The 57,671-nt window shown below is 39.1% G+C and carries 55 protein-coding genes and 3 pseudogenes (1 of these 58 running past the window's edge); 42 read left to right on the forward strand and 16 right to left on the reverse strand.

The features are described from left to right. Positions 1–115: 115 nt before the first annotated feature. Entirely contained in the window at positions 116–1,288 is a 1,173-nt protein-coding gene (locus KTR06_RS17740) for an immunoglobulin-like domain-containing protein (RefSeq protein WP_217290649.1), read from the reverse strand. Between the two features lie 279 nt (positions 1,289–1,567). Between KTR06_RS17740 and KTR06_RS17745 the strand changes: the two genes are divergently transcribed. Further along, the gene (locus tag KTR06_RS17745; RefSeq protein WP_049701263.1) at positions 1,568–1,912 is read left to right on the forward strand and encodes a hypothetical protein; all 345 of its coding nucleotides are present in this window, start codon (positions 1,568–1,570) and stop codon (positions 1,910–1,912) included. Between the two features lie 373 nt (positions 1,913–2,285). Here KTR06_RS17745 and KTR06_RS17750 read toward each other — a convergent pair whose 3' ends face one another. After that, on the reverse strand, positions 2,286–4,394 hold the full coding sequence (locus KTR06_RS17750; RefSeq protein WP_008023125.1) for a BT4734/BF3469 family protein: 2,109 nt from the start codon (positions 4,392–4,394) through the stop codon (positions 2,286–2,288). Positions 4,395–5,633: 1,239 nt separating this feature from the next. Here KTR06_RS17750 and KTR06_RS17755 point away from each other — a divergent pair. The 34 genes from KTR06_RS17755 (at position 5,634) to mobV (ending at position 36,189) form a co-directional block, all read left to right on the forward strand. Then, positions 5,634–5,810 (forward strand): hypothetical protein, encoded by a 177-nt coding sequence (locus KTR06_RS17755; RefSeq protein ID WP_153882610.1) that lies wholly within the window; start codon positions 5,634–5,636, stop codon positions 5,808–5,810. A 49-nt stretch (positions 5,811–5,859) separates the two neighbouring features. After that, positions 5,860–6,207 (forward strand): hypothetical protein, encoded by a 348-nt coding sequence (locus KTR06_RS17760; RefSeq protein WP_133304333.1) that lies wholly within the window; start codon positions 5,860–5,862, stop codon positions 6,205–6,207. A gap of 209 nt (positions 6,208–6,416) precedes the next feature. Next, complete coding sequence (locus KTR06_RS17765) at positions 6,417–6,779, forward strand: DUF805 domain-containing protein (RefSeq protein WP_049701262.1); 363 nt, start codon at positions 6,417–6,419, stop codon at positions 6,777–6,779. Between the two features lie 31 nt (positions 6,780–6,810). After that, entirely contained in the window at positions 6,811–7,200 is a 390-nt protein-coding gene (locus tag KTR06_RS17770; RefSeq protein ID WP_008023117.1) for a DUF805 domain-containing protein, read from the forward strand. Between the two features lie 23 nt (positions 7,201–7,223). After that, on the forward strand, positions 7,224–9,074 hold the full coding sequence (locus tag KTR06_RS17775) for a dynamin family protein (protein WP_117683420.1): 1,851 nt from the start codon (positions 7,224–7,226) through the stop codon (positions 9,072–9,074). Between the two features lie 6 nt (positions 9,075–9,080). Beyond that, complete coding sequence (locus tag KTR06_RS17780; protein ID WP_120069868.1) at positions 9,081–10,646, forward strand: dynamin family protein; 1,566 nt, start codon at positions 9,081–9,083, stop codon at positions 10,644–10,646. 53 nt (positions 10,647–10,699) lie between these two features. Then, positions 10,700–11,287 (forward strand): zinc ribbon domain-containing protein, encoded by a 588-nt coding sequence (locus KTR06_RS17785; RefSeq protein WP_217290650.1) that lies wholly within the window; start codon positions 10,700–10,702, stop codon positions 11,285–11,287. 7 nt (positions 11,288–11,294) lie between these two features. Then, a complete protein-coding gene (locus KTR06_RS24780) occupies positions 11,295–11,450 on the forward strand; it encodes a zinc ribbon domain-containing protein (protein WP_212134242.1) in 156 nt (51 codons plus the stop codon). Positions 11,451–11,503: 53 nt separating this feature from the next. Further along, positions 11,504–12,919, forward strand: a complete 1,416-nt coding sequence (locus tag KTR06_RS17795; protein WP_217290651.1) for an Hsp70 family protein — start codon at positions 11,504–11,506, stop codon at positions 12,917–12,919. Positions 12,920–13,041: 122 nt separating this feature from the next. After that, complete coding sequence (locus tag KTR06_RS17800; RefSeq protein ID WP_217290652.1) at positions 13,042–14,148, forward strand: serine/threonine-protein kinase; 1,107 nt, start codon at positions 13,042–13,044, stop codon at positions 14,146–14,148. 4 nt (positions 14,149–14,152) lie between these two features. Continuing rightward, a complete protein-coding gene (locus KTR06_RS17805; RefSeq protein ID WP_049701256.1) occupies positions 14,153–14,434 on the forward strand; it encodes a zinc ribbon domain-containing protein in 282 nt (93 codons plus the stop codon). Positions 14,435–14,467: 33 nt separating this feature from the next. Further along, on the forward strand, positions 14,468–15,721 hold the full coding sequence (locus KTR06_RS17810; protein WP_141408528.1) for a protein phosphatase 2C domain-containing protein: 1,254 nt from the start codon (positions 14,468–14,470) through the stop codon (positions 15,719–15,721). Between the two features lie 24 nt (positions 15,722–15,745). After that, positions 15,746–16,462 carry a hypothetical protein gene (locus tag KTR06_RS17815; protein WP_217290653.1) on the forward strand — a complete coding sequence of 239 codons (717 nt, stop codon included), beginning with the start codon at positions 15,746–15,748 and terminating at the stop codon, positions 16,460–16,462. A 16-nt stretch (positions 16,463–16,478) separates the two neighbouring features. After that, entirely contained in the window at positions 16,479–17,486 is a 1,008-nt protein-coding gene (locus KTR06_RS17820; RefSeq protein ID WP_212134265.1) for a hypothetical protein, read from the forward strand. Between the two features lie 190 nt (positions 17,487–17,676). After that, entirely contained in the window at positions 17,677–18,048 is a 372-nt protein-coding gene (locus KTR06_RS17825; RefSeq protein ID WP_008023101.1) for a hypothetical protein, read from the forward strand. 141 nt (positions 18,049–18,189) lie between these two features. After that, a complete protein-coding gene (locus KTR06_RS17830; RefSeq protein ID WP_049701252.1) occupies positions 18,190–19,041 on the forward strand; it encodes a caspase family protein in 852 nt (283 codons plus the stop codon). Positions 19,042–19,104: 63 nt separating this feature from the next. Then, a complete protein-coding gene (locus KTR06_RS17835; RefSeq protein ID WP_141408525.1) occupies positions 19,105–19,704 on the forward strand; it encodes an RNA polymerase sigma factor in 600 nt (199 codons plus the stop codon). Further along, on the forward strand, positions 19,682–20,341 hold the full coding sequence (locus KTR06_RS17840) for a hypothetical protein (protein ID WP_087318386.1): 660 nt from the start codon (positions 19,682–19,684) through the stop codon (positions 20,339–20,341). Before KTR06_RS17835 ends, KTR06_RS17840 begins: the two co-directional genes overlap by 23 nt. An 11-nt stretch (positions 20,342–20,352) precedes the next feature. Next, positions 20,353–23,244 carry a CHAT domain-containing protein gene (locus KTR06_RS17845; protein ID WP_217290654.1) on the forward strand — a complete coding sequence of 964 codons (2,892 nt, stop codon included), beginning with the start codon at positions 20,353–20,355 and terminating at the stop codon, positions 23,242–23,244. 94 nt (positions 23,245–23,338) lie between these two features. After that, on the forward strand, positions 23,339–23,941 hold the full coding sequence (locus KTR06_RS17850; protein ID WP_087318388.1) for a sigma-70 family RNA polymerase sigma factor: 603 nt from the start codon (positions 23,339–23,341) through the stop codon (positions 23,939–23,941). 2 nt (positions 23,942–23,943) lie between these two features. Further along, the gene (locus KTR06_RS17855) at positions 23,944–24,321 is read left to right on the forward strand and encodes a transcriptional regulator (RefSeq protein WP_087318389.1); all 378 of its coding nucleotides are present in this window, start codon (positions 23,944–23,946) and stop codon (positions 24,319–24,321) included. A 15-nt stretch (positions 24,322–24,336) separates the two neighbouring features. After that, positions 24,337–24,936, forward strand: a complete 600-nt coding sequence (locus tag KTR06_RS17860) for a hypothetical protein (RefSeq protein WP_254306440.1) — start codon at positions 24,337–24,339, stop codon at positions 24,934–24,936. A 15-nt stretch (positions 24,937–24,951) separates the two neighbouring features. Then, the gene (locus KTR06_RS17865) at positions 24,952–25,584 is read left to right on the forward strand and encodes a VWA domain-containing protein (RefSeq protein WP_087318390.1); all 633 of its coding nucleotides are present in this window, start codon (positions 24,952–24,954) and stop codon (positions 25,582–25,584) included. Positions 25,585–25,596: 12 nt separating this feature from the next. Then, positions 25,597–26,619 carry a WG repeat-containing protein gene (locus KTR06_RS17870; RefSeq protein WP_117683429.1) on the forward strand — a complete coding sequence of 341 codons (1,023 nt, stop codon included), beginning with the start codon at positions 25,597–25,599 and terminating at the stop codon, positions 26,617–26,619. A gap of 185 nt (positions 26,620–26,804) precedes the next feature. Continuing rightward, positions 26,805–27,488, forward strand: a complete 684-nt coding sequence (locus KTR06_RS17875) for an energy transducer TonB (protein WP_008023080.1) — start codon at positions 26,805–26,807, stop codon at positions 27,486–27,488. A gap of 105 nt (positions 27,489–27,593) precedes the next feature. Next, on the forward strand, positions 27,594–28,217 hold the full coding sequence (locus KTR06_RS17880) for a hypothetical protein (protein WP_212134271.1): 624 nt from the start codon (positions 27,594–27,596) through the stop codon (positions 28,215–28,217). A gap of 44 nt (positions 28,218–28,261) precedes the next feature. Then, positions 28,262–28,825, forward strand: coding sequence for a cob(I)yrinic acid a,c-diamide adenosyltransferase (locus KTR06_RS17885; protein WP_004313274.1), 564 nt, complete (start codon positions 28,262–28,264; stop codon positions 28,823–28,825). A 73-nt stretch (positions 28,826–28,898) separates the two neighbouring features. Beyond that, complete coding sequence (locus tag KTR06_RS17890) at positions 28,899–29,120, forward strand: DUF2795 domain-containing protein (protein ID WP_002558131.1); 222 nt, start codon at positions 28,899–28,901, stop codon at positions 29,118–29,120. Between the two features lie 202 nt (positions 29,121–29,322). Next, complete coding sequence (locus tag KTR06_RS17895) at positions 29,323–30,681, forward strand: tyrosine-type recombinase/integrase (RefSeq protein WP_118687076.1); 1,359 nt, start codon at positions 29,323–29,325, stop codon at positions 30,679–30,681. Positions 30,682–30,741: 60 nt separating this feature from the next. Further along, positions 30,742–31,410 carry a hypothetical protein gene (locus KTR06_RS17900; RefSeq protein ID WP_118687075.1) on the forward strand — a complete coding sequence of 223 codons (669 nt, stop codon included), beginning with the start codon at positions 30,742–30,744 and terminating at the stop codon, positions 31,408–31,410. Between the two features lie 235 nt (positions 31,411–31,645). After that, entirely contained in the window at positions 31,646–31,978 is a 333-nt protein-coding gene (locus tag KTR06_RS17905) for a helix-turn-helix domain-containing protein (RefSeq protein WP_118687074.1), read from the forward strand. Next, on the forward strand, positions 31,971–33,470 hold the full coding sequence (locus KTR06_RS17910) for a DUF3987 domain-containing protein (protein WP_118687073.1): 1,500 nt from the start codon (positions 31,971–31,973) through the stop codon (positions 33,468–33,470). Before KTR06_RS17905 ends, KTR06_RS17910 begins: the two co-directional genes overlap by 8 nt. Next, positions 33,463–34,491: a DUF6371 domain-containing protein gene (locus KTR06_RS17915; RefSeq protein WP_118687072.1), complete on the forward strand. Its 1,029-nt coding sequence runs from the start codon at positions 33,463–33,465 to the stop codon at positions 34,489–34,491. Before KTR06_RS17910 ends, KTR06_RS17915 begins: the two co-directional genes overlap by 8 nt. A gap of 150 nt (positions 34,492–34,641) precedes the next feature. Then, the gene (gene mobV, locus KTR06_RS17920; RefSeq protein WP_118687071.1) at positions 34,642–36,189 is read left to right on the forward strand and encodes a MobV family relaxase; all 1,548 of its coding nucleotides are present in this window, start codon (positions 34,642–34,644) and stop codon (positions 36,187–36,189) included. A gap of 229 nt (positions 36,190–36,418) precedes the next feature. Here mobV and KTR06_RS24785 read toward each other — a convergent pair. Beyond that, positions 36,419–36,931 (reverse strand): annotated as a pseudogene (locus KTR06_RS24785) (hypothetical protein); the annotation flags it as partial. Between the two features lie 62 nt (positions 36,932–36,993). Here KTR06_RS24785 and xerA point away from each other — a divergent pair. Genes xerA through KTR06_RS17935 form a run of 3 tightly spaced genes read left to right on the forward strand, consistent with a single transcriptional unit; the run spans position 36,994 to position 39,972 of the window. Then, positions 36,994–37,986 carry a site-specific tyrosine recombinase/integron integrase gene (gene xerA / locus KTR06_RS17925; RefSeq protein WP_118687070.1) on the forward strand — a complete coding sequence of 331 codons (993 nt, stop codon included), beginning with the start codon at positions 36,994–36,996 and terminating at the stop codon, positions 37,984–37,986. A 25-nt stretch (positions 37,987–38,011) separates the two neighbouring features. Further along, on the forward strand, positions 38,012–39,199 hold the full coding sequence (locus KTR06_RS17930) for a restriction endonuclease subunit S (protein ID WP_217290655.1): 1,188 nt from the start codon (positions 38,012–38,014) through the stop codon (positions 39,197–39,199). A 2-nt stretch (positions 39,200–39,201) separates the two neighbouring features. Beyond that, positions 39,202–39,972, forward strand: coding sequence for a DUF2971 domain-containing protein (locus KTR06_RS17935; protein ID WP_118687069.1), 771 nt, complete (start codon positions 39,202–39,204; stop codon positions 39,970–39,972). Here KTR06_RS17935 and KTR06_RS17940 read toward each other — a convergent pair. The 9 genes from KTR06_RS17940 to KTR06_RS17980 all read right to left on the reverse strand — a co-directional run bounded on the left by KTR06_RS17940 (position 39,952) and on the right by KTR06_RS17980 (position 48,414). After that, positions 39,952–40,521, reverse strand: a complete 570-nt coding sequence (locus tag KTR06_RS17940; RefSeq protein WP_217290656.1) for a restriction endonuclease subunit S — start codon at positions 40,519–40,521, stop codon at positions 39,952–39,954. The genes KTR06_RS17935 and KTR06_RS17940 overlap by 21 nt on opposite strands. Positions 40,522–40,530: 9 nt before the next feature. Then, the gene (locus tag KTR06_RS17945; RefSeq protein ID WP_254306441.1) at positions 40,531–41,304 is read right to left on the reverse strand and encodes an abortive infection family protein; all 774 of its coding nucleotides are present in this window, start codon (positions 41,302–41,304) and stop codon (positions 40,531–40,533) included. Then, entirely contained in the window at positions 41,304–41,603 is a 300-nt protein-coding gene (locus KTR06_RS17950; protein ID WP_118687066.1) for a hypothetical protein, read from the reverse strand. The genes KTR06_RS17945 and KTR06_RS17950 overlap by 1 nt, the downstream gene beginning before the upstream one ends. 15 nt (positions 41,604–41,618) lie before the next feature. Beyond that, positions 41,619–41,981: a hypothetical protein gene (locus tag KTR06_RS17955; protein WP_118687065.1), complete on the reverse strand. Its 363-nt coding sequence runs from the start codon at positions 41,979–41,981 to the stop codon at positions 41,619–41,621. Positions 41,982–42,115: 134 nt separating this feature from the next. Further along, complete coding sequence (locus KTR06_RS17960) at positions 42,116–42,613, reverse strand: hypothetical protein (RefSeq protein ID WP_118687064.1); 498 nt, start codon at positions 42,611–42,613, stop codon at positions 42,116–42,118. Next, complete coding sequence (locus KTR06_RS17965) at positions 42,603–43,310, reverse strand: DUF3800 domain-containing protein (protein WP_118687063.1); 708 nt, start codon at positions 43,308–43,310, stop codon at positions 42,603–42,605. Before KTR06_RS17965 ends, KTR06_RS17960 begins: the two co-directional genes overlap by 11 nt. A 19-nt stretch (positions 43,311–43,329) precedes the next feature. Then, a complete protein-coding gene (locus KTR06_RS17970; protein WP_118687062.1) occupies positions 43,330–44,973 on the reverse strand; it encodes an N-6 DNA methylase in 1,644 nt (547 codons plus the stop codon). 5 nt (positions 44,974–44,978) lie between these two features. After that, entirely contained in the window at positions 44,979–48,209 is a 3,231-nt protein-coding gene (locus KTR06_RS17975; protein WP_118687061.1) for a type I restriction endonuclease subunit R, read from the reverse strand. 1 nt (position 48,210) lies between these two features. Next, entirely contained in the window at positions 48,211–48,414 is a 204-nt protein-coding gene (locus KTR06_RS17980) for a helix-turn-helix domain-containing protein (protein ID WP_004316526.1), read from the reverse strand. Between the two features lie 93 nt (positions 48,415–48,507). Here KTR06_RS17980 and KTR06_RS17985 point away from each other — a divergent pair, with 93 nt between their 5' ends. The 4 genes and pseudogenes from KTR06_RS17985 to KTR06_RS24545 form a co-directional block, all read left to right on the forward strand. Continuing rightward, positions 48,508–49,557: a hypothetical protein gene (locus tag KTR06_RS17985; protein WP_217290658.1), complete on the forward strand. Its 1,050-nt coding sequence runs from the start codon at positions 48,508–48,510 to the stop codon at positions 49,555–49,557. After that, the gene (locus tag KTR06_RS17990) at positions 49,557–49,994 is read left to right on the forward strand and encodes an STAS-like domain-containing protein (protein WP_217290659.1); all 438 of its coding nucleotides are present in this window, start codon (positions 49,557–49,559) and stop codon (positions 49,992–49,994) included. Before KTR06_RS17985 ends, KTR06_RS17990 begins: the two co-directional genes overlap by 1 nt. Then, positions 49,991–50,842 carry a hypothetical protein gene (locus KTR06_RS17995; protein ID WP_217290660.1) on the forward strand — a complete coding sequence of 284 codons (852 nt, stop codon included), beginning with the start codon at positions 49,991–49,993 and terminating at the stop codon, positions 50,840–50,842. The genes KTR06_RS17990 and KTR06_RS17995 overlap by 4 nt, the downstream gene beginning before the upstream one ends. Positions 50,843–51,178: 336 nt before the next feature. Continuing rightward, positions 51,179–51,289: pseudogene (locus KTR06_RS24545) on the forward strand (IS982 family transposase); the annotation flags it as partial. A 222-nt stretch (positions 51,290–51,511) separates the two neighbouring features. On the opposite strand, the gene KTR06_RS18000 reads toward KTR06_RS24545, so the two are convergent. The 4 genes and pseudogenes from KTR06_RS18000 to bglX form a co-directional block, all read right to left on the reverse strand. Further along, a complete protein-coding gene (locus KTR06_RS18000; RefSeq protein ID WP_117683430.1) occupies positions 51,512–54,358 on the reverse strand; it encodes an alpha-galactosidase in 2,847 nt (948 codons plus the stop codon). Between the two features lie 56 nt (positions 54,359–54,414). Further along, positions 54,415–55,425 (reverse strand): annotated as a pseudogene (locus KTR06_RS18005) (glycoside hydrolase family 78); the annotation flags it as partial. A gap of 19 nt (positions 55,426–55,444) precedes the next feature. Beyond that, positions 55,445–56,668, reverse strand: coding sequence for a glycoside hydrolase family 99-like domain-containing protein (locus tag KTR06_RS18010; RefSeq protein ID WP_004316150.1), 1,224 nt, complete (start codon positions 56,666–56,668; stop codon positions 55,445–55,447). Positions 56,669–56,900: 232 nt separating this feature from the next. Continuing rightward, on the reverse strand, positions 56,901–57,671 hold the end of the coding sequence (gene bglX / locus KTR06_RS18015; protein ID WP_118219092.1) for a beta-glucosidase BglX. It continues 1,509 nt past the right edge of the window; the window shows 771 of its 2,280 coding nt (coding positions 1,510–2,280); its start codon lies off the right edge, out of view — the gene reads right to left on this strand; its stop codon occupies positions 56,901–56,903.

The raw sequence follows: 57,671 nt of genomic DNA on the forward strand, positions 1-57,671 counted from the left end.
TCCTCTTTAGACTGGCTAAGATTTATGCATACCCCCAATGATTATCGGGTGAGCCATGATTAGCTGTTATCCGAATGTTACTGATCCGGAGTGTGCTTGTTGTTGGAAATTCACATTAAGGTAGTAATTCAAATTCTCCATAAGCCACTTTGGTGCCTCTGTTGAATGATTTGTAGATACGGTATTTCCCTGGATGGTTGGGGGATTCTGATGTATAGAGTTTAATTGTTTGTTGGTGACTCGGGTGCTCCGGTGGGAAAATCCACAGTATATCATTAACGACAGGATCGGTCGGCAATGTTTCCCATTGCCGTTTACTTTTGTTATAGTAAGCAAGGCTGTATTTTTCTCCGCACTCATATTCATAGTGAGAGTGGTTGGTGATGGTTATTTTTACTTCTGTAGTTGATAGCGGATAATGATCGTGTTCTGTTTCTATAGAAAGCGAAGCGGGACTTATGTCCTCTCCAGCCGGAATGTCACGGGGAATAGGTCGCAATGTGACGGAGTTCGTTTGCGATGATTGGTTGGTTTTCTTAGGTAACACTGTATAAAGCCCTTGTTCGTCTTTTATTATCTTATATTTTCCCGATTTCAGCCACGTATTCCAATCCTTAAAAAGGTCGGTGATAAATAGGTATAAATCTTCGGAAATATATATTTCTGTACCTGACTTTAAGTCGCATGCCAACTGACCATTTACGACAGACAGATGTTTCTGGGCTCTTTGTAAGGCTTTCAAATAGACAACCTGATTAAATGCGTAATCTTTATTGAAACCTCGTCCCGTGAATAAATCTATTGCAGCATACGACATCGTCCCTCTTGTCTTCAGGAAAGTAGTGTCGGTTATAGACGTCTTGTATCTATTAGCTTCTTCCCACATCTTTCTTTTTTCCTGTTCTCTGAATTTCTGCACGATCTCGCTCACTTTATCTTGTTCGCTTGTTTCTCTGTGAGATTTTAGGCTGTCATTATCTTGTAATTCGTCATAAAGAGGTAAAGCAAAAAAAGTGTTATTGTCCTTTTCAAACTGTTCTATGATACATGGGATAATTTTCTTACCCATAGCTTTTAGCTCTTTGAATTGGGGTAAAATGGTGTAAGCACGGGTACTTGAACTTAATTGTGCTTTGGGATTGTTGTGTATTTCTTTTTCCCAGGCATTAAATAAACTGTCAAATTTGGCTATATCCTCTGTTGTCAAAATATCACTTTTTTCTGTATTCTGTTTAATACATCCTGTAGTGATAAAGATAAATGGCAGAATAAAGAAAAGTGTTCTCATCGTTTTAATTATTAATCGGTTTTGTAATAGGTTTGCATAAGGGTATGTCAAGCTTTTGATCTGTTTCCTGCAAATATAGAAATAATATTTCTAAACCGATAAACTGGATATTGCTGTTTTTTTACCGGATAAGAAAACGTTTATTCGTTTTTCGATGTGATACTAGCTGCCCTTTGATAAATAATGTGAAAAAACAGTTTTTGGCCTCATTATCGAATTAACTTTCACCCATTTGTGAGGTCTAACATACATAACTTATTTAATATGAGAATTAAAATGATGAGAAAGCAAATTTTAAGTTTGGCAGTTGCGTTATTGATTGGCTCAACTGTATGTATGGCTCAAAATCGTCAGAATGGAAAGGCTGATAGAGAGAAACGTATGGAACAGATTGTTACCGATCTGGGCTTGAATGAAAAGCAGGCCAAAGATTTCAAAGCTGCAATGGAAGAAATGAGACCTGCGAAAAATAAATCGAATGAAAGACCTACGCGGGAAGAAATGCAAAAGAAAAGGCAGGAAATAGATGCTAAAATAAAAAGCATTCTGACCGATGAACAATATAAGAAATACCAGGATATGCGTAAGAAGGATAACGCGAAGAAAAAGAAAAAAGCAAAATAAGTACTATTCGTTTAATCTAAACCTGTCAAACGGAGAATCGTAAAAGATAATCTGTTATGACGCTATACTTAATTTTCGGTTCTTTCATTAATAATTTATTTAATCTACATGATCATTTTCGTTCTACTAAAGTTGAATGCAGGCTCCATTTAAATGAGTCTATTTTTTCAATTTGAGTAGAACGAAAATTTGTTAGGCGATGTTTCGTCTTATATCTATACTCCCTCCACTAAAGCTTTTCTTTATGCTTTTATCTTTCAATCTTTCACCTTCTGCTGAAACTCCCTGTCTATGGTAGTGGTACGTTGGTGATAGATGTAAAATGATCTGTCACTGATCTGTCATCTTTCACTGGATATTTTTTATTGCAAACTTATCCTCTTCCCGGCTTGATTCGTATTACTTTGTAGAAATTACCGCGTTTCGTATGCAAAGAAGGTATTTTGTTCTTTTGTAATATTCTTCCGAACTGGACAATACTGCAGATAGATACATGAATCTTGCTGTCATGTTGTAGTTGTTGCAGTATTTCAATGGCAAGGAGTTGCTCGCATTCTTCTCCTTCTTTTGCCCCTCGGAAATATTCGTGAAACAACTGTTCGGCAACCGGCATGACTTGAAATTCCTGATTATTCTCCGTCATGACATTTTCATCTTCCGTGTTGAACCAATATCGCTCTCCTCTATATAAGTCGTGCATGGCTTGTGCATAAAGCTGCTCATAATCAATGGGGGAGCAGTCGATGGGACCGGTCACGTTAATGACGATGTAGCGTCGGCTGCCGGAAGTATCAGTCAGTAGGTCCTTGTGATTGCTTGTCCCAATGAAAGATGCGTATCGGCGCATCTCTTGAGTAGCGGTGCCATGCGGACGCCGGACGTTGACAACCGGTTTTTGAAGAATATGTTTCAGAAATGCCTGCTGGCTCACTCGGTTCTGGTCAAATTCATCCATATTGATGAGTGCGAATCTATTTAGAGAAAGTTCGGCATCCCGCTTATTGCTGAAATCAATGCGGTCGGTATAATAAGCCTGTAATTCAGGTGGAAGCAGACTTCGGCAAAAGGTGGATTTTCGGTATGCCTGCGGACCGACCAGTAACGGTACAGTACAATTGGCGTACTTCCGGTCTGTCTGACGCCAGTGGGCTACCATATTCAGAAACCAGCGGTAAAACAAGTCAGGCCAGTGGGTATTGTTGCAAGGAACCCGGGTTGCCAGTTCCCGAATCCGGTCACGTCCGTCCCAATGGATGTCCAGCCTGAAAAGGAAATCTTCAATAGGATTGAAAATAGGGATACGGTCGGAGTCCAGATACCGGACGACGTCTCTGTCCCATAGGTTAAGCCCTTCCAGGCGTGCGTTCATTGCGATGCTGTTCCGTATACGGTTACTGATGGGGCGGAAACAGAAACAAAACGTGTTTCGTTCGCGGTATTCCGTAACTGTCGTCATCGTATTGTAGCGAAATTCATATCGGCGTTGCATGAATTCTTCCGTCCGAAATTCCAGTTCCTGTTCTGCTGATAAGGGAGATTTCTTTCCGAAACCTTTTTCGCACGTATATACATTCTGTATGGTTTGCCGGATCAGGAATTCTTTATTCTTTGTATAGAAATGGGCGGTGGACCAACGGATCGTCTCTTCTTCCGGTATTCCTGCCTGAAAACAGTTCTTCGCTACCTGAACCAGCAAAGGCTTCAGGTCTTCATCGGAATGAATATGGATCCTTGGCTGTAATTCGCTTAGTGATTGATATGCCTTGTTTAAAGCAGCTTCGAAGAGAGCGGATAATGTGTCGAAACTGTCATATCCCGGAATCAACCGTTTGAATGGAGATGCTTCTGCTTGCACAGCTTCTTTGTAAGTTGTTTCCGAAGGCATTTCCAATGGCTGCCGCATATAAATCACGGTAGATTCAGGGTTGTAATAAAGTTCCGGGTCATAAGTCTGTCGGCAGAACTGTTCCAGAGCAGGATTCTTCAGTTCGATAGCATAGGAAAGGGCGGGCTGGTATAGGCTGACCGCTTTCCTGTAGGCATTTGCCTGAAATATTTCCGCTTCTTCCCGTTTTTGAGGAAGTGACTTATCGGGACGTGTGAATCGTATCCATATTTTTACGGAATGTCCTCCGGAACCCATAAAGGCTGCGAATGTATGTGAAAGTTCGGCCGCTTCCTGCTTCACCCGGTTTACTTCCATCCGGTTGGCGAGATGATTCACTTCTATTTGTATAATGCCGTTATATCCGGTCATCTGTATACCGTTGACTGTTTTACGAAAAGTGGCAGCCGGGACAACTTTGGCCAATTTCTTGACGTCGTCCAGTTTGCTGTCCGGTGATGCGTAACGGATGCTCGTGCGTAGGTTGCTGACTGGCTGGGCTTTCGTTTCATGCTTCATCGTTTCTATTTGTATGTTTATGTCCAACGTTCGCATGGTTGTCGTTTCTCCGTTGTCCCGCATCAAAGTAAGTTTCATGATAGATGTGTTTTTGTTTATGTCTCTTTATTTAAAAGGCGAGTAAAGGTATGTTTTATTATTGGACTCTCCAAATATATAATCTACTCTTTATTGGACTCTTCTTATGTACTATCTCTTGCATTGGCTATTAATAGAAAACTTCCTTTCTTTCCTATGCAAAGTTTCTTTCGTCTAATAGAGAAGTTTCTTTTGGCTGTTTGCAATCTATAAATGAAAGCTTTGATTATATAAATGCAAGTTCTGTTTTTATAAACGCAAGTTTCATTTATAAAAACGGAACTTGCATTTATAGTTTGAATCAGGTGAGGAATAAGTTTTCTATTAATGAAAAGGAAGTTTATATTTAATGAAAAGGAACTTATCTATTAATAGTTCAGGAAAGAAATAGCTGTTTCTTTGATGTGATAGGTGGTGAAAGATGAAAGATTGGGTGATAGATTGAAAAAGAACTGTCAATGGTTTGAAAGTGCGATAAATAGGATGTTTTATGACTTAAGGTGAAAGATGAAAGATGTAAATAATATATTTGTAACGAATGCTATCTTTTTGTTGTTATAATTTGCAAAATAAAAAATGTCATGATAGACATGTTTTTCGAATCAATAGTACCGCTTTTGGGTTGTTTAGGCATGATTGGGACTTTTGTAATTTTTCCCTGCTATATTATTCGTTATATTTGAGACTTGTAAAGATGATGCAGTGAACTAGAATATGGAAAATATGTTTGTCCTGGTCTCTGAAATCGCCAATGAAAGGACTGCACAAGGACAACATTTTAGCAGCATGATATTTGTATCTGTTAAAAGCTAATACTGATTATCGTGCTGCTTTCTTATTTTATCAGATAAATGAAGAATTTATTTGCATAATTATTTTTTCGCATTATCTTTGCGAATGATGATAAGTCTAAAGAGACTTATCTGTGTTTAAATGAAATATTAGTTATCGAGCGTAAGCTAGTTCCGGTTCCCTGAAATCGCCAATTGAAAGAACTGCCAGAATGAAGTCAAACGGTCTGTAACTTCTATTATTATAACCTGAATATCTAAACATCTCTCTTTTATCTTGCGTGGATAAAAGTTGGGTGGTATGACTCTTCTTATAATATAACGAAGCGTAGACAAATTTGTTCATTTGTGCAGTGGGTGTTTGGCGATACCTGGGGACGGATGACGATTGGGTCTGCGCTTTTTGCGTTTATATTTCGCTGAATGGTATTTAAAAATTGAATTGTATATGAGTATGAATGAAAAAATTCCAGGATGGGGTATTGTTTTGATACTTGTTTTCTGTATTGGAGCAGGATGGGTGGTCTTTAATAAGTTTGCATCTTCAGGAGTTAATATAACTATAGCTGTTATCATTTCAATAATAGTTGCCATAGCTATTTATGAACAATTAAAATCGTCATAGTATATTTGAGAAAGATGGCAGTGTGTTTAGAATTTAAAATCTTAGAAGAATGAATACTATAAGAAGAACATTAAAATCTATGTTAGTAGTAATTGTGGTATTGGTGTCAATATCATGTACTCCTGACCATGGCCGTTTTGTGGCTACAATTCAACCTGTATGTTTGCGATATGATAAATATTTATTGGAATGGACATCTATCCAAACAATATTCTATTATGATATATACTGTAAAGACAATTCTTATATAGCTGTCTATCGATCACAAGGAAAAACAGATGATGAGAAAGAATTGGAAGTTAAAGCCAATGTTTTTTATAATCATAATCATCCAACATACGAATATAAATATTGTATTGATGATTACTACTTTAATTTTGACGATTTAGGAGAGTGATAAATGAGAAAGATGAACTGATAGAATTTTAGAGTTATCGTCTCTTATATTAAAAAGAAGAACTGATAATTACCTTATATATAGGTAATCTGTTTTTCTGTTGATAACTAATTTTTTAACTAGTGAAATGCTGTAGAGGGTTAATTATTACCTATTTGTGGGCTTTTAATAAGTTATTATATAAATGTTTAATTCTAATATTACGATTTATGGATAATAATGTAGATTACAATTGGTATTTTCATGTTTGGAAGAATTATGGAAATTTTGAGGGGCGTGCAAGCCGGAAAGAGTATTGGAATTTTGTTCTTTTCAATTTCTTAGTGACCTTGATATTGGCATTGGTTTCGGCGGGTATATTGTCTGTGATATATGTAATTCTTGTTATTGTGCCTAGTGTGGCTGTAGCGGTGAGAAGATTACACGATGTCGGAAAATCAGGATGGATGCTTCTCGCAGGCCTAGTTCCAATTATAGGTTCTCTGTATTTGTTATATTTGTTTTGCTTGGATAGCAATGATGCGGGTGATGAATATGACAGTTCGGCTCCTTATTTTCCCTATGATGATTGATTTATGTAGTTGGAGTAAATGTAAATGAATAATGAAATGTATTAAATGTGGAATAGAAAATCCAGGAGACGCGCATTTTTGTCGTTATTGCGGCCATAGTATTCAATCAAGTGTATCCAAGGAAAAAGATGTATTTGAATATTATGCATATGCTATGAAGAAATATGCGATATTTGAGGGACGGGCCAGTAGAAAAGAATATTGGTCTTTCTTTTTAGTTAATATTTTTCTTTCGATTATACCATTTGTCGGAACTATTTATTCTTTGGCTGTACTTATTCCATCCTTGGCTGTCGCAGTGAGACGGATGCATGATGTCGGAGTAAGCGGTTGGTACATATTGATACCAATCTATAATATTGTTCTGCTTTGTACGAAAGGGGATCATTTTTATAATGAATATGGAGGGCCGACAGTATAATAAATAGTTGAAATTTATGAATTATGGTTGAAGAAGATATAAGAAAAATAACTGGTGTAATTACCGCTGTTACTCCAATTTTGGAGCGACTAAATAGAAAAGATTCACTTGCCAAGATTCAAGAACGGATCAGGCAGATTCAGAATACAGAAGTAAAAGTTCTTATTTGCGGGGAGTTTAAACGGGGCAAATCTTCCTTTGTAAATGCGTTGATTGGGCGTAATATTTGTCCTGTAGACCAAGATATATGTACTTCGGTGGTCTCTATCATTCGATATGGAGATACAGAACGGGTAATACGATATTTTGGTGACTTGTCTCATGTTCAAAAGGCGGAAATTCCTTATGCTGACATTCAAAAGTATACTGTTGGACGTGCTGAACAAGTACAAAATACACTTTATTTGGAAATAGAACTTCCATTGGAATGCTTGAAAAATGGACTGGTTTTGATTGATACTCCGGGAGTTGGAGGATTGGACCCACGACATGCTTTCTTGACGACTTATTTTTTGCCACAAGCGGATATAACTCTTTTTATGACAGACGTCAATGAACCTTTGACAACTACAGAACTTGATTTTTACAATCAGAAGGTAACCCGTTATGCTAAGCATAGTGCGATTATTATCAATAAATGTGATTTGAAAACTCCGGAGCAGGTTGTTGAAGTACAACAAGATACTGTGCAAAAGATTCAGAATCATGCTTCCACTTCTAAAGAGCCGAATGTGATAGCGGTGTCTTCAAAGTTTAAACAGGCATTTAATCAAACTCATGTGGAGAAGATGTACGAGAAATCACATTTTAGTTTGATTGATTCGGAGCTTCAGCATCTGATGATTGCTTATAAAGAAGATATAATAAGGAATATTCGTGATGACTTTTCAGATTTACTAGAGCAAGTCATTGAGCCGATAAAGATTCAGCTGACCCAGATAAAAATGCCGGATCCGAAAGTTCTGACGGAGCTTAAGCAAAAGGAAACAATTATTCAAAAACAGTTATATGACTTGAATAACCCGTCATCTGAATTCCGGATTAAAATTCAACAGAAAATTACAGAAGTTCGTGAAGAAGTAATCAATCATTTGAATGAGCAAAGTATACTATTCTCTTCCAATGGATTAAATAAACTATTGCAGAGCGAGCAGGCGACTAAAGAGAACGGTGGTAAGTGGATTGGACAACAGTTGAACTTGGCGTTGGAATCACTTGGTGCCGAAATAGTGTTAGAACTTCGACATGCTTTCGATCGCATATCTCGAATAGAAGAATTTCAGGGAATGTTGAAATATCAAGTGAAAGATTTTTCTTACTCAATAATGGAAGTAAATGCAGAAAATGAGGTACCTATTCACAGACGTTTGATGTCTCTTGTTCCTGGTATGGGTGCTGGTTTTGCAACTAATTTGGTTGTGGGCTCCTTAGCTGGTGTTTTTGGATTCGGCCTTCCTCTTTTTATCCCTATTGCCGTGGGGCTGGGCATCGCTGCAAAGAGCCACTCTGATACGGTCCGTGCATCTAAAGTAGCGGAATTGCGAGAGCAATACCAACCTCAAATAACTGTGGCTATGCAACAGTTGCGTACTTTTGTTGAAAGTCGTTTTACTGAATTTCAGCAGGTTTGGATTAAGGTAGTGTCACAACGTGTGCAGGAAGTGCAAACAACCCTACAAACATTAATGGCTGATTTGAATAAACTTTCACAAAATCAAAAAACGATTTTATCTCGTAAAATGGAACTGGAACGGCTGATGAATCCTTTAGTCACTCAAAAACACATGATTGATCTAATCCTTTCTAATCCGTTTCAGGCACATGAAAATAAGGAAGAAAAACTGCGTCAGGATCCAAATGAGACTATTTGTTAGTGATTTATGGAAGAAGGTTATAATATAAATGCTATAGAAATAGAACTGAATGAGTTGTTTAAGACCATTCCGTCCGGGTCGTTACCTATTTTACATGAAACGCTGGAACGTTCCATAAAAAAACTGCATGAACCTATGCAATTGGCAATTATTGGTAAGATCAGTTCATCCAAGTCTACTCTTGTAAATGCGATTTTAGGAAAAGATGGAGTGATGGCAACGGGACAAATGGAGGTGACTTATAATGTTGGTTGGCTGAAATATGGAGCACCGGAATCTGATATTATTATTCATCATAAAGATGGTTCTCCGGATTCTTATAGAAAACCGGAGGAATTCCTCCGATGGACAATAGAAAGTGACGGGCGGAAGGAATTACTGAATAATGTAAGTTACATTGAAACGTTTGACGATGCTGAAATATTACGTGAGATAAATATCATAGATACTCCCGGGTTGGATGCTGTTCGTGGGCAGGATTCTCAAAATACACTCGACTTCTTAAAGCATGTCCGTCCTGATGCGGTGATTATGTTGTTTACTAATTCTGTGGCGGAAAATACTCTTAAGGTTGTTCAGGATTTCAATCGGGGAGGGAATTTCAATCCACTTAATGCAATCGGGATTCTTTCCAAAATAGACATTTTATGGATGGAAGATGCAGAGCATAGCTGGACGGCATTACAAATAGGGCAACGTATGGCAGCTAATACTTTGGCAAATAATCCCATGTTGCGTAAAACTCTGTTTAATATTTATCCTATTTCATCTTTACTGTTTATGCGGGCTTCTACCATGACAGAGGAAGAGTTTGGATTAGTACGAGAGTTAGCTGTCAAAGATAAAGATTTATTGCCCTGTCTGATGATGTCGGCAGCAGATTTTGTAGATCCGGATTATGAAGTTTCCATTAATATGATGCAGCGTAAAGAGTTATTGATGAAACTAGATTTGTATGCCATTGATTTGATAGTTCGCTATATACAAACCGAGCCTGATGCGAATCTTTTGGGGGCAAAGAAACTACTTTATACCGAAAGTGGTGCACATGAGTTCATGACAGTACTTCATAATCATTTTGGAGGGCGTGCTAAACTTATCAAGCTCGAGAGCATTTATCAAAATCTAGTACATGTCATACATGAAGAAAGAGCGTCTGATGGCGGACAAATAGAACGCCAGCTTTTGAATCGCATAGAACAACGTATAGCAGATATCTTTTCAGCGTTGGTTTATGAACATAATGAATACGAATTATTGAATAAGATATATTGTCGTAAAATAGAACTTGTTGATGACGTCGCTGAAGAATTCTTTCGTCTCTGTGGTGAACATGGTTCTTCTGCTCCTGAACGTTTAGGCTTTTCGGGCGAAAATATGTCTGCCCAAGATATGATAAAGTATGCTTACCAGCGTGAGGGTTTTTGGAGAAAAGAACTCAATGATGAATTTGATCCTGATGAAAAAGAATGGAAACGTGTGATCTTGTCTTCTTATGCACATTTGCGTAAGAAACTGCAGGAGATGGATTATCAGTATAATCAAGCACGTGCCTTCTTGTATAATAGCTAAAGAGTTTTAACTCGTTCTGATATAATAATGTGATAGATAGAAAAGTAATAATTATGAAGTGTAATAACTGTGGATGTGATAATCCGGATGATGCAAAATATTGTCGCGTATGTGGTAATGTTCTACAATTAGAAAGTTTTTTTGAAAGATTATCAGAGCTTGGTTTTATGCCCACTACTATGATAACGTTAAAAAGCTCGTTAGGGGCTACTCTTTTATTATATTTATTAGAGTTTCTTTTTGTTATCGGCTGTTTGATGGCTATTGGAGGAATTGTTAATTTTTTTGTTCGCCGAGATTCTGGCTTTGTTTTTGTTGCATTAGGCGGTTTTGTTTGCAGTTTTGTCATTGCTTATGTTTCTTTTAAATACAAACTCTTTGATAAATCATTTCCCAATCGATACGTCAAGAGTGAACTTCTTAAAGAAGCGGATTACATACAACTGGATTTTGTGAATGATGATGATTATACTTTTATAGTGAAGAATAAAAAGTTTGGTGTATATAGTGTTCGGCGGTATGAGATACAACTTCCGGCAATTTATGATTGGTTATCATGGAAAATTGAAGGACAGATTCTGAACGTACAGCAAAACGGACGTCAATATATTATGGATATTTATGGAAATGAGCTAAAATAGTATTGATATGGAATGTATACATTGTCACACAGATAATCCTGTAGATGCAAAGTACTGCCGTTATTGTGGGCAGATTTTGAAGCGAAATTATGAGTGGGTATGGATTATACTGATGATTTTTGCTGTCTTTATATCCATTTGGGCTATTATGATATCGATGTAGTGTAAGTGCTATTTTATGAACATAATAAATGACTGATTTTTGATAAAAAGTATATGGGTAATTGGGTTTGCATAGATTTTGGAACATGTAATTCTGCTGCTGCTATTGAAATAGATGGTAGGCCGAAATTGGTATCGCCTAACAATGTCCCTTTTTTCCCTACAGTTGCATGTGTACTGTCAAGGGATAAAATTGTGGTATGCCAAAATGCGGAGAGCTTTAAAACACATTATCCTGAAAGTTTCTTGCAGGAGTTTAAGCTGGATATAGCTAATTCGCCGGATTGTAACGGGGTGGATTACCAAAAGGTGGTAGCTGAAATACTTAGATACATCAAAGGATGCTCTGAAGTAGAAAATAACGGAGCACGTTTGGATAGAGTAATTCTTACGATTCCGGCTATATATACAGAGCAAGATTCGCGTAAAGATATCATGAGGTTGGCTGCCTTAGATGCTGGTTTTACGACGGTGGAGTTTTTGCGGGAACCGCAAGCCGCTGCTTGGCACTATGCTTACATCAATGATAGTCGTTCGGCAGGTTTATCATTAATTTATGATCTTGGAGGCGGCACTTTCGATCCTGCATTGATGGATATGGGAGAAGTGGACAACCCAACTTTTTTGGGATGTAATAGTGGAGTGAAATGTGGTGGACAATATTTCGATGCAGCTGTTTATAAAAAGGCTCAGAAAGAAGCAACGGACATGGATAAACCTCTGGTCCGGGAGAAACGATGGAATGACTATGAGGCTTGTAAGAAATTGAAAGAGAGCTTGTCAGCATCACCTAGCGGGACAATCATACTTTCAAATGATGAATTTTTCTCACTTAATAGGGAAGGGCTGAATGCTTTGATTGGAGAGAAACTGGATCTCACACTAAGTGCTTGTGATTCAATGTTGAAAACGGCTCATAAAGAATGGACGCATATAAATCAAGTTTTATTGGTAGGTGGATCCACATCAATTCCTTTAGTCAGTGAAAAGCTTCGACAACATCTTGCCTCCCATAATGCTTCCGAGGTGCGTATCATTCGTAGTATGACCGGAATTAATGGGGAATATAATCATAACTATGCTGTATGCTTGGGGGGAATTGCCTATATAGAAAGGTTGCTGGATAAACAAGAACAGCCTTCTATGGCGGAAGAACAGATTGGAATATTGATTTGTGGGAATGAGGTCTGTCAATTAAAAGAAGGCGTGAATACTTTCGGACGGAGTAGTGAGCAGGATTTTAGTTTTAGCGACCCGGCTATGAGTCGGGAACACTTTACTATTGATGTATCCAGAAACTCGTCAGGACATTATGAATATTTGGTAACTACAATGAGTCAAAAAAAGGCTACTATAATTAATGATAGGTTGGCTTTGAACTTGAATGTACCTTTTGCACCTAGAAATATAGCATTAGTGGATGGAGCCACCATCCAAGCAGGTGTAACAAGATTTCAGTTTAAAAAGTGAACAATATCTGTTTTCTTTTGAACTTTATTATTGTCGAAAAACGGTAAATGAATATTTTTTATTGGTAAGTGATAGAAATAATAATAAAAATAACTCTATAATAATATTAAAAACCAAAGATTATGCCAAAGGAAATAAATGGATATAGAATTGTAGAAAAGGCACAAGGTGGAATGGCCGTAGTATATAAAGGAATGAATAGTTCAGGTTTTTGTCGTGCTTTTAAAGTAGTCCGTCCAGATAAGGCGGTAAACAATCCGGCACTTTGTCAACGCTTCCTGAAGGGTATTCAAATACTTAAGAGTCTGGATCATCCGAATATAATCAAAGCATTGAATGCTTTCACTTATGTTGATGATGAGACTGGAGAAACGTATACCGTTCTTGAGATGGATTGGCTTGATGGAATGGATTTAGAGAAATTTGTTAAAGAAAAAACTCCTAATGGAATTCTTCCGGACTCAGTGAAAAAGATATGTTATCAAGTAATAGAAGGTTTGCAATATGCTCATGATAAACATATTTTGCATTTAGATATAAAACCTAATAATCTATTTCGTACCAGAGACGGATATATTAAAATAATAGATTTTGGTATAGCCAAAATTATAGGCGAGAATGCAGACATTGTAGAAGGTGCAGAGATGTACACTACCAAAACAGAAACAGGAGAGTCTACATTTAAAGGGACGCTCGCTTATGCTTCCCCTGAACAACAAGTAGGTGGCAAACTGACAGTAGCTTCTGACATCTATTCTTTTGGTAAAACGTTGCACTTTTTATTGACAGGTACAGATGATCCTTCTGTTGAAGTAACAGTGGAACCTTTTGCTACTATTATTGATAAATGCACAGAACAGAATCCCAACAAAAGGTTTGCTGGTTTTAATCAATTGAAATTGGCATTGGAAGGAATAGGTAATAAAAAGGAGAGGGTTTGTATTAATCCTGCTTGCCATCAAAAAATTGCAGAGAATGTTCGATACTGTCCATATTGCGGAAAGGAGCAAATAGCAATATCCGAAGTAACAAAGAAATGCCCTAAATGTGGAAGGGAAAGTCCGCTCGGGAATTCCTCCTGTTATTGTGGGTACATATTTACTTCTTCGGTATCTAAACGTTGGAAATGTAAAAGTTGTTACCGTTCTCTGCCTTCAGAGTTTAATGATAACAAGAACAATTATTGCTGTTATTGCGGATCAAAAGAGATAGCTTACGTAGAAGCGTAGTATTATGGTGAAAAGATGCAGTAAATGCAATACGGATAATCCCATTGATGCGAAATATTGCAGATGGTGTGGGATGTTGTTGATACAATCTGGCGGCCCCAAAGTGAAAGAATCTTCTCCATCTGGAACACAATCAGAAAGAACTGGTACAGTTGCAAAAGTAGTCTTTTCTATTGTTATAATTGCATTGGCAATATATCTGATATATGTGTTTAACATGGTTGGAAAGACGGGAGTGATAGTGGGAGCGGGTGGCGTTCTGCGTGAAATATGGAAAAGTTCTTAGATCATTATAGCATTAATATTAATAGAATGAATTATGGTACAAGTTATAAATAGTGCAAGTTTTTCTGAAAAAGGAAAATATCGCAAAGAAAATGAGGACTTCATTTACCCTTGTGATGATCAGGATCGGATTTTTGTGCTTTGTGATGGCATGGGAGGTCATGGGCATGGGGAAATCGCCAGTGAAATTGTTGGAACGAGCGTATTTCGTTATCTTAAAGAATTACAAATAGATGAATATACCTCCGATGTACTTCAAGAAGCACTTGATTTTGCTGTCGAACAATTGAACGACGCTGATACTTATCACGATGAACGTCGTATGGGTACAACTCTCGTTGTGGTGGCATTGAACCGTTATAATGTGTTAGTGGGGCACGTTGGGGATAGTCGATGCTATTTGTTAGATAATTGTTGCAATATCAAATTCCGTACTAGAGATCATTCTATGGTTGCGGAAGCGGTAGAAAATCAAATATTGACAGAAGAAGAAGCTTATAATAGTCCTAAGAAGAATATTCTCACACGTAGTGTTCAGGCCGGCAAAGATGAAAAAATCGAAATGACGATAGATACACTTGTGGATGTAACAGATGGTGATTACTTATTGTTATGTACTGATGGAGTGAATGATGCACTTCGTGATAATGAAATTGAAGCAGTTTTGTACGAAGGAATATTAGAAGAACGTACTTTGCGATTGAGAGAAATGTGTGATGAAAAATCGCATGATAACTATTCTGCTATATTCCTACAGCTCCGTCAAGATGAAAAAAGTCCATCAATAAAAGATACTATTTATTATTGTCCAATGTGTGGTGCTCCGTTAGTAAAAGATGGTAAAAATAGCTGTGCTACATCTGTGCAAACAGAGCATGTTGAACAACAAAAAGTAGCCATCCCTTCTTTGGACGAAAATAGTACCGCAAACAAAAAAACATGTGATTATTTTTTATTTGCATCTCATAATAATTCTGAAGAGTATATTAATATTGGGGGAATAAAAATTAAAAAAAAAACTTATGTATTGGGAAGTGTTTGGATTATAGTGGGCTTGTTTATATTTTGTCTGATCTTATTGATGACACTTTTATATTCTCGAAACGTAGAACCGGTCAATCAAAGAAAGACAATTCATTTGCTTCAAAAGCAGCTGAAAATAAAAGACCAACAGATAATCCATCAGAGCAATGAGTATAACCAAATAATTAAACAATTGCAAGATTCTCTTGCAGGAAGAAAAGATACAAATATGGATTCAGCTGAAGCTGTGGAAGAGGGTTCTTAAGAATGGTTAAAAAAAGATTTGGAGATGAAAATATGTAAAAAATGTAAGGTTACTAATCCTGATGAAGCAAAGTTTTGTAGAGGATGTGGCGTCAATCTGAATGCATCTGGCGATTTGGGTATTTGGAAGGTCGTTTTGTCTATTGTAGCAGTTATAATTCTTGGAATATGTGTCTATGCTATTTCAGAATCTTCAAGTTCGGATTATATAGATACAGCGCCTGTTAGACCATCAAGTTCTGCTACTGAAACTGCGGCGAATGATGGTTATGACAATGCTGATACGTATGATGACACTGATGTGGGTATTACGACGGATGATTCATCGGAAAGTGATGATACTTCATCGTCATCTTTCACTTCTGAATCCTCCCCATCTATTTATAGGATGGTAGAAGTGCAATGGACTGACGCTAGTTATATGACTTATCGGGCATTAATTGTTATTATGACCGATTTCTCGGGATTGGTAAAGGTTAAATATGTTCATCCACAACTTGGTTTATTATGGATAACAGAAGGAGCTACGCTTACCAACTATACAGATGGTTCTTCTATCATTAACTGTTATCATCCGCAAGGGGATTATGCATCAGGATACTCGGCAGACAACTTCAAGATATTTCCCAATGGAACATGGTATACACAAGATGATATGGGAGCTTGGTCAACGGCAATTGTAGCAGCTTCAGTTGGTGATAGTTATTGGGGGACTAAGTTAAATGAATATGGTATTAATTAAAAAATAAAATTGTATTATGGCAGCTTTAGAAAACAATTCAATTCAACAGGAATATGCTGATACCTGTGCTATTAAATCCCAGCAACTTATTTTAAATGATTTCGGAGTTCCAGTTTCTGAAGATCAGTTGGTGCAATATTCTATTGAACACGGGTGGTATTCAGGTGATGGAACAGGTACTCAAATGGGAGATGTTGGTAAACTGCTGGCAGAAGCTGGTATCCCATGTACTCAAACGGTGAATGCAAATGTCTTTGACTTAGCAAATGAACTGGCACAGGGGCATAAGGTTATTGTGGGGGTTGATAGTGGTGAGTTGTGGGATAATAAACTATTAGGGTGGTGGAATGATTTCTTCCATGGTGATACACCTGATCATGCACTAATTGTGGCTGGAATAGATATGGCCGACCCTAATAATCCAATGGTCATATTGACTGATCCTGGAACAGGGCAAGAATCCCAGGCATATCCAATGGATCAGTTTATGGATGCGTGGTCTGATTCAAAGCATTTTATGGTTTCAACGGATATTCCCACTCCAAACGCTGTAGAAGCATTTCAAAGTATGGGTGAAGACTATCATTTGCCTGTTGTAGCAGGAGTAGAATATGGTACATTCGATATGTTTCACAATTATAGTCATTATCTTCCAGATGCCTCGACATGGATGGCAGCGACAGATCCTATGACATTATTGTATAATGCTTTCGATACGATGCCGGCAGCGCCTTATTTGACTTTTGATGATGCGATTGCATCTGTTGGATTACCACCTATAGATGCTTCATTATTTTCTATGAATTCACCATTCAATCCGTCTAGCTTCAATTATGATTCCTTTGGATATGATTTGAATAATCCGACAGTGCAACATTCGATTCAATCATTGGAGAACAATTATGATGATTGTATGCGATATGCTCAGGATGCAATGGATAGTGGTTCACCAGTGACAGCCCAGTTATTTATCAATCAGGCACATGAAGCACAGAATGCGATTGACAATATAGTTGACGCATAATGTGATTGTTGTGTATTAGCATTCGAGCGTTTGGGGTATATAAAATTCCAGGAGTCAGCAGAATTATCGCACGCTCCTGGAATTATCATTGTTGATTGTTTAATAATGGAATATTTTTCATACTTCATGTTAGGAATAATAGATTGAATGACTCAATAGTATAAAAAGGATATTTTTAAATAGAACTAACATGAAAAGATTGTTTATTTTTTTTGTGGTTGGATTATGGATTGTATTGCCTGCTTTTTCCCAAAGTAACGATTACTATTTGAAACAGGCTGAGAGTTATCAACGTGAAGCTAAGTACTATTTTAATCAGGCGGAAGGTTATGAACGTGAGGCAAAATATTATAATAATCAGGCGCAAAAGTATTTGAAGGACGCTGAATATTATGCAGATAGAAATAATTTGGACAAGGTAGCTACCCGTCAAAGATGGGCGAAAGATGCAGTGGATAAAGCCAAAACACGTCAAAGATGGGCAAAAGACGCCAAAGATAAAGCTAAAACTAGATTGGAGTGGGCTAGAGATGCTTTAAAAAAGGCTTATAATAGAAATTGAAAAGTATAATATGATGAAACAGGCTTTTCTAAGTATGTTAGCTTTTACATTACTGTTTGCTTAGGATGATTTTTGTCCTTCATGTAAATCTGTATTTAGAAATAAAGGCTGGAAAATGAATTAGACATTGATGTTTAGACTATGAATCAGAAATCTTTAGTAGTGACATTTATCATATTCTTTTCTTTGTATTTGCAAGCGCAGAATAAAAGAGCATTAGTAATAGGATTAGGTGAATATGAAGATACTAGCTGGTCTGCTGTTCATGGTGATAAGGATGTCCCTATTATCGTGGAAATGCTGAAATACTATAAATATAATGATGTAAAGACGTTGGTGAATAAGCAAGCTACCAAGAAACAAATAGTCTCTGAATTTCAAAAACTGGCAAAACGATGTTTAGCTGGTGATATTGTCTATATTCATTTCTCCGGACATGGGCAACGAATGACGGATATAGACGGAGATGAAGAGGATGGTTTGGATGAGGCTTGGATTCCTTATGACGGATATTTGCAATATAGTAATAAAGATCGTGGAGAGAAACATCTGGTAGATGATGAGATCGGCTTACTATTGACAAATATACATAATAAAATAGGAACGTCGGGACATCTGTTGGTAGCAGTAGATGCATGCCATAGTGGAGATTCTTCGAGAGATATAAGCAAGGAGTGTGTGAGAGGTACGGAGAGGAAGTTTGTGATTCCCATTGATCCTGCTCTTGTCGTCAAAAAAGAAAAGACTCCGGAGTATTGGCTGACGCTGAGTGCTTGCAAGAATTATCAGTCTAATACAGAATTACCGGATGGATATGGAAAATTGAGTTATGGCTTGTATAAACATAAAGAATCATTGGGTAGACTGTCTAATGATCAATTAATCCAATTAATAAAATCATTTATGGATGAGAATCGGAGAGGTTTGCCGCAGACTCCTGTGTTGACTGGGCAATCCGGATATAAAATCTTTAATGTATTTGGAGGAAAATAGTTGATGTGGGGATTTAAATCATATACGGATGAATTTTACATCCTGGAAATTCAAAAAGAAAACATGAAAGTGATTAATCATTTTCATACTTACTGTAGAGATTATTTTCGTAAAACTTATAAGAAGCTGTTTCAGGAAGAAAATCTGGAAGATGATTTTTTTCAGGAGTCATTTGTGAAACTGTGGAAAGAGATCCGGCGTTGTTCTATTTTTGTACAAAATAATCAAATTTACAAGAGAAATGCTGCTGGAGAGATAAATCTGTTAAAATGCAGTTTGCGGACATATCTGATAGATATCACCAAAAATGATTATAACCAATATCTCAGAAAAAAAGAAGTAAGTGCACGGGATATGGAACAGCTTTTGAATAGTAAGATGAGTGAGGCAGACGTTACTACTCATACGGAAGATTTGAAATCGAAAATTGTTTCAGAATGTGTAAAGAACCTGCCCGATTCTTGCTACAAGATTATTTCACTTTTCTATTACGAGCAAAAGAATTACGATGAAATCATGGAGATGTCAGATAATTATACAAGTAAGGATGCATTGAAAACACGGAAATATAAATGTATGGAACAATTGCAAAAGCGTATTGAAGAAAAGTTTAATATGTATAACTTGAAACCTTATCTACATGAAAGAGGAAACTTTAAATAAAATAGATCGCTACCTACGTGGAGAGATGACGGAGCGTGAGAAGAATGCCTTTGAGAATATATTGGCAGGAGATGATGCTTTACGCCAGCGTGTAGAATTGATGAAAGATATAATAGATGCAGTTGAAACACGTGCAATGAAAGAGCATTTGGTAGCACTGGATGTAGTACGGTCCAAGCGAAACCAGGTTTACAAGATTGGAAGAATCGTATCTGTTTTGGCTGCTTGTTTAGTATTGGCTGTTTTCTTTTTTCATGTAGGAGATGATCATTTGTCTATCCCTGTGTCTATCCCATCAGACTTGGGAATGTACCAACGGGGAGGAACACATACTCAGAATGTCGTGAAGTTATTGAATGATAGCCAATATGATGAAGCTTTGATTTTAGTAGATTCTTTGAGAATTGTATATAGGAGTGAAGACTCTCTGGTACTAGCTAAAAAGATAAAGACAGAGGAAGATGTTTATATACATGAATGCGACTCTATTGTTCTTTATCAGTTAGAGTGGTTACGTATTCAATCATTAATTGGGCAAAAAAAATATAATGAAGTCCGTGAATCGTTAGAACAGTATAGATTACAAGAAGGCGATTATCGCGATAAGGCGGATTCATTATGGATGTTGCTTAGATAAAAGATGCTAAGATGAGACGTTGGGTGACTTATATATTATTCATAATGGCGACTGTCGGAGTAAATGCCCGGCAGTATACCGAAACGCAGCCGGACTCGACTTACTACTCACGTGCTTTGGAGCTGATATTAAAGCGTGATTATGAAAAGGCGAGAAGTGTATTGCATCAAGGTTTGACGTTTGCTACAGGCGAGATGCGCATAAAAAGCATACAGAAAATAGGACTGAGCTGGTACTTTGAAGGTTGTGTTCTTAAACTGCAGAATAAGAATAAAGAAGCATACCGATGTTTTATAGAAGCACGTAAATCTTTTCAGGAGATTTCTGATAAGGGAGATGAGATGTCCGTATTAAAGCAAATGGCTGAGATAGAAAAAAGATTCTATTCGGCTGATGAGGCTATGAAAAGGTATAACGAGGTGGTGAACATTGCCCGGCAGATACCTGATACACTTATGTGGACTGATGCCTTGAAAGGACAAAGTGGTGTATTGAAGGAGCTTGGAGAGTGGGAGGAATATCTGCAATTGTCACTTAGGCTAGATTCTTTAATGTCAAATGTTGGCGATGTCAATATTCAGATGGAACTGAATTATGAAAGAGGGGACAATGCACAAAATTTGTGGGGAAATGATGCACTAGCAGAATCATTTTATTTAAAGAATTTAAGTCTGATTCCCAATTTGCAGGAAGAGGTAAGAAATAGCCAGTTATTTATTACCAGTTTACGCTTGTGCGATCTGAAGATAGCACAGAAAAAATATGATGACGCATTAAAATATAACACCTGTTGTTTGTCTTGTTATGCTTCAGAGTTTGGTCTTGCGTCAGCTAATCGTTATTCTCCTTACCGGAACCGTGCATATATTTATCAGAAAATGGGATTAAAGGATAGTGCTTTTTGCTGTATGGATTCCTTATTCCTGAGTCATCAGCTGAAGTCGGTGTCTATGGAAACGGTTGCCGGTCATTATGTACAGAGAGGTTTATTATATGCAAACTTTGATGAATACGGCTTGGCAATAGCTGATTATAAATATGCAGACAGTCTGCTGTCTGTCCGTTACCCGGAAGATAGTAATAGCAGAATGCATATTTTGCTGGCTATGGCCAATTGTTGGTATCATAAAAAAGATTTTGCTGTCGCTAAAAAGAATTATTCCCATTATTCAGTTTTGTGTAAATCTAAATATGGAGATCAGTCTATGGAGTATGCAAATTCACTTTACTATTTAGCCAACATTGAAGGATTCACCAATGAAAAGCAAGTTGGATGCAAAGATTACAGGCAGGCTGCAATTTTATTGAAAGAGCTTATTAAAAAGCAATTAAGATATTTGCCAACGAACGCCAGAACTAAATACTGGAATGATCTTTCTGATATATTATGGAATATGACTGCTTATGCTGTAAAAATAGGAGTAAAGCAGGAGCCTTTTGCCTGCGATGCATATAATGCATTGGTCTTTTCGAAAGGATTGTTATTGGAGTCTGAAAGGTCTATGAGGAATTTACTACGGCAGAGTGGCACGGAAGAAGACTTGGCACTGTATAATAAAATGCTACTGTTACAAAGTCGATTGACCGAAGTAGAGCGAGCTACAGGTAAGGGGACAGAGAATGCCAATGAACTTTATTCTCAGATTGATCAGATTGATAAACAGTTGGCAAGCAAGTGCTCTTTTTATGGAAACTATACTCAGTTCTTGAATACGCAATATAAGGATATAAAAAATGCTTTGAAAGAAGGTGAGGTTGCCATTGACTTTACGGATTTTAAATTAGATTCCGTTCATTGTTATGCAGCTTATGTTTTAAGGAAAGAGTGGGAATATCCCTTATTGGTTCCGCTTTTTAATCAGAATCAATTGGACTCATTATATAACACTGTAAATAATATAACAGACCGTCTTTATCATTTCCCTTATTCTCAATCTTTGTTGAAGCTTTGTTGGGAATCACTGTCTCATTATATTCATCTGGGTGAGACCGTTTATTATGTTCCGGCTGGTACTTTACATCAGCTATCTCTTGAATCTGTAGCTGTTACCTCTGATTCTATATTGGGAGATCAGTATCATTTTATACGATTGTCTTCTACCAGAGAAATCTGCAGGCAAGAATTACAACAAACTGGACATACAAGTGCGGTTTTGTACGGAGGGTTATATTATGATGTCGATTTGTCCGTTATGGATGCGGAAAGTAAGAAATATGATATATCCCGACTTTTTGCATTGCGTGGTGGAGCCATGGTCAGTGATTCTGTTTATCGCTATCTTCCTATGACCCAAGAGGAGGTAAATAGTATTGCTGATTTGCTGGGAGACTGCCGGATAGATGCGACTATTTATACTGGAACTCAGGGTACTGAGGAATCTTTCTTTCATTTGGATGGGCAGGCACCTCAAATTATTCATTTGGCTACACATGGCTTCTACTATACTCCGACGGATGCGGAGAATGTATCAAGGTTGGCAGGATATCAGAATGCAATGTTGTTATCCGGTGTGATCATGTCCGGTGGTAATGCAGGGTGGAAGGGAACCATGCTACCGGAAGGTGTTTTAGATGGCATTATGACGGCAGATGATATTTCCCGTCTGAATTTGAAAGGTGCGGATTTAGTCGTACTATCTGCTTGTGACACAGGATTAGGTAGTATCAATTCTGAAGGAGTTTTTGGCCTACAGCGTGCTTTTAAGAAGGCCGGTGTACAAACTTTAGTGATGAGTTTATGGGGAGTGAGTGATTGGACTACCAAAGAATTTATGGTGCATTTTTACAGAAATCTGGCAGAAAACGGCTGGAATAAGAGAAAGGCTTTTGAAGATGCAAAAGCATTCATACGTCAAACTTATCCTGAACCTTTCTACTGGGCAGGCTTTATTATGCTGGACTGACACTAAAAAATAGGAAATAATACATTTTTCTTCCAAAGTAGGGTTACTTTGAAGGACTAAAATACATTAAGTGGTAAATTAAAGGTTTACCATTATGAAATCGTATGCTACTAAAAGCCCTTTATTGAGTGATAATGACTATATCCATGGCCTTAAAAATCTGGATAACAGGATAACTCATCAATTCTTTTATAAAGAATGCTATTTTTTATTGAATGAAATCAAGTATTCACTTTACAATGGTAAAGTCGGATATGATGAACTTGTGAACGAACTATATCTGGAACTCAATGCTGGAAACTGGAAAAGACTGGATTCTTTTTTAGGAATAAATGATTGTCATCTGAAAACGTGGCTTTCTGTCGTGTCATGGCATTTTTTCGTCAAAAAGAAGATGGTGCTGATGGAGAAGGATTCTGAAGAGGAATTGATAAATTCCTGTAGGAATACTTATAATACAGAACTGAACCTTGAAGTAGATATAGATGTGAAACGGGTAATGTCTTTGATGAAAAACAAGCGTTATGCGGATATCCTAAGATTAATGATTATTGAAGGATATACACCTGAGGAGGTTGCCCGAAAATGGAATAAAACGATAGATAATATTTATAATATTAAACATCGGGCTATCAAGGAGTTTTTGAGTATTTACAATGGTAATATAAGTACATATAACCGAATTAAAATGAACTGAACATGGACAATTGGAAGCATATTGGTATTGCCGGAGATCAGGATAATATCTTTTTATCTGCCACTATGACTGGAAATTTGCAACTGATCCGTTTGGAACACATTGGTTATTTTCGCTATAACTCCAAATGTAAGCAATGGGAAGCAGTTTTGTGTGATAAACATTCTCTGATGTTGAAAAGAAATACAAATTCGCAAAAGATACTGAGTTATCATCCTCACTTGTTGCAGGTTAGCCAGTCATTCATCATTAATGTAAGATACCTGATCTTGATTAAGGATAATAATTGCGTGTTTCTTCCACCGTTTGATGAGGTGGATAATTTACAGATAACCAAGCCTTTTATGAGAAAACTGAAAGAAAAATATCCAAGTATTTAATAGCAGGGAGGAATTATGAACAAGGTAATGTATGAGGTATGGGGCGAAGATACTTTTGCCCGGGAAAGTTATTTGGTAGGTACTTTTGAAACACGGGAAAAAGCCGGTAAAGCGTTGGAAGCTAGTGAGAAATCTGTATTAGATCAGTGTGAAGAGTTGAGAGATACCTATTGGATAGTGGAACTGACTCCTGAACGGGAAAAAGAGAGGAAGGAATGGGAGCGTAATCAGGAAGAACAGCGTAGAAGTAAAAGCGATTTTGATTACTCACATCTTTGTGGACTTATATCCCGGCTGAATAGTAAGCTACTGGAGGTGGTAGTGCAAGATATAAAAGGGACTATAACAGATAAGGAAGTCAAGTTGTTGGAGGAGAATGAAAAAGTAAGTGATTGTTATGACTCTCTTTCATTTCAATACATCAGAGGGGTGAAAGATGACCAGTGCTGTCTGGTATATGTGGAGATCGGGTTTAAAGATGAGGGAAGAATGTCAACAAGTTGCTTTGTTGGGACTCCTAATCAGATAAGGAGACAATTCTCTTTTAAGAGAGGAGAAAAGTTTGTATGTAGGATTATAGATAAAATGATTGTAGATTTTTTTTTGATAAACTAAAAATATAAAAACAACATGAGTCAACGAGTTTATAATTTAATTATTTTGGATGAGAGTGGATCAATGAGCATCATTGAGAAACAAACTATTTCAGGTTTTAATGAAACGATTCAAACGATTTCTGCTGCGCAAAGGAAGCATGAAGGACAACGGCATTTTGTTTCATTGGTAGTATTTAATTCAGACAGTATCCGGACTGTGTTTGATAAAGTCAGTGTAGATGTGGTGTCGGAGTTAACGCATGAGACCTATCGTCCGGATTGCTGTACTCCTTTGTATGATGCAATGGGAATGGCATTGACAAAGTTGCGCTATTCTTTATCCGAAACCGATGATTATAAAGTATTGGTTACAATTATAACAGACGGGGAAGAAAATTCCTCTTCGGAATATGATGGAAGGCTGATAAAGAAAATGGTTGAAGAATTGAAGACTAAAGGTTGGGTGTTTACTTATATCGGAGCTAATCAGAATGTAGAAAAGGTGGCTGCAACGATCTCCGTAACAAACGTAATGAGTTTTGAAAGTACTCCATGTGGTACCAATCAAATGTTTGCAAAAGAAAGTGCCAGTCGTATGCGCTTCTTTGATAAACTGGAGAAAAACTGTAATAATTTGGCAGACAATTTTTTTGATGATGAAAAATAGTATAAAGATAAAATGAAAAAGATAACTTTGGGAAAAGCTTTGGGTACAATTGCTGTATTGTGCCTGCTTTGGGTTAGCATTATGTTGACTATTGGTTTTTGTGAACATTATGAGAGTGACGAGCAATTGGCTGATATATACAGTAGCGAGTGTCGTTCTTTTATCAGTGACGAGAAATATAGTATACGCAATATGACTACCGGAAAAACAACGATTGACGGCATCGACTGGCTGTTTGCGGCGGATGCATATACAGATTCGTTGGTTGTTTATTCCAAAAACTTCAAACGTGGATATTTCGACCGTTATACGGGAGCGAATGTGATACCGGCACAATATACACATGCCTGGATCTTCTCCGAAGGCTTGGCAGCTGTAGTACTGAATAATAAGGTTGGATTTATTGATCATCAAGGAAAGACTGTGATTGATTTTCAGTTTCCTTATGCTAAGGATAATAAGAAGCAAGTTGGGCTTGTGTTTCACGATGGGTATAGCAGTATGTATGATGCAACCGGGAAATGTGGCATAATCAATAAAAAGGGAGAATGGGTACTGAAACCATCCTATGAGTATATACAAAATCCGCAATATGGAAAAAGAGTATTCAATGACGGAAAGATGTATGGAGTACTGGATGATTCTTTGCATGTACTTCTTCCTGCAGAATACAGGGATATTGAATTATTAGATGATTATTTAGTGGCAGATAGACCGGATGGAGTTCAGTTACAGATTGCTTATGATGGTAGGATACTAAATAAGAATGTTTATCATGATGTGACTTCACTGGATTATGATACGATGGAAAGGGCAGAAGACGGCGAAGGAACAATCATGAAGCCTACCGGAATTTATAGATATGGTAGTTACAATCTTTACGGGCTGATGGATGAAAAAGGAAAGCCTCTTACTGCTCCCGTCTATCATAACATTACTGTACTTAGCAAAGATTTATTCTTGTGTGCTTTGAAAGACATATATTCAAGGATTATTGTTGACAGGAATGGACAGGTTGTCCGATATGAGGATTAATTCATAAATTTTATCGAAAAGAAGAGAAAAGAATAAAATAAACAAGGGGCGTCGTAACAACCTATCCATAAAAAGACTATATTTATTGCAGCGAGAGAGCACTTTAAGTAATGCTTAAGAGGAAAAACGAAAAGTAGTATATATACTATATATTTTCTATTATTAATTACTTAAACACATTTTTTATGGAAGCCAAGAAATCAAAAAAGGCTGCAATTGAGAATCAACGGGGTTCTTGGTTGTTGATGGGTTTGGTTGTTGCGCTAGCCTTCATGTTCGTTTCGTTCGAATGGACACAACATGATGTCAGAGTTGCAGCACTATCACCAGATGATGAATCCATCTTTGTAACAGAGCTAGTTCCGATCACATTCCCTGAAGAGAAACTGGAACCGCCTCCTCCTCCCGAAACTAAGGTAACAGAATTGTTCGAAATAGTGGAAAACAATATGGAGGTGACGGATAACGTTTCTACAGTGTCAGAGGATATGAATGCAGTTCATGACGTTATTTGGATACCACCAGTGGTAGAAACAGAAACGGTAGTTGAAGACATTATTCACGTAAGTGTTGAAGTCATGCCGGAGTTTCCTGGAGGTACAGCTGCTTTAATGAAATATTTAGGTAGCAATATCAAATATCCGACGATTTCGCAAGAAACTGGCTCACAGGGAAAAGTCATTGTTCAGTTTGTAGTAGATAGAGACGGAACGATTTCTAATCCTGAAGTGGTGCGAGGGGTTGATCCTTATTTGGATAAAGAAGCTATCCGCGTGATAAGTTCTATGCCGAAATGGACTCCCGGAGTGCAAAATGGTAAGAAAGTTCGAGTGAAATATACTGTGCCTGTGTCATTCAGACTGCAGTAGTAACTTGGAATAAATGAATAAGGGTTGGTTCCTGCAAAGAACCAACCCTTTTTCAATAAAAAAATATATCTTTGTCGGGAGAATAAAAATACGAATGATTGTTTTATGAATCTTCTACTCTGTATAAAAAGACCTTTTATCTGGCTTTCCCGCTTTCGTCATCGTTGCGGATATGGCGTCCATTCCCCATTTGCTTTCAGTCTCATTACCGATGTAATTTATGAGAAGATGCCTTACTATGCTTATTCTTCCTTGAAAGAAGAACAAAAAAAGATGGTAAGAGAGTGTGGGTGGACCAAAGGTTCTCAAAAGGTAAACCGTTTTTTGTTCCGGTTGGTAAATAGAGTACAGCCTGATACGATTATTGAGGTTGGGCGTCCTTCCTCGACAGCCTTGTACTTACAGTCTGCTAAACCATCGGCTTCTTATCTCTTTGCTTCCGACTTGTCGGAATTGTTTCTGGATGCGGATACTTCAGTCGATTTTCTGTATCTGAACGATTACCAAAATCCGGACTTATTGGAAGAAGTATTTCGGGTTTGCGTACACCGTACTACTCCTAAAAGTGTATTTGTAGTCCATGGAATCTGCTATTCCAAAGAGATGAAAGCGCTTTGGAAAAAGTGGCAGGCTGACGAAAGGGTAGGAATAACTTTCGACCTATATGACGTCGGTTTACTATTTTTTGATAAAACGAAGATAAAACAGCAGTATATCATCAACTTCTAAGAACCTTTGTACGTTTACCATCTATAATAGTAAAAAAGAAAGTTATGAAAAAGAGCCTTGTATATACAAAGACCGGAGACAAAGGAACTACCAGTCTTGTCGGCGGAAGTCGCGTTCCAAAAACTCATATCCGCCTGGAAGCTTACGGAACGGTGGATGAATTAAATTCTCACCTGGGATGGCTGCACACTTATCTGCAGGAGGAGTCCGACCGGGATTTTATCTTGAGTATTCAACATAAGTTATTCGCCATCGGTTCACACCTGGCCACCGACCAGGAGAAAACACAACTGAAACCCGCCAGCATCATTACCCCCGAACATGTGGAAAGTATTGAGCGGGAGATTGATAAGCTGGACGAGCAATTACCCGAACTTTGCGCTTTCATCATTCCCGGCGGAAGTCGTGGAGCAGCCGTTTGCCATGTTTGCCGTACGATTTGTCGGAGAGCTGAAAGACGCATTCTGGCTTTGTCCGAAACTTGTACAATTTCTCCTGAAGTATTAGCTTTTGTCAACAGATTATCAGATTATTTGTTTGTATTATCCCGAAAAATTAATTTTGATGAACAAAATAATGAAATATTTTGGGATAATAGTTGGAAATGATAGATTTTATTATACTTTTGCCGAAAAATAGAAAAAGAGACAAATTTAGTATTCATTTTAAATACTCAAGATTATGTATTGGACATTGGAACTAGCATCAAAACTTGAAGATGCTCCCTGGCCGGCAACCAAGGATGAATTGATTGATTATGCCATGCGTTCGGGTGCTCCTCTTGAAGTTATTGAGAACCTCCAAGAGATGGAAGATGAGGGCGAAATCTATGAGAGTATCGAAGATATTTGGCCGGATTATCCTAGTAAGGAGGATTTCTTCTTCAACGAGGAGGAGTATTGACGCTTTTCGAATAGATTAAACAATTAAATATCAGCGCGATAAACAATGAAAATTTGTTTGTCGCGCTGGTGTTTTAGGGTGTTTGATAGTGCGGTTTGTTTGTCTAAATTGCGGTTTTTCTTCTCAAAAACGGAGTTTGTTTGTCTAAAATTCCATATCTTTGTTTCTCCTCAGGAATATTGCTAAAAGGAGGAAAAAGCGTATGGGAAGACCGAAAAGACTATATCCGTTGGGCAAATATCGACTTCGTACACCAAAAGAAGTTGATAAAGATAAAGCCTATCCTGTCGAGTTGGAATATACTTGGAACAGGCAGATAATCCGTAAGACTACAAATGTCTTTGTCAAGGTTGCAGACTGGAATCAGAACGGCAATCAGGGACGGGGTGAAATCCGTGCAAGCTATGGTGGTGAGTTCAAACGACTGAACCAACTTCTGCTTGCACGTGTCGAACGTATAGATTCGCAGCTTGCCGAGTATAACGAAAAACATCCGAACCAAATTACAGCGGATGTCGTTTCCGGTTTTCTTGCAGACAAGCCTCTTGCACGTCGTGATCAGGGAAAAGATTTTGTGGAGTTCACATTGGAACGTCTTTCTTCGGATTATTCAAGGAACAGAATCGGTAGAAGCCGATACGAGAACGGAAAGAGTTGCATGAACATTTTTCAGGCTTTTTTACGGGCAACCAAACAAGGCACATACCGTTCGGACGCAATATATGTAGGTGATATGACACCAGAACTATTGGACAGTTATATCGTTTGGCGCAAAGAAATCAAACAGAATAGCGATGCGACAATTAATCATGCCTTGACACCGATATTGAAAGCGTGTGCATACGCGAGTGAAATGAGCATGATAGATCCAGCCGTGAATGCAAGGATTCAGGATATGCGTATCGTTACAAAAGTTTCACTTTCAGAGGAAGAGGCTGAGTTTGACGGGAAAAGCCTGACTAAAGAGCAAATGTCTGCTCTTTTAGAATATTACAAAACCTGTCAGGAACCACGTAGAAGGGAATTTTTAGAAATGTTTTTCTTTGCGTTCCACGCTTGCGGACTTCGTGTGGTGGATGTGATGACCCTGCAATGGAAACATATCGATTTTGCCCGGAAAAAGTTGCGGAAGATTATGATAAAAACAAACAAACGTCATGTGATTCCTCTGACTGAACCTGCATTGCGCATATTGCAACAATGGCAGGAAAAACGTGCAGGATGTCGGTATGTATTTGACCTTGTGAAAGAAACTTTGGATTTGGATGATGCGGAGGCTCTTTATAAGGCTCGTAATAATGCGACTAAATGTATCAATCAGTCGCTGGCGGTCGTGGGAGAGCAGATTGGGCTACCTTTCAGTCTTTCAATGCATGCGGCCAGACATTCGTTTGCGGTCTTTGCCCTGAATAAAGGATTGTCAATGTCTGTAGTAAGTCGATTGCTTGGTCATGGTAGTACGGATGTAACAGAGAAAGTCTATGCCCGTTTCTTGCCGGAAACCTTGTCTGCTGAAGTGGCTCGACTGAAAGACGAGTTAACTCCGCTTGAAATAATATGATTTTTAGAATTTATGGTATTGAGATAATTAGTTTTTGTTTCTATGTAATGTGAAATATTTATGCTACAAATAATATTCTTGGTTATAGGTCTTTGTATTATCGTTCTTGCATTGTCCTTTGCTTTCAAAAGATATGCAAGGCTGATTCTTTGGTCAAGTGCAATTACCTTGTTTGCCGGTACGCTATTGCTTGTCGGAGTCGGTGTGATAAATCCGATTGATGGAGATAATACTGGCTCTACAACGTTTTGGGGTACTATCATAACATTGATTTCAGGTGCGGCTCTTGCCTTTTGCGCTGAAATGCTGAAAGAGGGAAATAAGGGAAAAATAAAGGTGCAAAATGGCAATTCCTCTGTTTCGGAGGAACAGTCAGTATGTGACGAAGGGGCTGTTGTCTTGACAGGAATGTTGAATACGGAACTGGCTGTTAAAGTTTTTGCGAAAGCGATAGAGACTGGTTATATGAGCGAAAAAGGTTCCCATTATAAGTGGAATGATTCCAAAGTTCTGCTGGCATATATGTGTGGGCGAATATATTGTGGAGACAAGCCTGTATATTCTGATATGGACGAGAAGTCATTCTGGAAATTCGGCAGATTGGGGGTCTTTCCTGATACGGAACTGAGCCACTTGTTTGAAATGCCTGATTTGGGGCAGTCCCGGTCGAATAGGAAAGACCTTGTCGTTCCTGCAAAATCCAAGGAAATCGATAAGTTTTTTGAGTAGCTTGATAGCTACTCTTTTTGTTTATAATCAATGCTTTAATTCCCAATTCTAATATTATCTAATACAATCCTAACTTCGGTCTAATTCATTAGCCTAATCCATCCTAACTTCCTAAGTGCTAATGACTCTCTACCTTCGCTGCCGTTATGGTCGATGTGCACAGTCGTGCCATAACATAAACCCGGCTTACAGTCCGAGTGTGCATCAGGAAGGTTAAGCCATAATACGAAAAACTATGGCTAAGAAATTAGATGGAGAGAAAAATCTATGTGAGAGGGAATTGCTTGAGAAGATTCTCGGCATAGTAGAAAAACAGTTGCAATTACCACCTCCAAGTAAGACAGGTGGGTGCTGTCTCTATGACAACAAGTCTTTGATGGAGAAATTGAACATCAAAGAAAAGTATCTGAAAAAGTTGCGAGACAACGGCTATCTCGGCTACTCGCGTGAAGGTGATAAATACTGGTACACGCAGGAAGACGTGGACCACTTTCTGCGTCGTTTCCATTATGAAGCTTTCGCTATTGGCGATGAACTTCCAAAGCAGGAAGGAGGTGGCTATGTTTGACACCATTCATTTGACCAACATGCTTCGTTCTGAAGTGGAAGGCATTCCGGAAACAGGTCTTCCGTTGGATGCCTTCCCGGACAAGATACAGGAGATTATCCTGAACCTTGCCAGATACGAAAATTTCAATGTGGAATATACTGCGTCTATTGTTCTTTCTGCTGTTGCTACTGCAATAGGCAACTCTTGTCATATCCGTATAAAGGGCGAGTGGAAAACTTGCCCATCCCTTTATATGATGTTGGTCGGTCGTCCTGGGCTTGGGAAAACCCCTCCTCTCGGTTTTATATATAAGCCTATTAATGAGTATGATGACCGGCTGCATGAGAAATATAACGAGGAATGCGACGAATATGAAAGATCCATGTCGGCAGGCAAGCACGGAAGTGACAGGGAAGAACAGTTGCTCAAGAAACCGAATTTTGTAACGACAGTCATTTATGACTCTACTCCAGAGGCGATGATGAATATTCATCAGCATAATCAACGTGGGATAACATTGGTAGTTGATGAAATTCTGGCTTTGTTCAATTCCGTCAAAAGGTACAACAGCAAGAACAACCTCATTGAAGACCTGTTGACAGCTTATAGCGGACAGCCGTTAAAGATTATCCGCAAATCAGAATCTCGTCCTGTTCTAATCAAGAATCCATGTATAAATGTCATCGGTTCAGTACAGACAAATATGCTGCAGGAAGTCTTCCGTGCAGAGTTCCTTGCCAACGGATTGCTTGACCGTTTTCTGTTTGTCTATCCCAAAAACAGGAAGATATCGGGATGGAGACGAGAAGAACGGAATACAGTCCGTCCTGACATCATGAATCAATGGAGGACAATAATCAACAGAATCTTCAGTATCCCTTGCGTTCTTGATGATAAAGGTGCAACGTTAAATCCCCGGATTCTTACAATGTCTGACGATGCGGAAGAATGTTTTTACGAGTGGTATAATGGAATTATCGATGCTGTAAATGCTATTGAGGACGATGCCGATGTTGAAAGTCGCAAGATGAAACTCAACGGGCATGTCGCGCGTCTTACCCTATTGTTTCAGGTGATGAAATGGGCTACTGATGAAGGAGATATGCAATACGTGGAGTTGGATTCTGTGAAAGCTGCAATCCGTATGATTGATTATTATGAGGAAACATACGAGAGAATTCGGGAAACCATTGTCATGAACAGTATCGGTGAAACAAAGGAAGCTTGGCTATCCTTATTGGAAGATAGGTTTACTTCCGGGGATGCTGTTATTGCTGGTAGAAAAGTTGATATGTCCAGACGTACTGTCTATTATGCGCTTGACCAATTGTGTCGGCTTCAGCACCCTGTTATAGAAAAACTTCAGCATGGAGCCTATCGCAAGCTTATGACGGAAAACACTGATGCACCTTGCACTATTGCACTTTCTTCTTGCCAAGATACCGTGCAATCTGCTCAAAGTGCAAAAGTGCATAGTGCAACCACACTAAAATCAGAGAACCATGAGTGAATACAGATTCCATTTACAGAAATATAGGTTCGGAAGCAAGACTACTTGTCCGGAGTGTGGTAAAAGCCGATGTTTTGTCAGGTATGTTGATGAACAGGGCAGCATTATCTTTCCCGGGAATGTCGGAAAGTGTGACCATGAGAACAGTTGTGGCTACCACTATACACCTAAGGAATACTTTAAGAATAACCCTGATGTGTTTGAAATGAATGAGAATGCTGGCAAGTCACTCCAATATGCCTCTTATAAGTTGATAAATAAAACTCCAGTTTGTATTGTCCCTTCGCATATTCCGTTATCTTATGTGTTAAGGAGTCTGTCGCATTATTCAATCAACCCTTTATATCAGTATTTCTGTCATGTATTTGGTGAAGATGAGACAACCAGATTGTTTGGAATGTATCGCATCGGGACGTCTTCAAAATGGGGAGGCGCGGCGGTTTTCTGGCAGACAGATATAAATGGACAGGTAAGAACCGGCAAGGTAATGTGCTATAATGCTGAGACAGGCCATCGGGTTAAAGAGCCTAAGGCTTTTGTCAGCTGGGCGCATTCCGAGTTGAAGTTGCAGGATTTTCATTTGAAGCAATGTCTGTTTGGAGAACATCTTCTGAAAAATTCATCGTCTCCGGTAATGCTGGTGGAAAGTGAAAAGACCGCTGTTGTAATGAGTCATTTTATCCCCGATTATATATGGCTGGCAACAGGTGGAAAGAACGGTTGTTTCAACAGTGAAGCTATGCAGGTTCTCAAAGGCAGGGAGGTTACTCTCATCCCTGATTTAGGAGCAACCGAACAATGGAACGCGAAGTCCGCTTTATTATCTGGCATTTGTAAAAAGGTTACTGTCTCTGACATTCTAGAACGTACAGCTACTGAAGAACAACGCAGTCAAGGGTTGGACATTGCAGATTTCTTTCTCTTTTCACCGTCCAAACGTCAAATACTTCAACTGATGATACAGCGTAACCCTGCTTTGCAGTTGCTCATTGACGGACTGGATCTGGCATTGGTGGAGTAATCCGAAGTCTTACTTCGGGAATTTATAAGAAAGTCCATAACACAATAAGGACTTTTTGCCTGACAGCAATAAAGTTCCTCCGGCATCCGGCAGAATCCGGTTCGGAGTGAGCAAGCTCAAACATAAATCATTTATAAAAAGAATACCTATATGAATACAGATATAAAACAAGCTATGCACGTCGAAGCCGGCAAATCATTCGGCACGGCAGAGGCCAATGAAAATGAAAGACGTTGGAACGATGACAAGATTGACAGAAAGAATCAGGATCCGACCAACCACTACGACAGGACCAGAATGAAATTGAATTTCGAGATCGGTCCTGACGGAAAGATACATCCGTTGGGTTATCAGGAGAAATCGCTTGAAGTCCGTCTGCAAGAACGGCTGGACGAATTGGGTTGGAAGCCGTTCAAGGCGGACAGCAAAATCCAACCGAACTGTTGCGCTAAGTTTGTCTTCGGAGGAAACCATGACCGGACGCTTGAAATGGCTTTCGGGAATCAGTCCGTCAATCTGGAGAAAGGTGCGGACAACAGCCACCTGCACCGTTGCGAGGAAATCGAGAATTGGGCGAAGGATGTCTATGACTGGTGCTCCAACAGATACGGACAGAAAAACATTGTCGGTTTTCAGGTGCATATTGACGAGAGCAGTCCGCATATTCACGCTCTGATTGTTCCGGTCGGTATCCGCCCAAAAAGCGGACGGGAGAGTGTGATGTGGTCGGCAAAGTTCGGGAAAGACCGCTATGAATATGGCCGGATATTGAAAGAGATGCACACTTCCCTATATGACGAGGTTGGCAGCAAATACGGTCTTGAACGTGGGGACAGTATTGACGGGCGTAATGTACAGCATCTGAACAAACGCGACTATATCCGCAAGCTGACCAAGGAGGCGAAACAGGCGGAGAAAGCCGTCAAGGGACTTCAATCCATGATGCGGAATCTGGAATCAAGAATTTTCAGTTATAGGCTGCAACTTGAAGAGGCGGACAAGGAACTGGCTTCAGGTAAGATTACGCTCGACAGGTATGAAGCGCAGAAAGCGGATATACAGGAGCTCATTGCAGAGTATCAGACCAAACTTGAAGACAAGACCGACAAACTCCACGTAAAGGAGCAGGAACTGGAACGGCTGACCGCAGATGCGACAAAAGCCCGTTCGGTTGTCCAGCCGTTTCGTAACCACAAGGTTGATTTCACGCCACCACAGATTACCGAGAAAGTACCTTTGTTCGGTAGCGATAAATGGGTTGAGCGTCAGAACCAGTATATAGCTAAACAGTTTACTGATATTGTCCGCAAAATAGAATCCCTGTACAGAAATGATGCGGCACGGCAGGTTGAAGCAGCACAGCGTAATGTACTGGCAGATTATGGGGAGCTTTATCAGCTGAGACGGGATAACAAATCCCTTTCTGACACAAACGAAAGTTTGGAATCTGAATTGAATATGCTGTTTGATCAGTTGGCTATACCATCGGTTCGCAATCTGATTTTTGCCGTCGCCGATGCACTCATCGGTGGCCAGCCTGTATCAATTTCTTCCTGTAGTGGAGGCTCGACCTCTGATCTTCCTTGGGATGGCCGAAGACCTGATGAGGAGGAAGAGGCGTATCGGAGAAGGTGTTTGATGTTTGCGATAGGAGCGGTAAAGAAGCTGAATGAGAAGAAAAGTTATAGGAGAAGGTGATTCTGCATTTGTATATTATCACTAATCTCCAATATTTCAATAAAGAGTTGGGATAGTTGCGAATTATTGCGACTATCCCAATTTCACTTATACATTTCGCTAAATCAGAATTTACCGACACTTGATCGTTCATCAGAAGTGGTAAAAGTTCGTTGCGCTGCTTAATCAACTCTTCACATTCTACTTTTATTTGCTTCATTTTGTAAAATATCGGAGCTATAGTTTTATCGAATCTTTTGAGTAAATCTTTATTGGGCTTTATCATTGTTAAGTTATAAAGAGTTGAAGCTGTCATGCTTGGCACACCTGTTCCAGAATCCCATCTTGTAAAATCAATGTCTTTGATGGCAAAGAAAATATATTTAGCACAATGCGGAATTTTCATTTCAGAATAAAACATTGTATCAACAGTCCAAAAGGCTTCATCAATATACATGATGTTGTTTAATGTCCCCTTTCTTGGCATTAAAACCGACTCTCCTCTATATAAGCTTTCTTTTACTCTACGCATTTCTCCACCACTACCATAAACAGGATATAAACCTTCTGCTAAATGCTTGTGGTCACGTCCATTTTTGATAGTTAGGAAATACTCTAATGTACAATTATCCCATCCTTCGGGAATTTCTCGCTTCAACTTCTCATTCCAAACCATCTTGCCTCCACTAGATTTATACGGTTTCCCCTCCTCATTCGGGAAGTCAAATTGCACAAACCAATAATCGTAAAGTTGCTTTGCCATCGCCTCTAAATTCTGATTTAGCAGCCTCTTATATTATATATAAGGACAAAAATATCAGAATTATGAAAGAGAACATCATTCAGGCGATAGTTGCGGAAATGCAGCGTGACTTGGATTGCCGACAAATGGCACGACTTAAAGCCGTGCTTGCATCAGAACTGCATAATGTAGAAATCATAGAAAAAAGCGATTGCGCCACACAGCAAACGCAAGAGAATGAGCATCTTCTTAGCTCCTTTATATCAGCCAAAAAGATAGAGGGATGTTCAGACAAAACTCTGGCTTACTACCGCAATACCATTGAGCGGTTATTGGTTACGCTCTCTTTGGCTATTTGCCACATCAGTACAACAGACATTCGCTCCTATCTATCCGATTATCAAGAAGAACATCAATCAAGCAAAGTAACCATTGACAATATGAGGCGCATCTTCTCCAGCTTCTTTGCATGGTTGGAAGATGAAGACTATATCGCAAAAAGCCCTGTTAGACGAATCCATAAGGTAAAGACTGATTCTCTGGTAAAGGAGGTACTCTCGGACGAGCAATTAGAGCAGCTTCGTGACTGTTGTACGAACAAAAGAGACCTTGCCATTATAGATATTCTGGCATCTACAGGCATTCGTGTGGGTGAGTTGGTCAAACTGAATCGTGAGGATATAGATTTCCATGAGCGTCAATGTGTGGTATTCGGAAAAGGCAACAAGGAGCGTGTAGTTTACTTCAACGCCCGTACAAAACTACATTTGCAACAATACCTTAATGAGCGAACAGACAACAATCCAGCTTTATTTGTTTCCCTCAATTCGCCACATTCACGACTGACTATCAGCGGCGTGGAAGTCAGAATCAGAAAATTAGGTCAATCCCTTTCTATGCCAAAAGTTCATCCTCACAAGTTTCGGCGAACCCTTGCTACAATGGCCATTGACAAAGGTATGCCCATCGAACAGGTTCAACGTCTGCTTGGCCATGTACGCATTGACACCACACTGCATTATGCCATTGTGAATCAAAACAATGTAAAGTTGGCTCATAAGAAGTATTTGGGATAACTGAATCACAAAAATCTGCCTAAAAATGCGTAACTTTGCCCCTCAAATGGAAAAGGATATGCAATCTTACAGGCTTTCAGATTTAGTAAAAATAAAAAATGGCAAAGGCCACAAGATGCTTTCAAACGGGAAATACCCTGTTCTTGGAAGTGGGGGCATTATGCGCTATGTTGACAAATTTCTTTACGATAAGCCAAGTGTCTTGTTACCTCGTAAGGGAACATTGGATAATATCCAATATTGCGATGTGCCATTTTGGACTGTAGATACACTATATTACACTGAAGTGAATACAAACTTAGCAAATCCGTATTATTTGTATCGATATTTGTCTCTATTGGATTTGAGCAATTTAGATTCGGGAACCGGAGTTCCGAGTATGACATTTGACAACTATTACGGACTAAAAATTTTCTTGCCAAATATTGAAAAACAAACAAAAATTGCCCAAATTCTTCAAACACTTGACAAGAAAATCATTATCAATCGTCAGATAAATCAGAATTTAGAGGCGATGGCAAAACAACTCTATGACTATTGGTTCGTGCAGTTTGATTTCCCGAATGAGGAGGGGAAGCCGTATAAGTCAAGCGGTGGAGAAATGGTTTGGAATGATAAGCTGAAACGCAACATTCCTGTTGGCTGGCATTGTGGGAACCTCTCTGAAATTGCTGTTTTTACAAATGGGTTGGCTTGTCAGAAATTCAGACCAAAGGCTGATGAAGTGCCATTGCCTGTTATCAAGATACGAGAAATGCACGATGGTATTTCTATTGACACTGAAGAGGTAACGTCAAATATACCAGAATCAGTAAAGGTATATAATGGTGATGTGCTATTTTCATGGTCGGCATCACTGGAAGTTATGCTCTGGGCTTATGGGCTTGGAGGACTTAATCAGCATATCTTTAAGGTTACATCTGCAAATGATTTCCCGAAGTCATTCTACTATTTTCAACTTTTGGATTATGTCGATGTATTCAAGAAAATGGCAGAAGCAAGGAAAACAACGATGGGACATATTACGCAAGACCATTTACAACAAAGCACAATCGCCATACCTGATAATAAAGATATTGCGGATAAATTTGAGAAACTTATATCACCAATCTTTAAGCAGGTAGTGAAGTTGCAAGAGGAAATCTCAAATCTTATCAAGCAGCGTGACGAACTTTTACCACTTTTAATGAATGGACAAATAACAATAGAATAAAAATGTCTCGCATACTCTACAAATATTTAGATATAGTTGGCGCAAAGTGCATGATTGGAAATCAAGACCTTCAATTCACTAATGCGTCTCAACTGAATGACCCTTTCGATTGTCATCCAAAATTAATTGACTACTCAAATGTGCCGGACACTGAACTTCAAGGATGGATACCAAAGGATTGGTGGATAGAGAAAGAAGAAAATGACGCCCTCAATTTGCGCAATGATACATGGTTATGCAGCTTGTCGAAAGTTAATAATTCATTACTAATGTGGAGTCATTATTGTTATAACCATAAAGGTATTTGTATAGGACTTGACATAGACAAAGTGATGGAATCTGTTCCGCCAATGTTTGGTACAATATATCTTGAACCGCTTGTTCTTGATGTTCAATATCAGGATATAATAGAGCGTCCTAACGCGTATCATACCACAAAAGATTTATTCAGTTATCAATGGCGGACAAAAGCAAAGGAATGGGAATATGAGCAGGAGGTTAGATTAGTCATACCAAAACCAAGTCCAATATATGCAGCATTTACTCCTCAACAAGCAAAGCTGACAAAGGAAATATGGGATTGGCGTGAGATACGCCACTATATACCACTGAAAGGCGAATGCTTTGAGTCTATCTATTTTGGTGTCAATATAGAACAAACAGAGAAAGAAAAAATAATCCAATATGTTCGCAAGGAACTAAATCCGCAAATTAGGTTGTACCAAATGGAAGTAAATGAAAATGCTTTTAGATTACGACCTGTAATTATATGAACGGTCAGGTATCGGTAAATTCTGATTTATCTGACGATTAAGGACAATCTTCTTATCATAATTCTCCCAGATATCTGCAACAGATTTCTGCAAATCAAAACTCGGAAAATTGAAAGATAATGATGAGATATCAGCTGGATTGATAGAAGGATATGCAGAAACAGCTGTATCTGCAATATTTCCGATATATTCTGTTATGGTTGATTGTGTTAATAATAAATACAGATATCTAGGATCTATAATTTGTTTGTATTGCTCTTTAAGATCTATGGTAACAAAACCTGTTGATACAATAAAATTAGTTTGTGGATTATTTAATATACCATAATGCTTTAATCGGGGACGAACGGTTGAGTATATAATTGTATTGTTTTTCACTCTACGCTGAGCACGGCTTGGAGCATCTTCTATGTTGATAATAATAGTATCAGATATTACATTTTCTGTAATACTACTAGTATCTAGGTAAATTATTTCTTGTAATGAGTCAGATTTACTGATTGCTTTTACGTTAAAGTCTGCTATTTCTCCTAATTTATATTTCTTCATATTTCGTTCTTAAAAAGGTAAATCATCTACATCTATGGTCGGTTGAATAATCGGTGGATACTTTTTCTTGTAAAAGTTAAGTAAAAATAGACCGACGGTAGATACAGCATTAACTACGAGGTAAGCATATAATGGTTCTGAAATAAGATAATTAGTATCCATCTTGCCATGAAAGATAGTTTTTCCACTTCTTAAATCCTCGATAGCTTTGCAAGCACCAACTAAAGACGTAGAGATTGTTTTAATTTCATCTGGCATTCCTACTTCTGTAGTTAATTTAAACGCCTTAGTAATACTCTTAATCAAACTGTAAAGCGTGTTCTTTTCATCCCACACAACATTAATTCTATCATCTTTGAGAATTTCTTTTATAATGCTTTCTAATGCAGAATTCGCTAATCCAATAGCTAAGCTTGGATCTTCTTCTACATTTTTGAAGGCTTTTTCAAAGGTTTGACTAGCCGTTTCGTAACTAGATTTTAGCTCATTTTTGAAAACAGGAATACATGGAATGTAGTCTGGTGTTTCTACTCCCAAATCTATTGCTATTTTCAGAAGAGTTTCACCATCAATATTATGGAGCGTTTTCTTTACATCAAGTTTCTTTCTCTCTTCATCTTTATAGTAGAAATAGAAGTTCTCGTTATCTCCATAACAATCGTACACGATATGCCATTTTTCTAGATAATTGGTCACATCGTCATACCCTTTGTATAATTCAAATAAACGGTCATTGATATTTTGAACTATACTCATTAAATAACGTGGCGAGATATCATTCATTATAGCAACCTATTTGGGCTCTTTAGAAAAGTTTTCATTTGTTCCTCGCATAATTTGAGTATCAATTCTCTTCTACTCTTTTCAGAATCCTTCTGCTCTTTGCTAGCATATGGCATACTTTCAATTTCTCTTTTTTGTTTTGCAATAGCAAACTCAATTCCCTCATGCAATGATTTCTCGGAAATCTTTTGACAGCCACCTAATAGTTGGTCAATCATAAATGCAGATAGCTTTATTCCTCCATCAGTATTCTTGGCTATCTCTAGCATGTGCTCATTTAATTTATCGTAATCTATCATACCTTCTTGTCTTTACTATTCTTCATATAGTTTTTTATCCTCCTCTAACAAGTATTCGTATTTTGTACCCTTTAGGCTCTCCCTGTCATACTCTTTACGGTACTCCATGATATAGAAAGCAATAGTTTCCGGATATGTATAAAAATATGCACGACATACTTTCTTGAAAAGTAGAAGCATACGTTCATTTTCTACGAAGTCAAACATCCAAGTAAGCAAGTGATCCACCTCGTCCTTTGTTGCTTTTCTACTGCATATATCATCAACTAACGGAGTGTATTCAATCACAGCCCGGTCTTGAAGGTCTGATAAAGCCTTTGCCATTTCTATAATTCTTTCCTGAAAATTATCCTCTGTCTGCTTATCTATATTGGTCATTTTGCACGTTTTTTGAAACAATTTAGCCATAAAATCGTTAAAAGTGCGGGAAAATCTTGGAAATGCATATAAAAAGCATTATCTTTGCACCATCTCAGCAACCATGTGTTGAAGGAGAAACGGGGGCGATATTTTTATCGCTCCTTGCTTTTTATATACATTTCATATTCTCTCAACAATTTTTCCTTTCGAGATTTATAAGTTACCAAGTAGGCAGTCCAAGGCAAAATATAGTCTTTTGCTTTTCGTAATACTACTAAGTAGCCCTCATCTTCGTGAAAGATGAGAACATTTGTTTTGTTGCCGCGAGTATTCTCCCACACCTTCAAATAAGGGTGTTCAGATTGGTTTATCATTGGAGCGGGCCATTTGATTCTCTCCATACGTCTCAAATCGGGTTCTCTAGTCGCTTCATCTTCACCCTCTGAAGTCATATGCCAAAAAGTAGCCTCTTTATCTTGCGACAATGGATATTTCTTCAATCCCAATCTAATTCCTCTAAACACAGGACGTTTGGCGATAAAGTCCTGCTTGAAGCACTCATATACGGCTTCAAGATATTTATGAAAGTCTCCACCGAACTCACTCAATTCGATAAGGTCAGGCAGATAAAAATATTCATTATTTCCCATATCCACTTTTCCAAACAAATATGTTAAATTTATTCTCACGATAGAGGGTGCTGGCCATCAAATTATAGCCACTTCTTGATTTAATTCGATCAATCAATTTTAGCTTTGCTTCACTGGAGTTTTTCCCTCTATGAATATATGATAAAGCTCCTATTAGCAAATCAGCCAATGCAACTAATTCTACTTCTTCTGACCTTACCTGCTGTACTTTTTTTATTAGGTTGCGGTCAAAATCATAATGATTGTTACATAAAACTTCATGAAGTTTTTCTACCTTACGCTGTCCTCGTGTATCTTTTATATCTATATATATGTTATATTCACAATCTGGCTCAAAAAGTGTTTTGAGCATATTGAAATACATCTTGTAGTAAAAGTCATCGTGTGTTTGATTGAACAATTCGTGTTTTAAATTCTGCTTATCAGGGATAACCAACACGCGGAAATGAAGGTCGCTATTATCAAAGAAATAATTGATAATATCCATATAGAAATCTAATTGTCCCGGTGATACCTTATTCCATTTTATTTCGAAGTTCTTACTTAGACCATGCTCCTCTTTTATTTCACGTATGCGATGGAAAATCTCGTCTTTTTTATTTTGAGGGCACCACACACCACCAATTGTCATTGCACTTTCGTTATCGTGCTCCAAATGACAACTTTCATCACAATATATATTATATAACTGTCCCATATTATGCGATTTATATATTTTAGTTGTTAAACTTCAGACTATTCAGTTGTTTCATTATCTCAGTCTCCAGACGATGACTTTCTTCAAATTGTTGAGTTAAAGTCTGTTTGTAGTCATTCATTCGCTGGTTAAACTCCTCTTCTGTAATATCCACATAGTCAATCTTAATATCAAAGTATTGACCAGCAGAAAGAGAATATCCCTTTTCCTTAATTTCATCGTAGGTTACAGCGACAGAGAAATCATCAACAGCCTCTTTGTTCAAGAATGTCGTAACAATACGTTCTATCTCGTCATCGTTTAGACGTACTTTCTTAAGTCCGTTGGCATCTTTGTACTCCTCTCCTAATTTGCTTGCGTCAATCAGGATAACCTTATCCGAAGATGCCGATTTATCAAAGAAAAGAACACTTACATTGGTACCTGTATTGGCAAACACGTTGCTTGGCATAGAAACACAGCCAAATACCACTTTGTCATCTACAATTTTATGAAGAATTTTGTTCTCAATGCCACTTTTGGCTGTAATAAAACCAGTAGGGATAACAATCGCACCTTTACCTGTCTTTTTCAGCGAATTGATAACGTGCTGTATGAAACAGGTGTATATTGCCATTGATTCTTTTTTTTTGGCAGGCACATTGGGGACTCCTGCCCAAAAACGGGCTGGCATGGCAGCAATCTTCTCTCTGGTATCTGAAAAGTCCATCTTGAAAGGCGGATTGCTCACCACAAAATCAAACTGGCGCAACTGTTGTCCGTCATCGCTCTTGTGATAAGGGCTTACAAGCGTATCTCCTTGAATGGCATTGTCAAGCGAAGATACAAGTCCGTTGAGCAATAGGTTCAATTTCAGCATTTTGTTGCTTCGCTGGGATATATCTTGCGAGAAAATGGTACAACGGTCTTCACCTATTTGATGACTGAGTGCCATAAGCAATGTACCTGTTCCTGCCGATGGGTCGTAACACTCCATGCTATGCAGGTCGGCATTATCACCCACCAACAGACGAGCCATAATCGTGGCAATGGCGTGGGGGGTATAGTATTCCGCATATTTACCGCCGCCGGCTGTATTATAGTCTTTTATCAGATATTCAAAGATACTGGAGAAAAAGTCGTAATTCTGTGCAAACGCTTCTTCAAAAGAGAAATTCACGAGCTTATCCACCAAAGCACGGGCAAATGGCGCACGTTGTGCCGAATCGGTCACAAACGGTGTCAATGCCTCGAACAATGGAATCTTCGTGTTGGCAGTGGTCTGCGTGGAGAATATATCTGCATTCAGCTCCGCTATATCTGTCATTGTAGAATCGAAAATGGTGTCAAAATCACCTTTTCCCTGCTGGTTCCAAAGATTGGCAATCAAATGATACGGTTCGAGCATCGGGACATCGGGCGAAATGGCACTCTGAATAAGCATACGCTCATCGGCAGAAAGATTTTCGTATGCCGTTTCCCATTTTACGTTTCCTGTCAGTTGCTTGGCAATCTCGCTTTTCGCATTTTTCAGTTCATAACCGAATTTGTCATTCAGGAATTTATAGAGAAACACCTGAGTGATAATCTTATATTCGTTACCATCGTTTCCCATACCGTATGATTGGCAGGTGGCTTTAAGCCCGTCGATGAGTCTTAATGTTTTTTCTTTAATATCTGACATAATCTTTATGCAATGCCATAAGTGGCGTTATATTGGTTGATATATTGTTGTGAAATGCGTGTTTGGATGAACTTGTAATCGTCCATTTCCGGCTTGATTTGCGGAAAATGAAACAGACATCCATTAATGAGAGCCATCACCGTGCGCCCGAAATAAGCATCCTTTTTCAGAATGTCGTTACGATCATACACTTTGGCATCAACATCTTCTTTTATAATATTGAGGATGGCTGCAATCTCTTCGTCAAAAAAAGAGAACATAGGTTTCTGTCCTTGATCTTCCCTTTGCTTGTTCACTTCACGTATGCGCTTGTGTACACGGGCAAATTTTTCATCGCCCTTGTACTTTTTCAACAAGACATTGTTGCGCTTTTGTAGGTCTTGCAAACGACCGATGATTTCATCCAAAGCCTGTGTTTCCTCGTTGAACTTAGCTATCGTGTCAATCACAAAACCGTGTTCCTTGAAGCGTTCCATAAAGGCTTCACGCAACGAAATGAACTCCGGGTCGTCTTGGTCGAAGTTTTGGGTAAACGAAGAAATGGTACGCTGCCATTTTTCTTTCAATTCCACACCACCGGATATAAGGCGCATTTCCTCTTGTCCTATTTTGGAGAAAGTGAACTCTATATCCATCATTGCCTCATTAATTAGGGTTTTCGTTTCCTCGTTTGTATTGAAAGCCTCTTTCTGATTGATGATACTTATCCGTCTTTGCACCTCAGAGAGCAGTTGTGGCAACTTGGTGATTTCGAGTTTGGCAAATTGCTCTTTCATTTCGTCATCCCCGAATGTACGCACGATATTCGCCATGTTTTTGGCTGACTCCAATGCCTGTTTGAGGTCGAGCAATACAGCCTTATCCTCTTCGGTGGAGATTTCAGAAGAAAACTCTTCCGCATTGTCGTATGTGTAATTGAAGAGCGTTTGCCGAACTTTCTTCATCTGATTCAATATCTCTTCCTTGTCCTCAATAACTTGGGTAAAGGTGTCGGTAGCAGCGGATTCGCCAGTCTCGTCCACATCATTAAAGCGGTTCAGCTCTTGCAAATATGCTTCGTTGGTTTCCTTGAAGTTGCGCTTGATGTCGGCAAAGTCAATAACAAAACCGTAACGCATACCCGGATAAGGACGGTTTACACGTGTTATGGCTTGAAGCAGATTGTGGTCTTTCAGTTTGCGCCCGAAATACAGGCGTTTCAAGCGTGGCGCATCAAAACCAGTCAAAAGCATATTAAAGACAATGAGAATATCCACTGTCATATTTTTCTTGAAGTCTTTGACTATCTGCTTACGAGTTTCTTTGTCATCCGTATCGTGAAGAATGATTCCGGCTTTCAGCGGTCTGTATTTTGATTTGTAATCCACTTCCGGTTCACCCACTACATACGAACCATCGGAAAGTTTTATCTTGATGGGCTTCGGCTGATACTTCTGCCATTCTTCTTGGAATACATCATAAAGCCGCCTTGCCTGTTCGCTGGTTTCACAAATGACCATACCGCCTAAAGTATCATCTCCTTGTATCTTGCGAAACTCTTTTAAGTCTGTCATAATGTAACGGGCTAACTCGCTTACATAACTTGGATGCTCTATGATTTCCGACTTACGAATGTCTTTCTTTTGTACAAGGGTTTCCAGTTTGTCGTACACATCAGACAAACGCTCTTTGTAGGAAGTTTCTATATCCTCACGTATGATTTTCAGCGTGTAGCCATCGGCAATAGATTTATCGTAGTAATAGGTGTGCAGATAGTTACCAAACACCTTGCAACTGGCGCGTTCCTCCTTTAACAGCGGTGTACCCGTAAGTGCGATTTTAACAGCATCGGTATCGGCATCAAAGAGGTTGGCAAGAAAGCAGCCACCGGGCTTATATCCACGGTGCGCCTCGTCAAGAATGAAAATGCGTTGAAGATTGGTTGCATAATCACTGATGCGTACTTTTTCCTTATCCTCTGCAAAGCGTTGTATGTTTACAACCGTGATTTCAGCTTGTCCGCTTACACCTTGTTGCGCTTGATTACTGCGGAACTGCTCCATAAGTTCGGCTCTTGTATTGGCGGTAGATACTACCAACCCACGAGCTTCAAACTCTTGTGTGGCTTGTTCCAAAAGGTCAAGGCGGTCTACTATAAAATAGAATTTGGCAACCTTATTTTGTTTGGAATAGAAATCGTTAAGAATATAAGTCAGATAGTATGACAAGGCGGTTTTACCACTACCTTGCGTATGCCAGACTACGCCAGATTTCACCCCCTCTGCCAGTTTTTGGCGAATAGCTAACGATGCAAACAATTGTTGGTAACGCATGATATGCTTTTGGTCGGTAGATTCTATCTTTCCATCCACCTCACGCTCCATACGGACATAGGCAATACCATATCTAATGATATACAACAACCGTTCAGGCGAACACATGGATGTTAGGATTCTGTTTGTAGGGGTGTTGAAACCAAGATTTGTCTGGTACTCAGGGCTTGTATGAATGACTTGGCAATTGTAATCAGACAATATCTGTTTTTCCACCATCTTGTCAATCTCCTTATACGGATAGTCACGATGGAACGGTGCGATTTTCAGACCGCTTAAATTTTCTTCACGGAAGCAATTGAATGGTGCGTATGAACGTGCTCCAGTACAATAGAAAGCCCCTTGTATGGGTACGATACCGCCCAACGCATCATATTCCATATTATTGCTGAATATCATCAACTGCGTAATGTTGATGAAACGGCGGAATTTTTTATTGGGAAAACGTTCTTTGTTCATTCGTGCGCTCTCGGCCAACATACCACCATGATTGTTGGGCTTCTTCACTTCTACAAAACAAAGTGGCAACCCGTTTACGAACAAAGTAAGGTCAGGACGAAATTCGTCCTGTCCGTTCTTACAGGTAAATTCGGCTGTGAAATGGAACGTATTATTCCCAATGTTATCAAAGTCTATCAGCTTTACATGCGAAACAGCTTTGAGACGGTTGTAAAATCCTCGACCGAGGTCATCATCGTTCAGTTCCTTACGAATATCTTTCAAAACTTGAAGAAACTCTCCCTCATGTCCGGGATTCAGATTCTTAAACTGCCGTTCAAATACCTGCAAAAGAATATTCGTGTCACCGTCATAGACCGTGCCATTCTTATCTTCACTCAACTTGCCGAAGTAAGTATATCCTATTCGGGTGAGATGAACCATTGCAGGCATCTGCACCCGTGTGGCTTCTGAAAACTGCTTCATGTCACCTATCCTTTTTGTCGGTTATCAAATCCTTCAAATCGACCTGCAATATCTCTGCTATCTGTTGCAAGGTTTCTAAATTTGGTTGAATCCTATTACAGGCATAGGCATTTACCATACTGAAACTCTTGTCGAGTTTCTTAGCCAACCATGTCTGAGAGATACCTTTTTCAGATAATACAGCCTTTATTCTATTCAATTTCATTCTTTGATGCGATTTTATAGTGCAAATATAGCGAATTATATTCGATAAATCGATTTGTTTTGCGTACATTTGCATCAATCAAAGAATATCAATATGAAAAGACATCAGATAATCCACATTCGTCTCAAACAGAAGTCTGATATGCGGAAAATACGACGTCAAAAAAGGATTAAGAAAACGCTTCATAAAAGAAGAGTATATCGGCAACTAAGAAGAATGACCGAAAATATACAAAAACCGCGTCAAGGTCCTCAAGGTTTGAAAACATATGAAGCTATTGCTCCATCGAGATTTAATATTAGTAATATTGATGAATTAATTAAGTTTCTACAAGAGACTGAAAGTGTTTGCAAAAGACAAAAAGTTAATTTTCTGAAAGTTAATTTAGATAATGTTGTTGCTATTGACATGTATGCCATTTCTTTAATGTTGTCTATGCTTAATAAGTTGTCATGTAGAAATATAAGATATTGGGGAACATATCCAAGTGATATTCAATGCCGTCAATATATTATAGACTCTGGTTTCTTGGATATTGTTAAGACTAATATAAAGAAGCCAGAAGACCGTCAAAAGGGAAACCAGATTTATATGGTTGGGAAGAACTGTGTAGATAGTAATAGAATAGGAAAATCCGTTCGCGAGTCAATGACCCATCTTGTAGGTACGCCAACTATATATCCTCCGGTCTACGATAATATGTGTGAGATTAGTGCAAATTCTGTTGAGCATGCGAATGAACATATGAGAGAAAAAAATTGGTTAGTTTCCATTTCTATAGAAGGAGATAAAATACACTTCATTTTAACAGATACAGGCCTTGGGATTCTCGCAACTTTACGGAAGAAAACGTCTCAAAAAATTAAGGATATGTTTCTTAAGAGTGAAGCAGATGTATTAAGAGATGTTTTCAAAAAGCTATATCAATCAATAACAGGCGAAATAAATAGACATAAAGGATTGCCAATAATATACGAATCATTTGAAGAGGGCTTTATATCAGACCTACAGGTCTTAACAAATAAAGTGTTATTAGATTTTGAAACAAAACAGTCAACTTCTTTAGGTCGGGGCTTTAATGGAGTTCTTTTCTCATGGACAGTCTCATTAAATAATTATAACAAATGGATAAATTCACTATAATGGAACAGATTAGAATTAAGGTTTTGGATTTCACAGAGAATCCGGGTCCACGGTACATTAGACAAGATAAAATAGGAGAGTCAAATTCTGGTGAGGCATTTTATCTACAGACATTAAATGAAGCATTTTCACAGGCTTATAAGGAGAATAAACAGCTAGTATTAGAATTAGATGGAGTATCAGGTTACCCGTCTTCTTTTCTTGATGAAGCTATAGGCGAGCTGGTATTTGATTTTACTTTGGAAATCGTAGAAAAATATCTCGATTTCGATACACATATGTACAAAAGAAGAGTGGCTCAAGTAAAAGAAGAAACCTATCCTCAATGGGAAGAAAGAAGAAAAAATAATGATACTGTAGTACATTCTTCGGGAATAAGTGGAAACATTTATCATATTAATGGTGATGGGAAATTAGATATAATGCCGATATTATGACAATTGCAGATATTCTTACTTTTGTTGGGATTGCCGTATCTATAATATTTGGCTTCTTTGTTACTCATATTTGTTCAATAAGGGATACGAGGACAAGGGTTCTTAAAGACTATTATATCGAGCAAGTAAAAGGAATTAAAGGCCGCGTAGGTGACTTTTTTCATAAAGTAGCTTTTGGAAAGGGTTCATTCCGGAAAGTAGTGAGTTGGTATGACCATTTGGCTATTGATGTTAAAGGGACAGACCAAGGTGTACGAAAATCATTAGACCTTCAAATTGCAGAGTTTATGGATATTCTTGATCAATATTATGGAGAAATAACAAATTGGGAAGATTTTAATAATCAATACTCTGCATCTCGTTATATTCCCTCGACAGAGCATAAGTCTAGATTATTGCAGATGAAATATGAGATAGACGAATTTCTCAATGACTATGTACACCATATAAATCAGTCTAATAATTATCCTATTTGGAAGGTTCAATACAGGCGAATAAAACAGAGCTACTACTATTATAAAGGAAAAGGCTATAAATGCGCTTTTTGTCGTTCCATTTGGGAAAGAACTGAAAAACATTTTTGGGAATGTATTATTGTTTTAGCGATTATCGGAATAACAATTTTCCTGATCAATAAAGTTTCGATTGAAAAAAAAGATGACTTGTATACTCCATTGAATAATATATCCAATAAGCAAGATTCAATATATAGAGAGATTCATTTGTTTAACAACAACTACAAACCTGTAGAGATTCAATCTAAGACTTTTAACAATTCATCATTCTTCAGCGCAGACAAAGTAGATTCCGTACAGATAAAATTGTATCAGGGACAAGCTAAACAATAAATGCAGTAGAGTTATAAGGTATTCGAACATTTGTTTGTCCACCCTTCCTCCAATCGCCTCAGACCGTTTCAGACGGCGTGGTTTGTTTGCGCAAATTTCATTGATTATTACATAATATATTGATAATCAATGTTGGCAAATTTCTTCAACGAGGAGGAGTACTAACATCCACAGATAAGCTAAATAGTTAAATATCAGTGCGATAAACAATAGAAATTTGTTTGTCGCACTGGTGTTTTATACTCTTTGATGGTGTAGTTTATTTGTCTAAAGTTCCATATCTTTGTTTCTCCTCAAGAATATTGGTAAAAGGAATTCTAAGACTTGGTAAGTCTTTTCTCCTTTTTTATTGCAAATTCCTTGTCGGCTATCGCTGCATACTGTTTCTTTGAAAGGAAACCCGCCATTGATGTGAGGTTTATCAATGACGGGCAACTGACTATTTTTTCCACATTTCAGGTATTCCTTCATAAGTCACATATACTCCTTTTTCCATGGGGAGAGGAGCGAGTTTTTCCAGAACGTTTTTCCATGACTCTTCTGGAGGTAAGCCAAGGCGTTCTCTCCATTTTGGGTTTAAACTGAAATTCTTTATTCATACAACTGTAGTTTCTCATTAATTGGAAACTATACAGTTGTAAATAATGGAAGAATGAAGCACCGGGGGCATTAGAGAACCCTATATATTGCTTCCGCTATCTTCTTCATGCCTTCGTCGTCGGGATGTGCGATGATGAAATCCTTGGTTACAGTATATGGCTTTCCGTGTATGTCATAAAGAGTGTCTCCGACTTTCGGACGTGAATCATACAAGCGGTCTATCCAGTCAATCGGAATGAAAGTGAGTCCATGCATATGCGCAGCGTTGATGATGGCACGTTCTTTTTCCTCATCCTTCCAGAAACAACCGGTGATGACTACTTTGTCTGCTTTCCGCTTGCAATATTCCACCAATCGGAGGATACCTGATTTGAATGCTTCCTTATCTTGTACGTTTTCTCCCAAGCGGATAACAATCACATCCTTGTCCGTAACATGAGTGCCAATCAGCGAGTCGATATTGCAATTCAGGTTACGTTCCCAATAAGCGATGTTCAGCGGGGTAACCACTGTGCCGGGACGGTTTTGCGAGAGCATCTTCTCCAATTGATGGCAATAGTCGTTTTCTTCTTTGGATGCTGCCATGCCCCATTCGGAGAACCATTCGATGTCCGCTTTATATTCGTGGCGGGTGATAGAGTTGCCTAAGCAAAGAACACGTAACGGAGGGCGTTGTTCTATCCGGTTGTCGGAAAATGAGGGAGTTACTTCTTCCAGATAAAGCACGCGGCTGGCATATTCGTTTTGTTTCGAAGATTCCACTCTGTGGGTAGAGGGAATTTCCAGTCCGTTGTCATTCAGATATGCACCGCTGAAACTTTTACCTTCAAATTTCAAAGGTTCAGTGTCGATGCGGTTCAGCTCATGCACCTTATAATATTTGTCCGGATCAAGCCCTGCCATCTTCACCCGTGGCAAGTGCTGGTTGCAGAAATGTTCCGTTTTCCACCAGTAGAATACGGCTTTGTCCTTTTCCGGCGATACATACATCAGCGAAGCTGCGCCCTGTTTGTCATACGGAGAAAGTAAACGGTAAATATCTCCGAACTGTACGACGGGACGTATCGTTTTGTATTCGGTAATGGCGTTTCTGCACAATGCCTTTTCCGCTTCCGTCATATCCTTGGGCTGTATTTCCATACCTAAGCGCCCGCTCATCGCTACATCAATACGGAACTTCAATGGAACGGAACGCGATGTCTGATGGTTAGGGCTTGCGCTGATATGCGCCCCCATGCCGATGGCGGGGAAGAAATAGGAAGTTCCCCATTGGATGTAGATACGCTGAAGTGCATCCGTATTGTCGCTTGTCCAGAATTCGTCGAAGTAGGGAAGTACGCCGTAGTTGACACGTCCGCCGCCGCTGGCGCAAGCTTGTATCGTCAGTTGCGGATAGCTGGCGCGAATGCGTCGGCACACGTTCTCAAAACCCCGGTGGTATTCGATGTTCAGGTGGCTTTGATTGTCTTTGGTCAGGTATTGCGAACCTTGGGTGATGATGGACATATTGGCGTCCCACTTGATATAATCAATGTCGGGATAGGAATTCATCAGTTCGTCCACCGTCTGTACGATAAAATCCTGCACTTGCGGGTTGGAGAGGTCGAGCACGACTTGTGTGCCGCCGCGGGCGCATACCACTTCCCGTTCGGGTGCCTTGATAATCCATTCGGGGTGCTTTTCGTACAGTTCGCTTTTGGTATTAGCCATTTCCGGTTCCAGCCAGATGCCGAACCGTATGCCGTGTTTCCGGGCGTTGTCAAGTAATGATTGCAGTCCGCCGGGGAGTTTGGTCTTGTCTACGGTCCAGTCGCCTAAGGCATAAGAGTCGTTTTTGCGTGGATATTTGTCGCCGAACCAACCGTCGTCCATTACAAACAGTTCGCCTCCCATGGCAGCGATGTCACCCATCATCTGGTCCATGCCCTGTTCGTTGATGTCGAAATAGACGCCTTCCCAACTGTTCAGCAGAATTTTGCGGGGAGTGTTCCCGTTGGCGAGTTTATGCAGGCGTGCCCATTGGTGGAATTTCCGGCTGCATCCGCTCATCCCTTCATCGCTGTAGGTTAGTGCCAATGCGGGGGTGCGGAACACTTCTTCTTTTTTCAGGTTGTACCAGGAGTTTTCTTCGTTGATGCCGGCGAGGAAATGGTGCCAGTCGTCTTCTTGCGTGTCAATACGCAGTTTGTAGTTGCCGCTGTAGCAAAGCGCTGCGCCGATGACGCGTCCCGTGTTCTCCTGCGGTTTGCCGTCGAGCGAGAACATCACTTCTGCATGTGCCGATTGGGAGTTGCGTACCCCGTCCGTGTTTTTGATGACTTTCATACCCGGTTGCAACGCTTCCTGGCAGAGTTGTCCTTCGTTTGCCCAGGCACCGGAAAGATGTGACAGCCAGACATTGCCGCGGCGGACAGGCAAGTAGGCAGAAGCAAACTGCTGAAGTTGGACAGGCTTCTTCTCTTCGTGACGGATTTCAGTCCATGTCTCGATGACATCCGCATCCTGCCATGCTTTGTAGCAGATGTTGACGAAGAAAGGATACACTTTGTCTTTCAGTTCTATCACCGTCAAAGTGGCATTTTCTTTTGTAAGGCGTGTTTCTTTTACGCCTATGACTGCCATTTGAAGTGTCAGGTTGCCGTCGGCATGGCGGACAGACAATGCCGTTTCGCATGGATACCCCATTCCATAGACGGGATAAGCATTTCTTCTGCATGCTGTTTCACAAATGCTTCGGATATCCGCATCGGAGGTGCGTGAGCCGTAATACAGTTGTTCCGGTGTACCGCCGTTTGGTACCGAGAGGAGCAACTGTGTCTGGGGAGTAGATATGGTGACATTCTGCGCTGACAGAAGTGTAGACAACAGCCAGACGGAAATTAGGAAAAACAGATTTCTTTTGTTAATAATTATCATAATAGCAAATTACGTGTTTTCTATGTTTACTAATGGAAACTTTTTGTATAAAGTGGATTCTCACATGAAGGCCAATCAAGAAAGCGACCTTCATTATCATTGAATTTTTCAAGTCCGTCTTCTCCAATTCTCGTCATTATAAGTTGCAACAAGTCACATAGATGGCCTTTTTGTTCTTTCAAATAATCCAAGTTGCCTTGATAAAGATACCAGTCTCTCTGAATCAATATCCACCAAAGAGAATACGTACACATTGTCATCCATTGGGGAAGTGGTGTAGAGTCACGGATCAAGTCGAGGCTTTTGGGGATCACTTCATTATACCCAAAAACCGTATTGACTGTCATCACTTCGGGATGCAAGTCTCTAATCCAAACCAAGCGGTCACGTTTTATCCCATCCCAGATATAATCTTGCATATTCAAATGCACCGTATAAGCTCCAGTTTGCCATATCTGATTCAAGCGTTCGTCATTACATCGGAACGAACCTTTGTAAGGGATATCTTGAAAAATAGAAATAGCCCGTATCTCTTTGAGGTGCAATTCTGCAGAATCGTCCAAAAGGTCAATCCGGGCAAACCGGAAACCGGAATTCCCGACTTCCAAGACCCCAAGCCAAGGTACACTAATAACAAAATCACGCATAGCATGATCGTTTGTCGCTCCATTCACTTCGTCTATGTCACACATAGCTTCGCTTACCGACTCTCCTAAGCGAACACGAATAGTAACAGGAGCATGTGAGGCTGGCATACCGGTGACAATTTGTAAGCCGCCTTGCAATTCCTTTCCGAAATCGAAAAGAATAGCAGGATGTTGCTGCCCGGTACTCGAAAGTTTACAGAGTTCATTATTCACAAGATTTGCTTGTCCATGCCCTGATCGGAGTAAATATTCTGCTCCTTGTATTAGTTGACTCTCCTGTTGCCAAACAATGCGTATCGGAGAAAGATACTCCCGTACACGGCTATCACGTTGTTGAGCAAATGATGTGACAACATGGAATAGAAAAATAGGAATGAGTACTATTATCTGACATTTTTTATACAGCATCAATTTTTCCATTATTTAGTAATTCGCATTTTTAGGGCTTGTAATCATATTCACCATTCATTACCCGTTTTACGGCATTCAAGTAACCATAACCATGCTTCATATCGGGCAAGAGATAACTTCCTTCCACCCATTCGTTCCACGAGTTGATTGTAATCAGTTTGGGGCGGTCGGGGCGTTGGTCTACATATTCTTTCGTCTTCTGCAAGAAAGCTGCAAAACTTTCTGGCGAGTCATTGTAATGAACCACTTCTTTGGCTGTTTTATTCGGGAAACGCGGGGTGTCATCCCATCCTATTGATGCATTTGGGAAGAATGGCACACCCAATGAATCCAGTTTCGCTGTCCATTGATCGCGACGTTGCATGGCTTTTGTACCCCATGCCAGATAATCTTCTTCGTATGGCCATCCCCAATTGTATTTTGTCACACTGTTTACTTCTGCCTTTACAACAAGTTCTATAAACTTGTCGGTGGGAGACCCGTCACCGATGAGTTGCAAGTGCAAATCAGGGAATCCTGCCTTTTTCACTTCGCTACGGAAATAATCCATAGCCTTCTTCACACCGTCTGCATTACCGAAACTTTCCAACAGTTCATGAAAACCAAATATGGAAAATACCGGACAATTGTCTATCTTGTAATAGTTGGGCTTGTGAAAGTATTGGCGTATCACTCGTTCTACAATGATTTTAAAGTTGGCCCAGTCTACCACACCGGTCCACAGACGCGAGTTGTTGTCCTTGTAACGGTGTACATTCCAATAGTTGTGTGCCACGTTATGGTTGGCCCACATCAGGTAAAACTTCATTTTTTTATTATTCTTGGCTTTCAGAAATCCATTGTTTACGGTGCTTTCTAAAAAAGGCTGTCCGTTGAACCAGTACCAATCGAAGATAAACGTATTGATGCCGTGAGCGGTTGCCACGTCAATCCATTTCTCCATCACCTGCGTGTCATCGTCCATTTCGTATCCCCACAAAGGAACCTTTGGCTGATAGTGTCCTTCGAAACGGGGATTACCTTTTTTGATAATTTCCCATTCGCCTGTACCTTCACTCCACAGTGTGTCGCGTCCCATCGGATCATTGTGACACGACGGCCAAATATAAGCTGCCACATCATATTCATCTTGTTCTTTCAACTGTCCGCTTCTTTGGGGTGTAGAGACACAGGAGCAGATTGTTGTGATAGCAACCATTAAAAGAAGAGTAAGTAAACTCCATAAATAAGTCAGTGTTCTTAAATAATGCATATCTTTTTTTATTTTAAATAGTGAATAATTTAATCTGTTCATTAAAGTAGAAGGTACACCTTGATTTCATTTAAAGGTAACGTCGCGCTGATTTCTTCCGAGTTGCAGAACTTTCCTCATAACAAAATCATAGTGTCGGCAACAATATCTTCGGCTTGTACTATGTCATGAGTGCAAGCTCGTGCGATTATAATAAGTACTCCCTACAATACAACTTTTATCAGGTGTTACTTTATTCTGCTTGGAAACTTTTAGTTTGTACATCACGGGAGTTCGGCCCTACCATAACATCAAATTCTCCGGGTTCGTAAACATAGTGTAATTCGGAATTATAGAATTTCAAGTCATCTTTCGTAATAACAAACTTAACATCACGACTTTCCCCGCTTTTCAGGAAAATGCGTTCAAAACCTTTCAACTCTTTCATTGGACGGGCGACCTCCGCGTAAATATCACGAAGGTACAGTTGTACCGTTTCATAACCATCATAGTTCCCCTTGTTTGTTACAGTGACAGACACAGTCAACTCACCATTTTTAGGCAAGGTTTCCGAGCTAATCTGCAACTCACCATAAACAAAGTCCGTATAACTCAAACCATATCCGAACGGATACAGAGGCTCATTGCTCTCATCCAGATAATTGCTGGCATAGCGGTTGAATATATGACTGTCGGGATCAGGACGACCCGTATTCAAATGATTGTAGAATAACGGCAGCTGTCCCACCGAACGCGGGAAGGTAGTTGTCAGTTTGCCACTTGGAGTGATCTTGCCAAACAATACATCGGCAACCGCGTCCCCTGTTTCGCTACCGCCAAACCAGACATTCAATATGGAATGAACATTCGCATCCTCCCAGTTTAAGACTAAAGGACGTCCCGTGAACAGAAGAAGTACGACAGGTTTGCCCGTCTTCACTAAAGCCTTCAATAAATCCTGTTGTGCATCGGGTATCTCAAGACTGGTGCGTGAAGCCGATTCACCGCTCATTTCCGCACATTC

Source organism: Bacteroides sp. MSK.20.12 (genome assembly GCF_019052435.1).
Lineage (GTDB): Bacteria > Bacteroidota > Bacteroidia > Bacteroidales > Bacteroidaceae > Bacteroides > Bacteroides xylanisolvens.

Excerpts from the sequence above, each read along its gene's own strand:
- KTR06_RS17740 (WP_217290649.1), bottom strand. The coding sequence starts at position 1,288 with ATGAGAACACTTTTCTTTATTCTGCCATTTATCTTTATCACTACAGGA.
- KTR06_RS17745 (WP_049701263.1), top strand. The coding sequence starts at position 1,568 with ATGAGAAAGCAAATTTTAAGTTTGGCAGTTGCGTTATTGATTGGCTCA.
- KTR06_RS17750 (WP_008023125.1), bottom strand. The coding sequence starts at position 4,394 with ATGAAACTTACTTTGATGCGGGACAACGGAGAAACGACAACCATGCGA.
- KTR06_RS17755 (WP_153882610.1), top strand. The coding sequence starts at position 5,634 with ATGAGTATGAATGAAAAAATTCCAGGATGGGGTATTGTTTTGATACTT.
- KTR06_RS17760 (WP_133304333.1), top strand. The coding sequence starts at position 5,860 with ATGAATACTATAAGAAGAACATTAAAATCTATGTTAGTAGTAATTGTG.
- KTR06_RS17765 (WP_049701262.1), top strand. The coding sequence starts at position 6,417 with ATGGATAATAATGTAGATTACAATTGGTATTTTCATGTTTGGAAGAAT.
- KTR06_RS17770 (WP_008023117.1), top strand. The coding sequence starts at position 6,811 with ATGAAATGTATTAAATGTGGAATAGAAAATCCAGGAGACGCGCATTTT.
- KTR06_RS17775 (WP_117683420.1), top strand. The coding sequence starts at position 7,224 with ATGGTTGAAGAAGATATAAGAAAAATAACTGGTGTAATTACCGCTGTT.
- KTR06_RS17780 (WP_120069868.1), top strand. The coding sequence starts at position 9,081 with ATGGAAGAAGGTTATAATATAAATGCTATAGAAATAGAACTGAATGAG.
- KTR06_RS17785 (WP_217290650.1), top strand. The coding sequence starts at position 10,700 with ATGAAGTGTAATAACTGTGGATGTGATAATCCGGATGATGCAAAATAT.
- KTR06_RS24780 (WP_212134242.1), top strand. The coding sequence starts at position 11,295 with ATGGAATGTATACATTGTCACACAGATAATCCTGTAGATGCAAAGTAC.
- KTR06_RS17795 (WP_217290651.1), top strand. The coding sequence starts at position 11,504 with ATGGGTAATTGGGTTTGCATAGATTTTGGAACATGTAATTCTGCTGCT.
- KTR06_RS17800 (WP_217290652.1), top strand. The coding sequence starts at position 13,042 with ATGCCAAAGGAAATAAATGGATATAGAATTGTAGAAAAGGCACAAGGT.
- KTR06_RS17805 (WP_049701256.1), top strand. The coding sequence starts at position 14,153 with ATGGTGAAAAGATGCAGTAAATGCAATACGGATAATCCCATTGATGCG.
- KTR06_RS17810 (WP_141408528.1), top strand. The coding sequence starts at position 14,468 with ATGGTACAAGTTATAAATAGTGCAAGTTTTTCTGAAAAAGGAAAATAT.
- KTR06_RS17815 (WP_217290653.1), top strand. The coding sequence starts at position 15,746 with ATGAAAATATGTAAAAAATGTAAGGTTACTAATCCTGATGAAGCAAAG.
- KTR06_RS17820 (WP_212134265.1), top strand. The coding sequence starts at position 16,479 with ATGGCAGCTTTAGAAAACAATTCAATTCAACAGGAATATGCTGATACC.
- KTR06_RS17825 (WP_008023101.1), top strand. The coding sequence starts at position 17,677 with ATGAAAAGATTGTTTATTTTTTTTGTGGTTGGATTATGGATTGTATTG.
- KTR06_RS17830 (WP_049701252.1), top strand. The coding sequence starts at position 18,190 with ATGAATCAGAAATCTTTAGTAGTGACATTTATCATATTCTTTTCTTTG.
- KTR06_RS17835 (WP_141408525.1), top strand. The coding sequence starts at position 19,105 with ATGAAAGTGATTAATCATTTTCATACTTACTGTAGAGATTATTTTCGT.
- KTR06_RS17840 (WP_087318386.1), top strand. The coding sequence starts at position 19,682 with ATGAAAGAGGAAACTTTAAATAAAATAGATCGCTACCTACGTGGAGAG.
- KTR06_RS17845 (WP_217290654.1), top strand. The coding sequence starts at position 20,353 with ATGAGACGTTGGGTGACTTATATATTATTCATAATGGCGACTGTCGGA.
- KTR06_RS17850 (WP_087318388.1), top strand. The coding sequence starts at position 23,339 with ATGAAATCGTATGCTACTAAAAGCCCTTTATTGAGTGATAATGACTAT.
- KTR06_RS17855 (WP_087318389.1), top strand. The coding sequence starts at position 23,944 with ATGGACAATTGGAAGCATATTGGTATTGCCGGAGATCAGGATAATATC.
- KTR06_RS17860 (WP_254306440.1), top strand. The coding sequence starts at position 24,337 with ATGAACAAGGTAATGTATGAGGTATGGGGCGAAGATACTTTTGCCCGG.
- KTR06_RS17865 (WP_087318390.1), top strand. The coding sequence starts at position 24,952 with ATGAGTCAACGAGTTTATAATTTAATTATTTTGGATGAGAGTGGATCA.
- KTR06_RS17870 (WP_117683429.1), top strand. The coding sequence starts at position 25,597 with ATGAAAAAGATAACTTTGGGAAAAGCTTTGGGTACAATTGCTGTATTG.
- KTR06_RS17875 (WP_008023080.1), top strand. The coding sequence starts at position 26,805 with ATGGAAGCCAAGAAATCAAAAAAGGCTGCAATTGAGAATCAACGGGGT.
- KTR06_RS17880 (WP_212134271.1), top strand. The coding sequence starts at position 27,594 with ATGAATCTTCTACTCTGTATAAAAAGACCTTTTATCTGGCTTTCCCGC.
- KTR06_RS17885 (WP_004313274.1), top strand. The coding sequence starts at position 28,262 with ATGAAAAAGAGCCTTGTATATACAAAGACCGGAGACAAAGGAACTACC.
- KTR06_RS17890 (WP_002558131.1), top strand. The coding sequence starts at position 28,899 with ATGTATTGGACATTGGAACTAGCATCAAAACTTGAAGATGCTCCCTGG.
- KTR06_RS17895 (WP_118687076.1), top strand. The coding sequence starts at position 29,323 with ATGGGAAGACCGAAAAGACTATATCCGTTGGGCAAATATCGACTTCGT.
- KTR06_RS17900 (WP_118687075.1), top strand. The coding sequence starts at position 30,742 with ATGCTACAAATAATATTCTTGGTTATAGGTCTTTGTATTATCGTTCTT.
- KTR06_RS17905 (WP_118687074.1), top strand. The coding sequence starts at position 31,646 with ATGGCTAAGAAATTAGATGGAGAGAAAAATCTATGTGAGAGGGAATTG.
- KTR06_RS17910 (WP_118687073.1), top strand. The coding sequence starts at position 31,971 with ATGTTTGACACCATTCATTTGACCAACATGCTTCGTTCTGAAGTGGAA.
- KTR06_RS17915 (WP_118687072.1), top strand. The coding sequence starts at position 33,463 with ATGAGTGAATACAGATTCCATTTACAGAAATATAGGTTCGGAAGCAAG.
- mobV (WP_118687071.1), top strand. The coding sequence starts at position 34,642 with ATGAATACAGATATAAAACAAGCTATGCACGTCGAAGCCGGCAAATCA.
- xerA (WP_118687070.1), top strand. The coding sequence starts at position 36,994 with ATGAAAGAGAACATCATTCAGGCGATAGTTGCGGAAATGCAGCGTGAC.
- KTR06_RS17930 (WP_217290655.1), top strand. The coding sequence starts at position 38,012 with ATGCGTAACTTTGCCCCTCAAATGGAAAAGGATATGCAATCTTACAGG.
- KTR06_RS17935 (WP_118687069.1), top strand. The coding sequence starts at position 39,202 with ATGTCTCGCATACTCTACAAATATTTAGATATAGTTGGCGCAAAGTGC.
- KTR06_RS17940 (WP_217290656.1), bottom strand. The coding sequence starts at position 40,521 with ATGAAGAAATATAAATTAGGAGAAATAGCAGACTTTAACGTAAAAGCA.
- KTR06_RS17945 (WP_254306441.1), bottom strand. The coding sequence starts at position 41,304 with ATGAATGATATCTCGCCACGTTATTTAATGAGTATAGTTCAAAATATC.
- KTR06_RS17950 (WP_118687066.1), bottom strand. The coding sequence starts at position 41,603 with ATGATAGATTACGATAAATTAAATGAGCACATGCTAGAGATAGCCAAG.
- KTR06_RS17955 (WP_118687065.1), bottom strand. The coding sequence starts at position 41,981 with ATGACCAATATAGATAAGCAGACAGAGGATAATTTTCAGGAAAGAATT.
- KTR06_RS17960 (WP_118687064.1), bottom strand. The coding sequence starts at position 42,613 with ATGGGAAATAATGAATATTTTTATCTGCCTGACCTTATCGAATTGAGT.
- KTR06_RS17965 (WP_118687063.1), bottom strand. The coding sequence starts at position 43,310 with ATGGGACAGTTATATAATATATATTGTGATGAAAGTTGTCATTTGGAG.
- KTR06_RS17970 (WP_118687062.1), bottom strand. The coding sequence starts at position 44,973 with ATGTCAGATATTAAAGAAAAAACATTAAGACTCATCGACGGGCTTAAA.
- KTR06_RS17975 (WP_118687061.1), bottom strand. The coding sequence starts at position 48,209 with ATGAAGCAGTTTTCAGAAGCCACACGGGTGCAGATGCCTGCAATGGTT.
- KTR06_RS17980 (WP_004316526.1), bottom strand. The coding sequence starts at position 48,414 with ATGAAATTGAATAGAATAAAGGCTGTATTATCTGAAAAAGGTATCTCT.
- KTR06_RS17985 (WP_217290658.1), top strand. The coding sequence starts at position 48,508 with ATGAAAAGACATCAGATAATCCACATTCGTCTCAAACAGAAGTCTGAT.
- KTR06_RS17990 (WP_217290659.1), top strand. The coding sequence starts at position 49,557 with ATGGAACAGATTAGAATTAAGGTTTTGGATTTCACAGAGAATCCGGGT.
- KTR06_RS17995 (WP_217290660.1), top strand. The coding sequence starts at position 49,991 with ATGACAATTGCAGATATTCTTACTTTTGTTGGGATTGCCGTATCTATA.
- KTR06_RS18000 (WP_117683430.1), bottom strand. The coding sequence starts at position 54,358 with ATGATAATTATTAACAAAAGAAATCTGTTTTTCCTAATTTCCGTCTGG.
- KTR06_RS18010 (WP_004316150.1), bottom strand. The coding sequence starts at position 56,668 with ATGCATTATTTAAGAACACTGACTTATTTATGGAGTTTACTTACTCTT.